The 57671-nt window shown below is 73.0% G+C and carries 45 protein-coding genes; 19 read left to right on the forward strand and 26 right to left on the reverse strand.

What is annotated here, in order from left to right; genetic code table 11:
* The coding region (locus J2S63_RS00005) for a hypothetical protein (protein WP_310296895.1) at positions 1-307 on the forward strand (307 nt) is incomplete at its 5' end.
* Positions 308-311: 4 nt separating this feature from the next.
* On the opposite strand, the gene J2S63_RS00010 is transcribed toward J2S63_RS00005, so the two are convergent.
* Positions 312-3635, reverse strand: a complete 3324-nt coding sequence (locus J2S63_RS00010) for a DEAD/DEAH box helicase (protein ID WP_310296898.1) — start codon at positions 3633-3635, stop codon at positions 312-314.
* A 501-nt stretch (positions 3636-4136) separates the two neighbouring features.
* Here J2S63_RS00010 and J2S63_RS00015 point away from each other — a divergent pair.
* Together J2S63_RS00015 and J2S63_RS00020 are read left to right on the forward strand one after the other, a co-directional pair.
* Complete coding sequence (locus tag J2S63_RS00015) at positions 4137-5717, forward strand: alkaline phosphatase D family protein (RefSeq protein ID WP_310296901.1); 1581 nt, start codon at positions 4137-4139, stop codon at positions 5715-5717.
* Positions 5717-6997, forward strand: a complete 1281-nt coding sequence (locus tag J2S63_RS00020; protein ID WP_310296904.1) for an alkaline phosphatase family protein — start codon at positions 5717-5719, stop codon at positions 6995-6997. The genes J2S63_RS00015 and J2S63_RS00020 overlap by 1 nt, the downstream gene beginning before the upstream one ends.
* Before the next feature lie 103 nt (positions 6998-7100).
* Here J2S63_RS00020 and J2S63_RS00025 read toward each other — a convergent pair whose 3' ends face one another.
* The 5 genes from J2S63_RS00025 to J2S63_RS00045 are packed head-to-tail and all read right to left on the reverse strand — an operon-like array spanning position 7101 to position 13257.
* Positions 7101-7562, reverse strand: a complete 462-nt coding sequence (locus tag J2S63_RS00025; RefSeq protein ID WP_310296908.1) for a TspO/MBR family protein — start codon at positions 7560-7562, stop codon at positions 7101-7103.
* Positions 7559-8050 (reverse strand): nitroreductase family deazaflavin-dependent oxidoreductase, encoded by a 492-nt coding sequence (locus J2S63_RS00030; RefSeq protein ID WP_310296911.1) that lies wholly within the window; start codon positions 8048-8050, stop codon positions 7559-7561. Before J2S63_RS00030 ends, J2S63_RS00025 begins: the two co-directional genes overlap by 4 nt.
* Positions 8047-9564 (reverse strand): aldehyde dehydrogenase family protein, encoded by a 1518-nt coding sequence (locus J2S63_RS00035; RefSeq protein WP_310296915.1) that lies wholly within the window; start codon positions 9562-9564, stop codon positions 8047-8049. Before J2S63_RS00035 ends, J2S63_RS00030 begins: the two co-directional genes overlap by 4 nt.
* The gene (locus tag J2S63_RS00040) at positions 9561-11180 is read right to left on the reverse strand and encodes a GMC family oxidoreductase (RefSeq protein WP_310296918.1); all 1620 of its coding nucleotides are present in this window, start codon (positions 11178-11180) and stop codon (positions 9561-9563) included. The genes J2S63_RS00035 and J2S63_RS00040 overlap by 4 nt, the downstream gene beginning before the upstream one ends.
* Positions 11181-11232: 52 nt before the next feature.
* Positions 11233-13257, reverse strand: a complete 2025-nt coding sequence (locus J2S63_RS00045; RefSeq protein ID WP_310296921.1) for an acyltransferase family protein — start codon at positions 13255-13257, stop codon at positions 11233-11235.
* Between the two features lie 80 nt (positions 13258-13337).
* Between J2S63_RS00045 and J2S63_RS00050 the strand changes: the two genes are divergently transcribed.
* Complete coding sequence (locus J2S63_RS00050; protein WP_310296924.1) at positions 13338-14213, forward strand: hypothetical protein; 876 nt, start codon at positions 13338-13340, stop codon at positions 14211-14213.
* On the opposite strand, the gene J2S63_RS00055 is transcribed toward J2S63_RS00050, so the two are convergent.
* The 4 genes from J2S63_RS00055 to J2S63_RS00070 all read right to left on the reverse strand — a co-directional run bounded on the left by J2S63_RS00055 (position 14201) and on the right by J2S63_RS00070 (position 20478).
* Positions 14201-16741: an AMP-binding protein gene (locus J2S63_RS00055; RefSeq protein ID WP_310296927.1), complete on the reverse strand. Its 2541-nt coding sequence runs from the start codon at positions 16739-16741 to the stop codon at positions 14201-14203. The genes J2S63_RS00050 and J2S63_RS00055 overlap by 13 nt on opposite strands.
* Positions 16738-17814 (reverse strand): ABC transporter ATP-binding protein, encoded by a 1077-nt coding sequence (locus tag J2S63_RS00060; RefSeq protein ID WP_310296930.1) that lies wholly within the window; start codon positions 17812-17814, stop codon positions 16738-16740. The genes J2S63_RS00055 and J2S63_RS00060 overlap by 4 nt, the downstream gene beginning before the upstream one ends.
* Before the next feature lie 70 nt (positions 17815-17884).
* A complete protein-coding gene (locus tag J2S63_RS00065; RefSeq protein WP_310296933.1) occupies positions 17885-19465 on the reverse strand; it encodes an ABC transporter permease in 1581 nt (526 codons plus the stop codon).
* Between the two features lie 2 nt (positions 19466-19467).
* Positions 19468-20478, reverse strand: coding sequence for an iron ABC transporter substrate-binding protein (locus tag J2S63_RS00070; RefSeq protein ID WP_310296936.1), 1011 nt, complete (start codon positions 20476-20478; stop codon positions 19468-19470).
* Between the two features lie 251 nt (positions 20479-20729).
* Here J2S63_RS00070 and J2S63_RS00075 point away from each other — a divergent pair, with 251 nt between their 5' ends.
* Together J2S63_RS00075 and J2S63_RS00080 are read left to right on the forward strand one after the other, a co-directional pair.
* A complete protein-coding gene (locus tag J2S63_RS00075; protein WP_310296939.1) occupies positions 20730-25544 on the forward strand; it encodes a carboxypeptidase regulatory-like domain-containing protein in 4815 nt (1604 codons plus the stop codon).
* A 74-nt stretch (positions 25545-25618) separates the two neighbouring features.
* Positions 25619-26107: an NYN domain-containing protein gene (locus tag J2S63_RS00080; RefSeq protein WP_310296944.1), complete on the forward strand. Its 489-nt coding sequence runs from the start codon at positions 25619-25621 to the stop codon at positions 26105-26107.
* Between the two features lie 4 nt (positions 26108-26111).
* On the opposite strand, the gene J2S63_RS00085 is transcribed toward J2S63_RS00080, so the two are convergent.
* Positions 26112-27281 carry a hydroxymethylglutaryl-CoA reductase gene (locus tag J2S63_RS00085; RefSeq protein WP_310296949.1) on the reverse strand — a complete coding sequence of 390 codons (1170 nt, stop codon included), beginning with the start codon at positions 27279-27281 and terminating at the stop codon, positions 26112-26114.
* 111 nt (positions 27282-27392) lie between these two features.
* Between J2S63_RS00085 and J2S63_RS00090 the strand changes: the two genes are divergently transcribed.
* Positions 27393-28193: a S1 family peptidase gene (locus tag J2S63_RS00090; protein WP_310296952.1), complete on the forward strand. Its 801-nt coding sequence runs from the start codon at positions 27393-27395 to the stop codon at positions 28191-28193.
* 12 nt (positions 28194-28205) lie between these two features.
* Here J2S63_RS00090 and J2S63_RS00095 read toward each other — a convergent pair whose 3' ends face one another.
* Positions 28206-29696, reverse strand: a complete 1491-nt coding sequence (locus J2S63_RS00095) for an MFS transporter (RefSeq protein WP_310296954.1) — start codon at positions 29694-29696, stop codon at positions 28206-28208.
* Positions 29697-29790: 94 nt separating this feature from the next.
* Between J2S63_RS00095 and J2S63_RS00100 the strand changes: the two genes are divergently transcribed.
* On the forward strand, positions 29791-30258 hold the full coding sequence (locus J2S63_RS00100; protein ID WP_310296956.1) for a winged helix DNA-binding protein: 468 nt from the start codon (positions 29791-29793) through the stop codon (positions 30256-30258).
* Positions 30259-30275: 17 nt separating this feature from the next.
* Here the strand turns inward: J2S63_RS00100 and J2S63_RS00105 are convergent, their stop codons facing one another.
* Complete coding sequence (locus tag J2S63_RS00105; protein ID WP_310296958.1) at positions 30276-30911, reverse strand: vitamin K epoxide reductase family protein; 636 nt, start codon at positions 30909-30911, stop codon at positions 30276-30278.
* A complete protein-coding gene (locus tag J2S63_RS00110) occupies positions 30908-31669 on the reverse strand; it encodes a DsbA family protein (RefSeq protein ID WP_310296960.1) in 762 nt (253 codons plus the stop codon). The genes J2S63_RS00105 and J2S63_RS00110 overlap by 4 nt, the downstream gene beginning before the upstream one ends.
* Positions 31670-31821: 152 nt before the next feature.
* On the opposite strand from J2S63_RS00110, the gene J2S63_RS00115 reads away from it, so the two are divergent.
* From J2S63_RS00115 to J2S63_RS00130, 4 genes are read left to right on the forward strand one after another with little or no spacing between them, the layout of a single operon-like run.
* A complete protein-coding gene (locus J2S63_RS00115) occupies positions 31822-32034 on the forward strand; it encodes a heavy-metal-associated domain-containing protein (protein ID WP_310296963.1) in 213 nt (70 codons plus the stop codon).
* Positions 32031-32972 (forward strand): DUF8832 domain-containing protein, encoded by a 942-nt coding sequence (locus J2S63_RS00120; RefSeq protein WP_310296966.1) that lies wholly within the window; start codon positions 32031-32033, stop codon positions 32970-32972. The genes J2S63_RS00115 and J2S63_RS00120 overlap by 4 nt, the downstream gene beginning before the upstream one ends.
* Positions 32969-35287 (forward strand): heavy metal translocating P-type ATPase, encoded by a 2319-nt coding sequence (locus J2S63_RS00125; RefSeq protein WP_310296969.1) that lies wholly within the window; start codon positions 32969-32971, stop codon positions 35285-35287. Before J2S63_RS00120 ends, J2S63_RS00125 begins: the two co-directional genes overlap by 4 nt.
* 23 nt (positions 35288-35310) lie before the next feature.
* Positions 35311-35610 (forward strand): metal-sensitive transcriptional regulator, encoded by a 300-nt coding sequence (locus tag J2S63_RS00130; RefSeq protein WP_310296971.1) that lies wholly within the window; start codon positions 35311-35313, stop codon positions 35608-35610.
* A 4-nt stretch (positions 35611-35614) separates the two neighbouring features.
* Here the strand turns inward: J2S63_RS00130 and J2S63_RS00135 are convergent, their stop codons facing one another.
* The 4 genes from J2S63_RS00135 to nrdR all read right to left on the reverse strand — a co-directional run bounded on the left by J2S63_RS00135 (position 35615) and on the right by nrdR (position 42453).
* Positions 35615-37075, reverse strand: coding sequence for a hypothetical protein (locus tag J2S63_RS00135; RefSeq protein ID WP_310296974.1), 1461 nt, complete (start codon positions 37073-37075; stop codon positions 35615-35617).
* Positions 37076-37079: 4 nt separating this feature from the next.
* Positions 37080-38630: an AMP-binding protein gene (locus J2S63_RS00140; RefSeq protein WP_310296977.1), complete on the reverse strand. Its 1551-nt coding sequence runs from the start codon at positions 38628-38630 to the stop codon at positions 37080-37082.
* 331 nt (positions 38631-38961) lie between these two features.
* On the reverse strand, positions 38962-41823 hold the full coding sequence (locus J2S63_RS00145; protein ID WP_310296980.1) for a vitamin B12-dependent ribonucleotide reductase: 2862 nt from the start codon (positions 41821-41823) through the stop codon (positions 38962-38964).
* Positions 41824-41970: 147 nt separating this feature from the next.
* A complete protein-coding gene (nrdR, locus tag J2S63_RS00150) occupies positions 41971-42453 on the reverse strand; it encodes a transcriptional regulator NrdR (protein ID WP_310296982.1) in 483 nt (160 codons plus the stop codon).
* Between the two features lie 595 nt (positions 42454-43048).
* On the opposite strand from nrdR, the gene J2S63_RS00155 reads away from it, so the two are divergent.
* Positions 43049-43831 carry a lysoplasmalogenase gene (locus J2S63_RS00155; RefSeq protein WP_310296984.1) on the forward strand — a complete coding sequence of 261 codons (783 nt, stop codon included), beginning with the start codon at positions 43049-43051 and terminating at the stop codon, positions 43829-43831.
* 106 nt (positions 43832-43937) lie between these two features.
* Here J2S63_RS00155 and J2S63_RS00160 read toward each other — a convergent pair whose 3' ends face one another.
* On the reverse strand, positions 43938-44348 hold the full coding sequence (locus J2S63_RS00160) for a LysM peptidoglycan-binding domain-containing protein (protein WP_310296986.1): 411 nt from the start codon (positions 44346-44348) through the stop codon (positions 43938-43940).
* Positions 44349-44667: 319 nt separating this feature from the next.
* Here J2S63_RS00160 and lexA point away from each other — a divergent pair, with 319 nt between their 5' ends.
* Positions 44668-45396 carry a transcriptional repressor LexA gene (lexA, locus tag J2S63_RS00165; RefSeq protein ID WP_310296989.1) on the forward strand — a complete coding sequence of 243 codons (729 nt, stop codon included), beginning with the start codon at positions 44668-44670 and terminating at the stop codon, positions 45394-45396.
* A gap of 106 nt (positions 45397-45502) precedes the next feature.
* Entirely contained in the window at positions 45503-47167 is a 1665-nt protein-coding gene (locus tag J2S63_RS00170; protein WP_310296992.1) for an MXAN_6640 family putative metalloprotease, read from the forward strand.
* Here the strand turns inward: J2S63_RS00170 and J2S63_RS00175 are convergent.
* The 3 genes from J2S63_RS00175 to J2S63_RS00185 form a co-directional block, all read right to left on the reverse strand.
* Entirely contained in the window at positions 47154-49274 is a 2121-nt protein-coding gene (locus tag J2S63_RS00175) for an ATP-dependent DNA helicase (protein WP_374725092.1), read from the reverse strand. The genes J2S63_RS00170 and J2S63_RS00175 overlap by 14 nt on opposite strands.
* A gap of 87 nt (positions 49275-49361) precedes the next feature.
* Positions 49362-49922, reverse strand: coding sequence for a LemA family protein (locus J2S63_RS00180; protein WP_310296996.1), 561 nt, complete (start codon positions 49920-49922; stop codon positions 49362-49364).
* Between the two features lie 71 nt (positions 49923-49993).
* Positions 49994-51802 (reverse strand): DUF2207 domain-containing protein, encoded by a 1809-nt coding sequence (locus tag J2S63_RS00185; protein WP_310296999.1) that lies wholly within the window; start codon positions 51800-51802, stop codon positions 49994-49996.
* A 98-nt stretch (positions 51803-51900) separates the two neighbouring features.
* Between J2S63_RS00185 and J2S63_RS00190 the strand changes: the two genes are divergently transcribed.
* Complete coding sequence (locus J2S63_RS00190) at positions 51901-52386, forward strand: hypothetical protein (protein WP_310297001.1); 486 nt, start codon at positions 51901-51903, stop codon at positions 52384-52386.
* 6 nt (positions 52387-52392) lie between these two features.
* Here J2S63_RS00190 and hflX read toward each other — a convergent pair whose 3' ends face one another.
* From hflX to miaA, 4 genes are all read right to left on the reverse strand, one after another.
* A complete protein-coding gene (gene hflX / locus J2S63_RS00195; RefSeq protein WP_310297004.1) occupies positions 52393-53910 on the reverse strand; it encodes a GTPase HflX in 1518 nt (505 codons plus the stop codon).
* A gap of 24 nt (positions 53911-53934) precedes the next feature.
* Complete coding sequence (gene dapF, locus J2S63_RS00200) at positions 53935-54804, reverse strand: diaminopimelate epimerase (protein ID WP_310297007.1); 870 nt, start codon at positions 54802-54804, stop codon at positions 53935-53937.
* Positions 54801-55262, reverse strand: coding sequence for an SRPBCC family protein (locus tag J2S63_RS00205; RefSeq protein WP_310297009.1), 462 nt, complete (start codon positions 55260-55262; stop codon positions 54801-54803). The genes dapF and J2S63_RS00205 overlap by 4 nt, the downstream gene beginning before the upstream one ends.
* An 80-nt stretch (positions 55263-55342) precedes the next feature.
* A complete protein-coding gene (miaA, locus tag J2S63_RS00210; protein WP_310297011.1) occupies positions 55343-56281 on the reverse strand; it encodes a tRNA (adenosine(37)-N6)-dimethylallyltransferase MiaA in 939 nt (312 codons plus the stop codon).
* A 64-nt stretch (positions 56282-56345) separates the two neighbouring features.
* Between miaA and J2S63_RS00215 the strand changes: the two genes are divergently transcribed.
* From J2S63_RS00215 to J2S63_RS00225, 3 genes are read left to right on the forward strand one after another with little or no spacing between them, the layout of a single operon-like run.
* Positions 56346-56555 (forward strand): antitoxin, encoded by a 210-nt coding sequence (locus tag J2S63_RS00215; protein WP_310297015.1) that lies wholly within the window; start codon positions 56346-56348, stop codon positions 56553-56555.
* Positions 56552-57028: an NUDIX domain-containing protein gene (locus tag J2S63_RS00220; protein WP_310297018.1), complete on the forward strand. Its 477-nt coding sequence runs from the start codon at positions 56552-56554 to the stop codon at positions 57026-57028. The genes J2S63_RS00215 and J2S63_RS00220 overlap by 4 nt, the downstream gene beginning before the upstream one ends.
* A gap of 28 nt (positions 57029-57056) precedes the next feature.
* Complete coding sequence (locus tag J2S63_RS00225; protein ID WP_310297020.1) at positions 57057-57380, forward strand: hypothetical protein; 324 nt, start codon at positions 57057-57059, stop codon at positions 57378-57380.
* The last annotated feature ends 291 nt before the right edge of the window (positions 57381-57671 follow it).

Genomic DNA, 57671 nt, shown 5'->3' on the forward strand with positions numbered 1-57671 from the left:
CGACCTGCTGGTCGCCGGCCCGACGGCGTACGACGCCGCCAGGGTCGCGAACCAGCAGAAGCTGTGCGCGATCTCGGCGGAGTGGAACAGCGGCTCGTCGTACGCCGGACGCGTCGCCCACCTGACCGGGACCCCCGGCGGGCTCAACGGGTCGGCGTACCTGCGACCCGGCACCGAGGCGACCGACGACGGGGTGCGCGACTCGCTGACCGGCGCCAAGGGCAGCGACTGGTTCCTGCTCAACCGCACCGGCGGGACGCTCGACTCCTCCGACCGCTCCGGCCCGGAGATCGGGAGCGACCTGTAGGGGCTCAGTCGAGCAGCGCGCGCACGTCGTCGGCGTCGAGGATGCCGCCGGCGTCGCCCGTGCCGTCGACGACCTGGCTGAACAGCGCCTGCTTGCGCGCCTTGAGCTCCATCACCTTCTCCTCGATGGTGTCGGTGGCGACGAGGCGGTAGACGATCACGGGCTTGTCCTGGCCGATGCGGTGCGCGCGGTCCACCGCCTGGGCCTCGACGGCGGGGTTCCACCACGGGTCGAGGACGAAGACGTAGTCGGCCTCGGTCAGGGTCAGCCCCACGCCCCCGGCCTTGAGGCTGATCAGGAACACCGCGGCGTCACCCTGCTTGAACCCCGAGACGATCTCGCCCCGCTTGCGCGACCGACCGTCGAGGTAGGAGGAGGCGATGCCCTCGGCGTCGAGCCGCGCCCGGACCCGGGAGAGGAAGGAGGTGAACTGGCTGAACACCAGCGCCCGGTGGCCCTCGGCGGTGATCTCCTGCAGGTGGTCGACGAGCACGTCGAGCTTGGCCGAGCCCACCGCGTCGTGGGCCGGGTCGATCAGCGAGGCGTCGAGGCTCAGCTGGCGCAGCCGGGTCAGCGAGCGCAGGATCGCGATGCGCTTGCGGTCGAAGTCGCCGAGCAGGCCCAGCACCTCCTGGCGCTCACGCTGCAGGTGGGTCTGGTAGATCCGGCGATGCTTGGGCGTGAGCTCGACCTCGAGCACCTGCTCCTGCTTGGGCGGCAGGTCGGAGGCGACCAGGTCCTTGGTGCGCCGCAGCAGGAACGGCGCCACCCGGCGCCGGAAGCGGTCGAGGGCGGCGGTGTCGCCCTCCTTCTCGACCGGGTCGGCGACCTGCTCGACGAAGCGCCGCGGGTGGGGATAGAGCCCGGGCGCCACGATCGCCAGCAGCGACCACAGCTCGAGCAGGCGGTTCTCCATCGGCGTGCCGGTCAGGGCCAGGCGGAACGGCACGTCGAAGCGCCGGATGCCCTGGTGGGTCTTGGACTGGTGGTTCTTGACCGTCTGCGCCTCGTCGAGCACCAGACCGCCCCACGGCAGCGCGAGGTAGTCGTCGACCTCCAGCCGCAGCAGGGTGTAGGAGGTCACGACCAGGTCGGCGCCCGCGTGCACCTCGGCCAGCGACTCGCCCCGCCTCGAGCGTGACGAGGTGACCGTGCGGACCACGAGCCCCGGCGTGAACGTCGCGGCCTCGTGGGCCCAGGTGGACACCACGCTCGTCGGGGCCACGACGAGGAACGGGCCCGGACTGCCCTCGCGCCGCGCGTGCGCGACCAGCGCCAGCGTCTGCAGCGTCTTGCCCAGCCCCATGTCGTCGGCCAGGATGCCGCCGAGCCCGAGGCGCCACAGCAGCGCGAGCCAGCGGAACCCCTCGAGCTGGTAGGACCGCAGCGTCGCCGCGACGCCGTCGGGAGACACCTCGGGCAGGGTGTCGAGGTCGCGCAGCTGACGGGCGGCGGCCTGCCACTGGCGCACCCAGGCACCCGCCTGCTCGTCGACCACCCCGACCTCGTCGAGCTCCTCCCACAGGCCGAGGTCGCTGCTGTGCAGGCGCACGACGTCGTCGGGCTGCTCGCGCAGCTCGCGCGCCTCCATCACCAGGTCGTAGAGTCCGGCCAGCTCGGGGGTGTCGAGCCGCAGGTGGGTGCCGTTCTTGAGGACGATGCGCTCCTGACCGTTGGTCATCGCCTCGATCAGCGTGGCCAGGCCGAGGAAGTGGCTGCCGATGGAGATGACCACCTCGAGGTCGAGCCAGTCGGTGCGTGGCGAGGTCCCCGCCGCCGCTCCGCCGGACTCGTCCCCGCGCGGCACGAACCGCACCTCGGGACGCTCGGTGGCCTCCTGGAAGTGGGGCCTCACCCCGGTCTCGTCGATCTCGACCTGGCCGGACTGCTCCAGCGGGACGAGCACCTCGTCGTGGAACCCCACCGCCTGGTAGCCGGTGAACGTGCGCGCCGGCTCGAGCCCGAGCGGGCGACGTCCCTCGACGCACATCAGGAGGGCCATGTCGTCGGTGAGGTCGAGGTCGTCGAGCACCGCCCGCTCCTTGACCAGGTCGCGCAGCCCGCGGTGACCGCGGGTCTCGCCGAGGCCGTAGACCCGGTCGTCGCCGCCGTCGGGGTCGCCGATCCGGTAGCGCCACTCCCAGGAGGCCTCGACCTGGTCGGCCGCACGCCACCGCACCCGCAGCGCGAGCCGGGGCGGCACCTGCGCCGGCACCGTCACCGATGCGTCCGCCGAGGCGACCGGCAGCTGCCGGGCGAGCCGCGGCAGCCCCTCGGCGAGCAGGTCACCGGCACGATCGCCGGGCACGCGGAGCCCCTCGTCGGCGGCCAGGAGCCGCCGCGCGCGGGGACCCAGTGGCCGCGCCAGCGGGCCCACCACGACCGCCCAGTGCGGCCCGTCGCGGCCGGCGGAGGAGCCCTCGAGCCGTTGCCACAGCGCCACGCCGTGCCCGTCCTCGCCGAGCGGCTCCACGGCCTCGCCGGAGTGCCACTGCCCCTCCCACGCGACGCCGAGGTGGAGGGTCACGTCGGAGGCGTCCACCCGGCGTACGTCCGCGGCGACGGTGAGCGGGGAGGGGGCGAGACCGACCGAGGCGAGGTCGCCCGCCGGGACCAGCTCGACGCCCACGTCGACCGCCTCGGCGAGCAGGCGCCACACCCCGCTGCCGAACGCCGAGAGGGAGAGGTAGGGCTCGCCGCCGTAGTAGCCGCGGCCGCTGTCGCTTCGGTGCAGCGCGAGCAGCCGGTCGAGGACCGAGACCTGCTGCTGGGGCAGGTCGGCGCGCCGGGCGAGGCTGCGCAGGTCGGTCCAGGCCGCACCGGAGCGCACCCAGCGGTCGCGGGCGCTGCGCAGGAGCGGGCGCAGGCGCAGGTCGCCGCGCGAGACCGTGGTCGCCCACCGGCTGCGCGAGGACAGCACGTCGACCTGGAGCCCGAGCCGACCCGAGGGCGGCTCGTCGTGCTGCTCCTCCAGCTCGAGCAGCACGCTCTCCAGGCGGCGCTCCCAGGCCTGCCCGGTCTCGCCCTCCACGTCACGGGCGAGGACCACCACCGCGGCCGCGTGCTTGCACATGCGGACGACCGGGCACGTGCAGCGCGCGTCGACCCACAGGTCGCGCGGGTGGTCCACGACCGTGACGTGGACGTGGTAAGGCACCGCGGAGCTGCCCTCGACGTGACCCTCGAGCAGCACGAGGTCGGCGGTGCCGGTCGACGACGTCCACGACCGGACCCGGCCCGTGCGGGCGTAGTCCTCCCCACGGGCGAGGGTGCCGGCCCCGAAGGCACGGCGCAGGTAGGCGTCGTCCAGGGCGTCGAAGAGCGTCATCAGGGCGAACCTACGAGGTCGCACCGACAGACGTGGGTGAGGCCCGGCTCCACCTGGAGCCGGGCCTCACCGATGAGTGGTGGCGTCCGGGTCGGCATCGTCACAAGACCGACCGGTCAGCTGCCCACGTCTCGTCGGCGCTGAGCAGGACCGCGACCGGGGATCGCGACGCCGACGACGGCGAAGCGACCGGTCCCCCGATTGTCCCGCCGACGCCTATGTCCCCCAAGTCCGCCGGTCCAAACCAGTCCCTCGGATCCACGGTCCGGGACCGGACCATTGGGGAGGACGTTTGTCCCCGCGGCTTTCCGGGCACCCTCAGGATGCCGCGCCCGTGTCCGCACGGGTCCCCCTACGAGCCGTTGAGCCCCTCTCGGGTGGGCTCGAGGCCGTGCGGTGGGACCGACCGGGCTGCTCGGCTCGGGTGAACGGCCGGTGACCTCTCGGGGGCGAGTTCGTGCTGACCCGTCACCTCCGGCCGTCCCGCCCCGTTGACGTCGTGTGAGCCTTCCTGACCCCTTCCGTCACGGTGTCGCCTCCGGCGACCCCACCCCGCACCAGGTCGTCCTGTGGACCCGGGTGACCCCCACCGAGGCCGCGCAGCCGGGCTCGGGCGCCGGTCCGCAGGTGCGGGTCCGCTGGCAGGTCGCGCGCGACGCGCGCTTCACCCGCGTCGTCTCCTCCGGCTCCCAGACGACCGGCCCGGCCCGCGACCACACCGTCAAGGTCGACGCGGGCGGCCTCAGCCCGGCGACGACGTACTTCTACCGCTTCTCCTACGACGGCGTGCACAGCCCCGTCGGCCGCACCCGGACCGCCCCCGCCCACGACGCCGACAACGCCCGCCTCCGCTTCGGGGTCGCCTCCTGCGCCAACTGGCAGGCCGGCTGGTTCTCGGCCTACCGCCACCTCGCCGACCGCGACGACCTGGAGTTCGTGCTCCACCTGGGCGACTACGTCTACGAGTACGGCCCCGGGGAGTACGGCATGGGCATCGGCAACGTCGACGTGCGCCGGCACGACCCGCCGCACGAGATGGTGACGCTGGCCGACTACCGGCGCCGCCACGCGCAGTACAAGACCGACCCCGACCTGCGCCGCCTCCACGCGAGGCACCCCTTCGTCCTCACCTGGGACGACCACGAGCGGATGGACAACTCGTGGAGGGCTGGTGGGGTCAACCACGACGCGAGCGAGGGCAGCTTCGCCGCACGGTCGGCCGCGGCGTACAAGGCGTACGACGAGTGGATGCCGGTGCGGCTCTCGGGCACCAGCGCGCTCGGTGACGGCACGCGGATCCACCGGCGCCTGACCTTCGGCCGGCTCGCCCAGCTCTCCCTGCTGGACCTGCGCACCTACCGCGACGAGCAGGTGGCGCTGCCGGTCGACTCCCCCACGCTGGACGACCCAGGACGCACGATCACCGGGGACGCCCAGATGAGCTGGCTCAAGCGCACCCTCGACGACCAGCACTGCCTGTGGCGCCTGGTCGGCAACCCGGTGATGATCGCGCCCGTCCGAGCCCCCTCGCTCTACTCCGGCCTGCTGGACAAGGTCAACCAGGCGACCAACGGCACGGTCCCGCTCCCGACCGACGGGCCGCCGTACAACACCGACCAGTGGGACGGCTACACCGCCGACCGCAAGGAGCTCTACCAGCACCTGCGCGACCAGGGCGTCAACAACGCGGTCTTCCTCACCGGCGACATCCACTCCTCCTGGGCGTGCGACCTGCCCGTGGACGCGGCCGCCTACCGGCTCACCGGTGGCAGCGTCGGCACGGAGTTCGTGTGCACGAGCGTCACCAGCAACAACCTCAAGGACATCACCGGCACGCCGCCGCGCACGAGCAGCCTCGCGGTCGAGGCCGCGGTGACCACGGCCAACCCGCACGTGAAGTTCCTGAACTTCGACGACCACGGCTACGCGGTCGTCGACATCACCCGCCGGCGCCTGCAGGTGGACTACTTCAAGATCAGCGCGCGCGACGACCGGAAGGCGACCTCGACCCGGATGGCCAGCTGGGCGACGACGGTGAACAGCAACAAGGTCCACGCGGTGAGCACGGGGGTGCAGGGCTGATGTGCACCTCCGAGACCTTTTTCCCCGAGGTGGACCTGACCCGCCGGTCCCTGCTGCAGGTCACCGCCGCCTCCGGCGCGGCCCTGGCGTTCTCCTCCGCGCTCGAGCAGCCCGCCGCAGCCGCGACGACCCGCAAGCGCGTCTACGTGCTGGTCGTCGACGGGTGCAAGCCGGGCGAGATCACGCCCGGGGCCACGCCGGTGCTGGCCGCCCTGCGGGACGGCGGGCGCAACTACCCCGCGGCCCGGTCGCTGCCGGTGATGGAGACCATCCCCAACCACGTGATGATGATGACCGGCGTCCGGCCCGACCGCACGGGCGTGCCGGCCAACTCGATCCTCGACCGCCGGACCGGTGCGGTCCGCACGATGGAGCGGGCCTCCGACCTGCGGTTCCCGACCGTGATCGAGCGGCTCAACGCCGCCGGCTACCGCACCGGCACGGTGCTGTCGAAGACCTACCTGTACGGCGTCTTCGGCGACCGGGCCACGCACCGCTGGGAGCCCTCGCCGGTCGTCCCGGTCAGCGGTCACGCCCCCGACCAGTTCACGATGGACGCGGCGCTGGCGATGGTGCAGCAGCTCGACCCGCACCTGATGTTCGTCAACCTCGGCGACGTCGACCGCTTCGGGCACAGCGACCTGTCCCAGTGGGGCGGCCTCGACCTGCGTGCCGCCCGCCGGCTCGCGCTGGCCGACACCGACCACCAGGTCGGGCGCTTCGTCGACCTGCTGAGGTCCTCCGGTCGCTGGCAGGACTCGGTGGTGGTCGTGCTCGCCGACCACTCGATGGACTGGTCCGACCCCGACGACTACATCGACCTCGCCTCGGTGTTCGAGGGCGACCCGGCGCTCGCGGGCAAGGTGCAGGTGGCCGACAACGGGGGCGCCGACCTGTGCTACTGGACCGGCCCGGCGACCGGTCGCGACGACGCCGTCGCCCGGATGCGCCGGCTCGCGCTGGCCACCGACGGCGTCCTGTCGGCCCACTCCCCCGCGTCGCTACGGCTCGGCCCCGAGGCCGGTGACCTGGTGGTCTTCTGCCGCGCCGGACGGCGCTTTTCCGCCGCCCCCGGCCCGGACGCCAACCCGATCCCCGGCAACCACGGTCACCCCGCCACGGAGCCCATCCCGTTCTTCGTCGGCGGCGGCTCGCCGCTGGTGCGCCGGCGTACCTCCTCGTCGCTGGTGGCCCACACGATGGACGTCGCCCCGACGGTCGGCGAGGTGTTCGGACTGGGCGCCCCGAAGGGCGGCTACGACGGCACGTCCCGGCTCTGACCGGGGACCAGTTTCACTAGGGCCCTAGTGACACTGGCACTTCCCGAGCGAAACTTCGCTCGGGAAGCGACAAGTTCACTAGGTCCCTAGTGAAACCGAACGGTCAGCGGTTGCGCCGCCAGATCGCGAGGTTGAGCGCGGTCGCGAACCCGCACCACGCGGCGTACGGCGCGAGCGCGGCCCCGGCGCGCCGGTCGCGGCGCGCCGCCTCCCGCAGCAGGACGACGTTGGCGGTGTTGAGCAGCCCGAGGACCCCGAGCCCGCCGGCCGGGCTGCGGGCGGTGAAGAACGCCCAGTTCCAGCCGGCGTTGGCGACCAGGTCCGCCCCGGTGACCGCGAGCATGCGGCGGCGGTCCGGCCCCGGCGGCGAGGCGGCGGCCGCGCGGCCGGTCGCCCAGGCGATGGAGGCGTAGAGCGGGGTCCACACGAGCGGGAACGCGACCGGCGGTGGCTGCCACGAGGGCTTGTCGAGGGAGCGGTACCACTCGCTGTCCGGCTTCGTCCCGAGCGACCCGACGACGGCCGCGGCCGTGGTCATCGCTCCGGTGGCGAGGGAGGGCCTCACCGCGGCTCCAGCACGACGACCGGGATCTCCCGGTCGGTCCACGCCTGGTAGGTCGCGAAGTCGGCGTAGAGGTCGAGCAGCCGGGGCCACAGCTCCGCGCGCTCCGACGGCGAGGCCGTGTGCGCGCGCACCGGGATGCGCTCCCCTCGGACCTGGACGACCGCGTCGGGGTTCGCCTGCAGGTTGCGGTGCCAGATCGGGTCCGTCGCCCGGCCGCCCTGCGAGGCGACCAGCACGATGCGGGATCCGTCGCGCAGGAAGAGCAGCGGCGTCGTGCGCGTCAGCCCGGTCCTGCGGCCGGTGTGCTCGAGCAGGCACACCGGCACCGGCTTGCGGAACCCGGAGCCGATGCGCCAGGTGCCGCCGACGCGGCCGTTGGTGCGGCGGTAGACCCACACGTTGGCCTTGGAGGCGCGCTTGATCACCCGGCCGACCAGGGGGCTGTCGAGGGCCTCCGGCTTCCTGGCCGGGTCCATCAGGCGGCTCAAGCGCGCCGGTCCTTGCGGCTCAGCTTGGGCAGCTGGGTGGCGCCGCCGTGCAGCACGTTGATCAGCGTCGCCATCGTCTGCTCGGCCTTCTCGGTGCGGTCGAAGGTGGTCAGCGCGATCGCGGGCTTCATCCGCTGCCGCGCGATCGCCTTGGCGTAGGTGAACTCCTTGAGCCCGTCGGGCCCGTGGATGCGCCCGAAGCCCGACTCGCCGATGCCCCCGAACGGCAGCTCGGGGATGCCCGCGAACGAGATCACACCGTTGATCGCGGTCATGCCGGACCGGATGCGCGCGGCGAGGTCCATCCCCTTCTTGCGGGAGAACACCGTCGCGCCCAGGCCGTACGACGTGTGGTTGGCCAGGGCGACCGCCTCGTCGTTGGAGCGCACCTTGGCCACCGTGACCGTCGGGGCGAAGGTCTCGGCGGTGACGGCCAACGAGTCCTCGGGCACGTCGACCAGCACGGTCGGCTGGATGTAGCGGCCCTGGACGGCCTCCGGGCCCCCGACGACCGCACGTCCGCCGCGGGCGATCGCGTCCTCGATGTGGCGGCGCGCGACGTCGACCTGGCCAGGGAGGGTCATCGGCCCGATCTTGGCCGACGGGTCACCACCGGCGTGCAGCTCGCGGGCGCGACGGGTCAGCTCGGAGAGGAACTCGTCGTAGACCTTCTCGTGGACGTAGACCCGCTCCACGCCGGTGCAGGTCTGGCCGGCGTTGGCGAAGGCACCCCACGCAGCGGCGTCGGCCGCCGCCACGACGTCGGCGTCGTCGGCCACGATCAGCGCGTCCTTGCCCCCGGCCTCGATGAGCACCGGGGTCAGGGTCTCGGCGCAGGCGGCCATGATCGTGCGCCCCGTGGCCGGGGAGCCGGTGAACGCCAGCTTGTCGACACCGGCCCGGCACAGGGCCGCACCGGTCTCGCCGTAGCCCGTGACGACCTGGAAGAGGCCCTGGTCGGGGACCACCTCGGAGAGCGCGTCGGCGAGCCACACCCCGACCCCGGGGGTCAGCTCGCTGGGCTTGAACACGACCGCGTTGCCGGCCGCCAGCGCGTAGGCGATGGACCCCATCGGGGTGAAGACCGGGTAGTTCCAGGGCCCGATCACGCCGATGACCCCGAGCGGGAGGTACTCCACCGTCGCGGCCTGGTTGGCCATCAGCAGACCGCTGGAGACCTTGCGGCGGCCCAGCACCTTGTCGGCGTGCTTGGCGGCCCAGGCCAGGTGGTCGACGGCCAGCGCGACCTCGAGCATGGCGTCGCCGTGTGGCTTGCCGGTCTCCTGGTGGACGACCTCGGCGAGCTGGGCGGCCCGGCGGGCGAGCACGCCGCGCCACTTGTCGAGCACGTCGCGACGGTTGGCGAAGCCCAGGTCGGACCACCACTGCGCCCACTCCCGGGCGGTGGCGACGGCGGCGCGGACGTCGTCGGCGTCGTGGACGTGGTGGATCCCGACCACGTCACCGGTGACCGGGCTGGTCACCTCGAGCTTGTCGGGCACGGTGGCGGTCATGCGAGCGCTCCTTCACGAGGGGTGGCGGGGGCCGGGGCCCCACCGCGAATGAGGTCGGCGGCCTTCTCGCCGACCATGACCGACGGGGCGTTGGTGTTGCCCCGGGGGACGACCGGCATGACGGAGGCGTCGACGACGCGGAGGCCCTCGATGCCGTGCACCCGCAGCTCGGGGTCGACGACGGCGTTCTCGCCGGTGCCCATCGCGCAGGTGCCGACCGGGTGGTAGAGCGTCTGGGTCTGCTCCCGGATGTGGGCCACGAGGTCCTCGTCGGTCGGGTCGGCCCGTCCGGGCAGGAACGGCGCTGCGATGTGCTTGGCGAGCGGCCCGGACTGCACCGTCTCGAGGCAGCGGCGGATGCCGGCGACCATCGCGTCGAGGTCGGCCTGGTCGTCGAAGTACGCCGGGTCGATGTCGGGGTGCCACGTCGGGTCGGCCGAGCGCAGCCGCAGCCGGCCGCGGCTGAAGACGTTGACCAGCGTCGGGGCGACGGTGACCTTGCGGGTGGTCGCCTCGTGCAGCGCGTTGTCCCAGAAGCCCGACGGCGCCACGTGGATCTGCAGGTCGGGCGCCTCGAGCCCGTCGCGGCTGCGGAAGAACGCGCCGCCCTCGCCCACGTTGCTCACCAGCGGGCCGGTGCCGGTGGCCTTGGCCCGCAGGAAGTTCGCGAGGGTGTTGAACTGGATGAGGTCGCTGGCGTCCTTGGTGTGCCACACCACCGGGGTGGCCGGGTGGTCGTGGAGGTTCTCCCCCACCCCGGGCAGGTGCTGCACCACGTCGATGCCGTGCTCGCCCAGGTGCTGGGCGGGGCCGATCCCGGAGAGCATGAGCAGCTGCGGGCTGTTGACCGCACCGCCGGAGAGGATCACCTCCCCCTCGGCGTACGCCGTGACGACCTCCGCACCGCGGCGGTAGCGGACCCCGACGGCGCGGCCGCCCTCGACCACGACCTTCTCGACCAGCGCGTCGGTGCGCACGACGAGGTTGGACCGGTCGGCGGCGGGCTCGAGGTAGGCCTTGTACGTCGACCAGCGGCGGCCCTTCCTGCACGTCACCTGGTAGAGCCCGGCCCCCTCCTGCTCGGCCCCGTTGAAGTCGTCGGTGCGGGCGAACCCGGCCTGGACGGCGGAGTCGAGCCACGCGTGGGTGAGCGGGTGGGTGTAGCGGCGGTCCTCGACGCTGAGCGGGCCGTCCTGGCCGTGGTAGGGCCCGCCGAGCCGGCTGTTGCCCTCGGCGCGCTTGAAGTAGGGCAGCACGTCGTCGTAGCCCCAGCCGGTGGCCCCGTGCGCGTCGCGCCAGCCGTCGTAGTCGGCGCGGTTGCCGCGGATGTAGATCATCGCGTTCATCGACGAGCAGCCGCCGAGGGCCTTCATCCGCGGCCAGTAGGCCCGGCGCCGGTTGAGCTGCTTCTGCTCACCGGTCTGGTAGTTCCAGTCCCACTTGGTCTTGAACAGCCCGGCGAACGCGACGGGGACGTTGATCTCGTCCGCGTCGGGTGGTGGGCCGGCCTCGAGCAGCAGGACGGTGGTGCGGGGGTCCTCGCTCAGGCGGGCGGCGACCACTGCCCCCGAGCTGCCGGCCCCGACGACGACGTAGTCGTAAGTCTCTTTCGCCATTCGGCGAACGTAGTCCGGTGTGGGGGCCGTCACAAGGAAGCGGCCAGGCGTCTCACCGCTGGTCGTCGAGGACACCGGTCGCGGTGATCGCGTCCCAGATCTGCTCCCGCTTGTCCTCCTGGAGCTTGGCGTAGATGTGCCGGCTGTCGCGCCAGACCGGGATGCCGTCGAGCACGGCGTCGCAGATCGGGGCGTTGGGGCAGAAGATCGGGTTGAGGTCGACCCGGTGGATGTTCTTCCGGGTCTCGGCGTTGACCAGGTAGGCCGAGTCGAGCGCGGAGTCGGTCCGCGCGATCGGCACGCGGCACTGGGCGACGTCCTTGGCGCCGGACAGGCAGGCCATCGGGTTGGCGTCCTCCGGCGGGAGCCACAGGCTCTGCTCGACGACCGTGGGGATCCCGAGCTCGTCGAGCCGGGCCAGGGCCTTGTCGGTGCTCTCCACCAGGAGCCGGCCGTTGTCGTCGACCGGCTTGCCCTCGAGCGAGTCGGTCAGCGTGCCGTCGAAGAGCTTGGCGCTGCGGTCCTGCTGGATCAGCAGGAGCAGGTCGATCGGCTCCTTCTCGACGATCGTGTCCCAGAAGCCCGATCGCAGCCGCTCGCAGCGCTCGCGGACCGGGACCGGGGAGACGAGGTTGAAGACGCCGGGCGGCCAGGCGCAGGCGTCGAGGCTGAGCATCGTGAGGTTGAAGTGCTTCTCGTGCGCCAGCATCCGCAGGGTCGGCTCCATCTCGCGGGCCTGGCTGTCGCCGAGCACGAAGACGTGGGGCCCGTCCTCGCCGGTGACCAGCCGGCACGGGTCGAGGTCGCGGGGGCGGCACTCGCGCACCGGCGCCTCGCGATAGCTGGTCAGCCGGGCGTAGTCGAGCTCGGGCGGCGGCCCCGTCGTGTTGTCCGGGCCAGACTCGAGCAGGCCGTTGCCCTTGAGCGCCACCGGCTGGGTGGCCGCCATGACGGGGGGCACGACGAGCAGCGCGGTCACCAGGCTGGCCGCGAGCCCGGCGAGCACCGCGGGGAGCCGCCGGCTCGGGGCCAGCCGGCGCGAGCGGATCGGCGTCTCGAGCATGGTGTACGACGCCGCGGCGACCGCGGTGCTCAGCGCCACGACGAGCAGCGCGAACTGCCACGCGGGCGGGTCGATCGCCTGCCCGAGCAGGACGATGATCGGCCAGTGCCAGAGGTAGGTGCCGTAGGAGATCTTGCCGAGGTAGACCACCGGGGGGAACGTGAAGGGCCGCGCCGCGACGTGCACCTGCTCACCGGACAGGCCGCCGACGAGCAGCAGCGCCCCGACCGTGGACGCCAGCCCGCGCCAGGAGGGGCTGAGGTCGAGCCACGAACCGGCGAGCACGACCACGATCACGGCTCCGGCCAGCGTCGCCGGCACCGCCCCGGGCATCCCCTGTCGTCCCGCGGCCCGCCGCCGGTGCAGCCACAGGGCGAGCAGCACCCCGGCCAGCAGCTGGTAGAAGCGCGTCTCCGTGCCGTAGTAGGCGTGGTTGGCGTCCTGCGGTGCCCACCAGCGCTGCAGCGCGACCGAGGCGACCAGGAGCGCGCCGAGCACGACCGGGGTCGCGTGGCGCCAGCGCCGGTCCACGCGGTGCAGCACCAGCAGGAGGACCGGGAAGAGGAAGTAGAACTGCTCCTCGATCGACAGCGACCAGAAGTGCAGGAACAGGCTGGAGTCGACGACCGTGGAGCCGAAGTAGTCGTTGCTCTGGGCCATGAAGTGCCAGTTGGCGTAGTACAGCAGGGCGGCTCGCGCGTCTCCTGCCATCGGGCCGCGGTCGGCCGCCGACAGCACGAGCACGCCGACCAGCGAGACCACCACCACGAGCACGACCGCGGCCGGCAGCAGGCGGCGCACCCGCCGGTCGTAGAACCGCACCAGGTCGAGGTGCCCGCGGTCCGCCAGCTCGCCGTACAGGATGGTCGAGACCAGGAAGCCGGACAGCACGAAGAACAGATCGACGCCGATGAACCCGCCGTCGGCCCAGGACAGTCCCGCGTGGAAGAGGACGACGAGGTAGACCGCGAGCGTCCGGGCCCCGTCGAGGGCGGGTCGGTAGCTCCACGTCACGCCGCGAGGCTAGACGATCGCCCAGCCACGCAGGCGGATGGGGCTCCTGCCCGGCGCGCACCGGACGTAGGGTGGAGCCCGTGGCTGAGCTCGCGCAGATCCGCAGGGAACACGTCCACCGGTCGGTCGCGGAGTACGACCCGGCCAACCCGCTCGGCGAGCACCGCCTCGTCCAGGGCCACCAGGAGTACGACGCCGCCACGGTCGTGCTCGACGCCTACTGGCTGGCCACCGGCGCCAACCTCGAGGCGGACGGCGAGATGCTCACCGACCGCGACTGCGCGCTGCTCCTGCGAGGCCTCGGCTTCGAGGTCCAGGGGCCCTCGCTCCCGCCGGTCCGCTGGACCAACGCGGCCACGGTCGGCACCGACCACTCCCACGCCACCTGGGCGCTGGCGGCCCGCGAGCGGCTCGAGGAGGCGGCCCGCGTCTATCGCTCCGTCGTGACCGTCGCCGAGCTCGCCGACTTCGTCCAGCGCCGCTCCCAGATCCGGTCGGCCGCGGCCAGCACCAGCTGGCTCGGTGACGTGCTCGGGCGGGTGGCGACGGGGTGCGCCGACCGCGCCGAGCCGTTCCTGTCCTCGCTCTGCGTCGACGCCCGCGGCCGCGTCGGTGCGTCCTACGCCACCTCGCTGCGGGTCCTGCGCGGCGTCACCCCCGAGGACGTCGACGCCCAGTCGGCGCAGGAGCGGCTCGACTGCCACCGGCACTTCGGCGCCGAGCTGCCCGAGGACGGCGGCCGGCCGACCGTGTTCCTCGCGACCCCGGCACCGCGCGAGCGGGCCGCGCGCGAGCCGCGCGCGCCGAGGGCCGCGACCGCGAGGGCGACGACCACCCGGTCCTCGACCCGCACCGCGACCCCCAAGGCCGCTCCCCCGCCGCCCAAGCCGCTGGCGACGTGCCCCGTGCACTTCACCGTGCTGCCGCCCAGCGGCATCTGCGACTACTGCGACTGAGCGCGGCGACCCACGACCCGTGAGGCCGACCAGGCCCGGCCCGCGCGGGTCCACGCCCACCAGGCGGGCACGCCGACGCCGAACGACGCCAGCAGCGCGAGCGGCTCGCTGACCTCCTCGATCGGCGGGTAGACCTCCCAGTGCAGCAGGTAGACCCACAGCGACGACGCCGCCAGCACCCCGGTGACCCCCAGCAACCGCGCGGGCAGCCGCACCTGGGGGGCGGCGAGGAGCAGGAGGACCCCGCCGACCACCACGCCCTCGCGGACGTGGTCGCCGAAGAACCCGACCGTCGCGACCAGGGTCACGGCCGTGGTCGCCAGGCGCAGCCTCGTGGTGGTGGAGCGCCCGACGAGCCACCCCAGCAGGAGGAACGTCCAGACGTAGGGGATCGAGTAGCGCTGCGGGTTGTCGGCGGTCCAGCCGATGGTCGACCAGCGCGCGGCCAGCGTCAGCGCGACCAGCGTGAGCGGGACGGCGTACGCGTGCCGTCGCTCCAGGCAGCCCACGGCCGGGACGGCGAGGAGGGCAGCGGTCCCCACCAGGCCCCAGCAGATCGCCTCGACGAACCACATCCGCCACTGGTCGGTCCAGCGGTCGGCGCCGAACAGGTTGTTGAGCCCGGCCACGGTCGCCCAGTCGTAGGTCCCCCGGGTCGCCGCGTCGACGCCCATGACCAGCACGCCGGGCACGGCGATGCCGCGCAGGGTGCGGCCGATGCGGCGCAGGCGCTCGCGGGTGCCGGGGGCCGGCAGCTGGAAGCGCACCAGGCTGAGGCCGGCCAGCACGAGCAGGGTGTGGGCACCGCCGGGCAGCGCCCACAGGTCGGTGTGGCTGCCGACCACGAGCACGATCGCCACCGCCCGCAGCACGAGCGAGGTGTCCACCAGCGCCCAGCGCTCGGTCGAGGTGCGGGCGGGGCGAGCCGCCTCGAGGCCGGCCGCCAGCTCCTCGGCCGACAGGCTCGCCCAGCCAGTCGGGACGTCCTCCAGCAGCCGGCCGAGCCGCACGCTCGCCTCGACGTAGGACAGCGAGTCGCCGCCCAGGTCGACGAACGACTGGTCGCGGCGGGCGTCGGGGCGGCCCAGCACCAGGGCGTACGTCGACCGGATGCGCTCGGCGAGGTCCTCGCCCGTGGCCTCGTGGTCGTCGAGGCCGGCGAGGAGGGCGCGGAGCGGTGCGTCGTCGCGCTTGCCGTTGGCGCCGATCGGGAGGTCGTCGACCGGCACGACGCGCAGGGCGTGGGCGGGCAGCCCGAGCTCCCCGAGGACCCGGTCACGCGCGGGGGCCGCGCCCGACCGCACGAGGACCGCGAGGCCGTCGGCGTGCTCGAGCACGCGCGCCTCGACGCCGGAGTCGGCGAGCCGGCGCTCGACCTCGTCGAGGTCCACGCGCAGGCCGAGCACCTTGGCGAACCGCGCGAGCCGCCCGACCACGCGGAACAGCCCGTCCTCGTCCTGCACGCCGAGGTCGCCGGTGCGCAGCTCGTGGACGTCGCGCCCTCGGGCCAGGTCGACCGGCGCGGTGGCATAGCCGAGCATCACGTTGGGGCCCTCGTAGACCAGCTCGCCGACGCCGTCCTCCGCACCCTCGACGGGCTCGAGGCGCAGCGTCCCTCCGGGGACCGGCACGCCGATCGTGTCGGGCCGGTCCGCGGCGAGGTGCGGAGGCAGCCAGGCCATGCGCGCGGTCGCCTCGGTCTGGCCGTACATCACGACGAACGACGGCAGCCTGCCCGCCCAGTGGCGCACGTCGTCCGGCGCCATGCGGCCGCCGGCCACCGTGGCGTAGCGCAGGGACGCCGGCAGGCGGTCGGCGCAGCCGGAGGACGTCAGCAGGTCGAAGGTGTGGGGCACCCCGGCGAACGACGTCACGCCGTGCTCGGCCGCCCGCTCCCACAGGCAGCAGCGGGTGACCGACTCGTCGGTGAGGACGACCGACGCGCCCACGAGGAGGTGGCTGGTCAGCACGGAGAGGCCGTAGGAGTAGTGCAGCGGCAGGGTGCTCAGCGCGACGTCGTCGGCGGTGAGGCGCAGGTAGTCGGCGATCGCCTCACCGTTGCTGCGCACGTTGCCGTGGGAGAGGCGCACGAGCTTGGCGGACCCGGTCGTGCCGCTGGTGCTGAGCAGCAGCGCGAGGTCGGGGTGGACGTCGTACGACCCCGGCGGCCAGGCGGACAGCAGCCGGTCCCGCTGGGCGGGGGCGTCGGCCGGGAGCAGCAGGACCGCGCGCCCCGCACGCCAGGCACCGAGCAGCGAGACCACGCCGTCGACGTCGCGGGACGCCACGACCGCCTCGACCCCGGGCCCGTGGCCCAGCGCCCGGGCGCGCTCCTCGACGAGGTCGTCGAGCTCGGCGTAGGAGACCCGGCGCTCCCCCTCGACCAGCGCGGTGCGGCCCGGGTGCGCGTCCGCGGTGACCCCCAGGCCGAGGGGGTCCAGCGACACCCGGCGGTCGAGCGCCTCCCGGTGGTCGAGCGCCTCCCGGTGGTCGAGCCTGTCGAGACCACCCCGTGACGCCAGCGTCACGCCGGGCTCTCCGCGCGCTCCTCGCCGTCCACGACCGGGTCGACGGGGTAGGCACCGACCGCACCCTCGACCGCGACGCCGACGCGGTCACCGACGGCGGGGATCGCCCGGCCGGTCACGCGTGAGACGACGACACCGTCGGCAGGCGCGTCGAGACGCACGCGGACGCTGGCGTCGTGCCCGTAGAACGACACCTCCTCCACCGCCCCGCGCGTCACGCCGTCGGCGGCCTCGGGGCGCAGCACCACCTGCTCGGGGCGTACGACGAGCCGCACCTCCCCCTTGACCGGCGCCAGCAGGGGCAGCTCACCCAGCATGCTGAGCGCCCGCTCCCCGGTCGCCGTGCCGGACACGAGGTTGGCGCCCCCGACGAACAGCGCGACGTCGACGTCGTGGGGGGCGCGGTAGAGCTCCACCGGCGAGGACACCTGGGCCACGCGGCCGACCCGCATCACCGCGACCTGGTCGGCCAGCGAGAGCGCCTCGTTCTGGTCGTGGGTGACCAGCAGGCCGGTCGCGCCGGCGTGCCGCAGCACCCGGACCACCGCGCGGCCGGCCGACTCCCGCAGCGCGGTGTCGAGGGAGGAGAAGGGCTCGTCGAGCAGCACCACGCCGGGCCGGGGCGCGAGCGCACGGGCGACGGCGACCCGCTGCTGCTGACCGCCGGAGAGCTCCGAGGGGTAGGCCGTCGCGACCCGGTGCGGCAGCTCGGCCAGGTCGAGCATCTCGCGCAGCCGCGCCTCGGTGCGGTCCTTGCGCGCGAGCCCGAACAGGATGTTGCCGCGCACGTCGAGGTGCGGGAACAGCGCGCCCTCCTGCGCGACGTAGCCCACGCCGCGCTTCTGCGGCGCGACCGTGACCCCGTCACCCGCCACCAGCCGGTCGCCGATGCGGATCTCGCCGCTGTCGAGCCGCAGGAAGCCGGCGACGAGCCGCAACAGGGTGGTCTTGCCGCAGCCGGACGCCCCGAGCACGGCCGTGATGCTGCCGTCCGGCACGGTCAGGTCGACCGCCTCGAGCACGCGGGTGCTGCCGAAGGACTTGGTCACGCCGCTGATCTCGACCTTGCTCACGCGTCCACCGCCTTCGCTCCGCTCGGCGGCGGAGCCACGCGTGACTTGTTGGTTCGCTCGCTTCGCTCGTTCACGCTTCACCACCTCGCACGAGGCCACGTCGGGCCTGCATCCCCAGGAATATTGTCGCCGGGACAGAAACTGCCACCAGCAGGAGCGCGTAGGGCGCCGCGGCGGCGTACCTCGCCGACGACGAGGCGCTCCAGAACTCCGTGGCCAGCGTCGTCGTGCCGGTGGGTGCCAGGAGCAGCGTGGCGGTGAGCTCGGTCGAGACCGCGAGGAACACCAGCGCAGCGCCGGCCCCGAGCCCGGGTCGCAGCAGCGGCAGGGTCACGCGCGCCATCGCCTGCAGCGGGTGGAGCCCCAGGGACCTGGCCACGTCGCTCAGCACCGGCGGCGCCTGCTCCAGGGACGCGCGCACGCTGACGATCGCGCGCGGCAGGAACAGCGTCGCGTAGGCGAGCACCAGCACCGGCATCGTCTGGTAGAGCGCCGGCACGACCCGGATCGACACGGCCACCAGCGCGAGCGCGACGACGATGCCGGGCAGCGCGTGCGCGGAGTAGGTCGCCCGCTCGACCACCAGCGAGACCGGGCTCGGGTGCCGCACGACCAGCCAGCAGACCGGGACGGCGGCCACCACGGTCACCGCGGCGGCCAGGGCGGCGAGGCTCATCGTGCTGACCGCGGCGTGCGCCACCTGGTCGACGGGGAACGCACGGGATGACCCCACGACCAGCCAGTGGACCAGGGCGTAGCCGGGCACGCCCAGGGCGAGCACGACCAGCCCGGTCAGCCCGGCCAGCACCGGGACGGTGGACCGCCCGAGGTCGACGGGTACGGCGTCGCGCGCGGACCCCGCGCCCACCCGGGCGACGGGCCCCCGGCCGCGGACGACCACCTCGAGCGCGAGCAGGACCAGGCAGCTCGAGACGAGCACGCCGGCGAGGACCGTGCCGGGAGCGGAGTTGAACGCCGAGCGGTACTGGTCGTAGATCGCCGTGGTGAAGGTCGGGAACCGCAGCATCTGCAGGGCGCCGAACTCGGCGAGCGTGTGCAGCCCGACCAGCAGGGCTCCCCCTGCCACCGCGGAGCGCAGCAACGGCAGCGTGACCCGGCGGAACGCCTGCCAGCGGCTCAGCCCGAGGGCCTGCGCCGACTCGACCAGTGCGGGGTCCAGGCCGCGCAGGGTGGCGACCACGGGCAGGTAGACCAGCGGGTAGTAGGACAGCGAGACCACCGTGACCGCCCCGAGGTAGGACTGCACGCTGCTCGTGGTCGAGATCCACGCATAGCTGTTGACGAACGCCGGCACGGCCAGCGGCGCGACGAGCAGGGCGTGCCACCCGAGCTTGCCCGGCAGGTCCGTCGACTCGACCAGCCAGGCGGTCGCGGTGCCGAGGACCGTGCTGATCGTCACCACGCCGAGCAGCAGCCCGACGGTGTTGCGCAGGAGCTCGGCGACGCGGGGGCGCGCGAGCAGCTCCCAGGTCGCCGACGGGCCGAGGTCGACGGCGTACCAGACGACGTAGCCGATCGGGACCAGCGCGCCGCACGCGATGACGGCACCGAGCACCACCAGCGGCCACGGGGGCCGGGTGGTGCCGCTGCGGAGGGGACGCGCGGGCGTCGCCTCCGGTGCCGTCGTCACGCTCACAGGAAGCCGGCCCCCTCCATCAGCTTGACGACCTCGGGGCCGTTGAGGTCGGAGACGTCGACCTCGGGCGGGTCGAGGTCGGCCAGGCCCTTGACGCCGCGGCCGAGGTCGACCTGCGGGTTGAGGGTGTACTCCAGGGCGTAGGAGTCGGCGATGACCTGCTGGCCCTCTTTGCTCGTCAGGTAGTTGACGAACCTCTGCGCGTCGGCCTGGTGGTCGGAGCCCTTGAGGACGCCGGCGCCCGAGACGCTCACGAACGCGCCGGGGTCCTGGTGGCCGAAGAAGTGGAGCCGGGAGTGGTCGCTGTTCTCGCCCGACTCCTCCTGGTCGCGGTACCAGTAGTAGTGGTAGATGATCCCGGTCTCCACGTCGCCCTCGTTGACCGACTGGAGCACGACGTTGTTGCCGTCGTACACCTCGCCGTTGGCCTTGAGCCCGGCCAGCCACTGCTTGGTCCTGGCCTCGCCCTCGAGGTGGAGCACCGCGCTGACGATCGCCTGGAAGTCGGCGCCGGTGGGCGAGAACGCCACCTTGCCCTTCCACTCCGGCTCGGCCAGGTCCATCAGGCTCGTGGGCAGGTCGGCCGGCTTGACCTGGTCGGTGTTGTAGACCAGCACCGTCGAGCGGGCGGCGAAGCCGGTCCAGGTGCCGTCGGAGGGGCGGTACTGCGCCGGGATGTTGTCCAGCGTCTTCTGGTCGAGCTTGGTCAGCAGGCCCTTGGACTGCACGAGCGACATCGCCGGGGAGTTCTCGGTGAGGAAGACGTCGGCCGGCGAGGCCTTGCCCTCGGCGACCAGCTGGTTGGCCAGCCCGAGGTCGTCGCTGTTGCGCAGCTCGACCTTGAGCCCGGTCTTCTCCTCGAACTTCTTGGCGACGACGCTGATCAGCTCCTCGTGCTGGGCGTTGTAGATCACCAGGTCCGCGTCGTCACCACCGCCGCACGCGGCGAGCGCGGGCGAGCAGAGCACGGCGGCCACGAGGCCGATGAGGGCGGAGCGACGTCGCACGTGGATCCTTCCGAGGTCAGAAAAGCCGGGGACATTAGGTATGCCTAACCTTAGCGGCCGGCTCCTTGGCTCGCACCGCGACCTGGCTCACACGGGTGGTTGGTGCCCCTACGTGCGGATTCGTCGGGATGGGGACCAGTCGTGGACCGGAGTCCCGCCCCGCCGGACCCGACGCCCCTGGGCCGCGACTCCCCCACAGCCGTACGTTCCGGACGTTGGGAGCCATTCAGACTTTTCTCAGGGGGCGGATCATGCAGATCCGACAGCGTCTCGTCCTGCTCGTCTCGGTGCTGCTGGCAGCACTGCTCGTCCCCCTCGCCGGTCCGGCGAACGCCGCGGCGTACGACCCCGGCACCCTGGGCGGCTACGTCTACGACACCTCGGACTACACCGGGCTGTCCGGCGTCACCGTGCAGCTCTACAACAGCAGCCAGACGCCGGTCACCACCCACATGACCGCGTCGGACGGGTCCTACGAGTTCGCCGGCCTCGCGGACGGCACCTACTACGTCGGTGTGCCGAACCCTGCGGGCCACGTGGCCTCGTGGGCCTACAGCTCGACGACCCTGGCGGGGGCGGACGCCCTGGCCGTGGACTCCTTCTCCGGCGCCTACGCCGAGATCTACCTCGATCCCACGCCCACGGGCATCAAGGGCAGGATCACCGCCCCGAACGACGCCCCCGTCGACGGGGCGTCGGTGACGGTCTACCAGCAGAGCGGCAGCAGCTGGTACGACTACGACTACGCCACCACCGACAGCAACGGCGACTACTCGGTCGACCTGCCCTCCGGCACCTACCGCGTCGGCGCGTCCGCGTCCGGCTACACCGAGACCTTCTACACCAACGCGGAGACCGTCGGCGCGGGCACCGACGTGAGCGTCACCCAGGGCAACCAGACGACCGCGGACGTCAAGCTGCTGGCAGGTGCCTCGGTCAGCGGCACCGTCACCTCCGGCAGCGCGCTGCAGGGCGTCACCGTCGAGGCCTGGAAGTACTTCCCCGACTCCGACTACTGGGACCAGGTGGGCACCCCTGCGACCACGAACGCCAGCGGCGTCTACACCCTCACCGGCCTCAGCTCCGGCACCTACGCGGTGAAGTTCAGCAAGACCGGCTACGTCCCCGAGTTCTGGAACGACCAGCGCACCCTGGACACCGCGACCACGTTCACCCTCACCACCGGGCAGGCCAAGACCGGGGTGAGCGCTGCCCTGGTGCAGTCGCACAAGCTCAGCGGCACCGTCACCGGGTCCGGCGGGGCCGGCGCGGTGCAGAACGTCTCCGTCACGCTCTACGACGCGGCCACCGGCACCTCCGTGGACTACGCGAGCACCGACGCCACCGGCAAGTACTTCTTCGACGTCGCCCCCGGCACCTACAAGGTCGACTTCTACGCCTCGGGCTACCTCGAGGAGTACTGGCAGGACAAGGACACCCTCGAGACCGCGACCACCGTCACCGTCGGCTCGACCGACGTGACCACCATCAGCCCGACCCTCAACAAGCCCGGCAAGATCCACGGCACCGTGTCCGGCCCCTCCGGCACCGTGACCGGGGCGACGGTCAGCCTCTACCGCAAGGGCTCCGCCTACCCCGACGACACCACCACGAGCGGTGCGGGCGGGGCCTACACCTTCAGCAACATCGACCCGGGCACCTACACCGTCGGCTTCGCCGGCAGCGGCCTCGCACCGGAGTTCCACAACAACGTCTACGACCTCTACGACGCCACCTTCGTCACCGTCGCCAAGGACAGCGACACCGCGATCAACGCCACGTTGGCCGGCGCGCTCCCCGTCAAGGGCAAGGTGACGAGCCTGGCCGGCGCCGCGATCCCCGGCGTGCAGGTCAGCGTGGAGCGCAAGATGCACCGCACGGACGGCACGGCGTACTTCTCCGAGCTCACCTCCACCACCACGGCCGCCGACGGCACCTACACGGCCGGCGTCTCGCCGGGTGAGTACCGCGTGGAGTTCACCAAGCCCGGCTACCGCGACGAGTACTTCGGCGAGACCCCCGTGGCGACGCGCGCCACCCGCTTCACGCTCGTGGCGGGCGGGAGCAAGACCGGCGTCAACGACGTGCTCGACCGGTGGGGCGTCGCGACCGGCACGGTGACCGGCACGGGCGGCACGCCGATCAGCGGCGCCGACGTGTCGGCCTGGGTGTTCCAGGACTACAGCAACAGCTGGAGCTTCTGGGCCTCCGCCGACACCGACGCCGCCGGCAAGTACACCTTCACCAACATCCGCAGCGACAAGGTGCGCCTGCGGTTCAGCGCCCCCGGCTACACCACCGAGTACTACGCCGACGCCGCCAACCTCGAGGCCGGCAAGGAGGTCGCCACCCCGCTCAACGGCACCGGCACCGCCAACGCCGCCCTGGTCGCGCCGCCCCGCAAGCTGAGCGGCAAGGTCACGACCGGCGGCTCCACCGCGCTGGACGGTGCGGACGTCACCGTCGAGCGCAGGGTCGTGCTGCCCGACCGCACGCGTTGGGACTACGTCGACTCGGCGACGACCGACGCCGGCGGCCTGTGGAACCTCAGCGTCGCGCCCGGCACCTACCGGGTCGTCTACTCCGCCGCCGGCAAGGTCCCCGAGTGGTGGAACGGAGCCCGGTCGGCGGACAACGCCACCCCGGTGACCGTCACGACTGCCGACGTCCCCAACCTCAACGAGAACCTCGACGGCGCCGGGGCGATCAGCGGCAAGGTCACCGATGGCCTCGGCAACGTCGGTGACGCCGAGGTCACGCTCTACCGTCCGCGTGGGCCGCTGCACCCCAACGAGTGGGTGGAGACCGACTACACCGGCACCGACACGGACGGGACCTACTCCTTCCCCGACCTCGGGGGCGGGCCCTACCGGCTCGGGTTCGACGCCTCCGGCCACAAGAGCGAGTTCTACAACAACGCGGCCACGGTGGGGGCGGCTGCCACGGTCACCGTGACCGACGGCGCGACCTCCACGGTCAACGACGTGCTGGCGCCCTTCCCGAAGGTCTCCGGCACCGTCCGCCGGCCGGACAACAGCCCCGCCTCGAGCGCGTTCGTCTCGATCTACCGCAGGACCACTGCCGGCGGGACGACGTCCTTCGACGAGGTCGAGAACCTCATGGCCGACGCCAGCGGCGCCTGGAGCTACCGGGTGCCCGCCGGCAGCTACGTCGTCTGCGCCTTCACCTACGGCCTGCCCTTCGAGTGCCGCAACGACAAGGCGGTCCCGGAGGCGGGCATCGTGACGGCGGTGTCCACGGCCGACGTCACCGGCCTGGACGTCACCCTCAACAACCCCGGCAAGATCCACGGCACGCTGTCCGAGGACGGCACCGGGAAGAAGCTGTCGGAGGGCTACATCGAGCCCTACGTCAGCACCCCGGCCGGCTGGGTGAGGCTGAGCCGCTCGGCGTACACCAGCGACACGGGCACCTACACCCTCGACCTGATGCTGCCCGGGACCTACCGCCTCGGCTTCAGGGCCGCGGGTCACGCCGACGAGTTCTACCTCGACAAGACCACCGTGGCGACCGCGACCGACGTGCCCGTGACCGCGGGCGGCGACGCGACTGCCAACGGCTCGCTGGCCAAGCGGGGCACGGTGAGCGGCCGGGTCCTCGGCACCAACGGCAAGCCCGCAGAGGACGCCAGCGTCTACGCCGTGCGGAAGGCGACGGACGGCACCTACAGCTCCTACGCCGGCTACGGCTACACCGACGCCGACGGCAAGTACCTCTTCGACCTGCCGCCGGGCACCTACAAGCTGCAGTACGCCACCTCGGACAACCGGGTCTCGGAGTACTACAACAACGCCGCCACGGCAGCCGCCGCCCAGACGGTGACCGTCGGGACCGCCGCCGTGACCCTGTCCGACGTCCTGCTGGGCGACGGCGCCTCGATCTCGGGCACGGTGGGCTTCCCCACCGCCCCCGAGGGCTGGGCCTCGACCGTCGTGGTCCGCAACGCCTCGACCGGTGACCTGGTCGGGATCGACTCGGTGACCACCACCTCGCCCGTCTACCGCATCGACTCGCTCGCCGCCGGCAGCTACCGGGTCGAGTTCGCCCGGGGCGTCTACGGCACCAACACCGAGCTCGCCGAGGGGCAGTTCTGGCAGGCCAAGTCGGAGAGCGCCGGCGTCGGGTCGGCCACGCCCATCACGCTGACGGCGACGCAGCAGAAGACCGCTGTCAACGCCACCCTCGTCCGGGGCGGCACCGTGACCGGGTCCCTGCGGTCGTCCACCGTCCCGGGCCACGCTCTCGCGGGCTGCGTCGTGACGGCGTACACGTCCACCGGCAAGTTCGCCGAGCGCACCGGCTACAGCAAGGAGGACGGCACGTTCCGGGTCACCGGCCTGACCACCGGCGGCTACCTGCTCCGGGTGGCCGGCGGCGAGTGCGGGGCGGGCTCCCGCTACTACGACGGCGACGGCACGCTCGGGGTCACCCCCGGCGACGCCGCGGCCAAGGCCATGACCAGGGGCGCCAACGTCGCCCTGGGCACGGTGTCGGTCCCGGCGGCCCCGGCCCTGCAGAACACCGCCGCGCCGACCGTCACCGGCACGGCCAAGGTCGGGTCGACCCTCACCGCCAAGCCCGGCACCTGGTCGCAGTCCGGGACGACCTTCGCCTACCAGTGGCTGCGGGGCACGACCGCCATCACCGGCGCGACCGCCTCGACCTACAAGCCGACCGCCACCGACGTGGGCAAGCAGCTGCGGGTCAGGGTGACCGCGAGCAAGGCCGGCTTCTCCTCGTCGTCCGCCCAGTCGGCGCTCACCGCAGCCGTGGCCAAGGGCACGCTGACCTGTGGCACGCCGACGGTGTCGGGCACGGTCAAGGTCGGCAAGACCCTGACCGGCGCGCCGAGCAGCTGCACGCCGGCCGCGACCGCGGCCTACGCGTGGCTGCGCGACGGGGTGGTGATCACCGGCAAGACGGCCAAGACCTACACGCTGGTCTCGGCCGACAAGGGACACCAGATCCAGTTCCGGGTCAAGTGGACCAAGGCCGGCTACAACACCGCCACCAGGCTCTCGGCCAAGACGGTCAAGGTGTCCTGAGGCTTCTGTCGGACCCTCCGCCTATCTTCGACCCACCGCGTCAGGGGGACGCGGTGAGGTGGAGGGGGTCGCAGGTGAGCAGGAGCGAGGCACGCAGGGCACGGGCCGAGGTGCGATGGGGCCACGGTCGGCGGCTGGTCGTCGTCGACCTGGAGAACATCGCGGGCGGGCCGTGCCAGACCGAGGACTGCGCCGCCTGGGTGCGGCGCCGCCTGGCCGACGCGGGGGCCCTGCGCCCCGGCGACCACGTGACGGTGGCGGTCGACGAGGGCGCGCTGCCCTCGGTGGTGTGGGTCTGGCAGGGCTCGGTGTGCCGGTGGGGGCACGGCCGCGACGGGGCCGACCTGGCCCTCGTCGAGGAGCTGGGCCAGCGGGTCCACGAGCGCTTCGACGAGGTCGTCCTGGCCAGCGGCGACGGGCTCTTCGCCGACACCGTGGCCGCCCTCGTCGCGCGCGGGGTGCGCGTGACGGTGGCGGCCCACGGCACCTCGCTGAGCCGTCGTCTGGCCACCGTCGCCAGCGACCTGCTCCTGCTCAGCCCCGGCTCCACGGCCGCAGCGTGAGTCCTCACGGACGGTTGCGGCCGTGCTTGTCGTGGGCCTCGACCCACTCCTCGGCCACGACCGCCGACCCGAGCGAGAGCTCCCCCGCCAGCACCGTGGCCGCCATGATCTCGGCGAGCTTGAGCACCTTGCCCGAGCCGTAGCAGCCCAGCACCTCCAGGCACTCGCGCTGCGTCGCCAGACCGGTGCCGCCGCCGTACGTCGCGATGATGAGGCTGGGCAGGGTGACCGAGGCGTAGAAGTCGCCGTTGGGCAGGAGCTCGGAGAAGCCGTAGAGCGCCGAGGACTCCGCGACGTTGGCGACGTCCTGGCCGGTCGCGATGAACATCGCGGTGAGCCCGTTGGCGGAGTGGTTGCCGTTGTTGTTGGTCACCGACATGATCGAGCCGAGCTGGCCGCGCATGCGGGCGGCGTAGAGCTTGTCGGTCGAGACGTGCATCTGCTCCTCGACCAGTGCGGCGGGGAGCGTGATCTCGGCGACCACCCGCTTGCCACGCGTGTGGAGCATGTTGACCACGGAGGTCTTCTTGTCGGTGGCGAACTGCCCCTCGAGCAGGAAGTGCAGCTCGCGGGGGTAGTTCTGCTTGATCCACGCGCAGGCGGCGAAGGTCGCCTTGCCGGTCATGTTCTGCCCGGCCGCGTCCCCGGTGGAGTAGTTGAAGCGGGTGTAGAGCAGCTTGGAGACCGAGAAGCGCTGGATGTCGAGGAGCTTGCCGGAGCTGGTCGTCTCCTCGGCGGCGGCGGCGATCGAGTCGAAGTTCTCCTCCAGCCACGCGGCGAAGTCGCGGGCCTCGCGCGCGCTCTCGAAGCTGAAGACCGGCGCGCGTTGCATGCGGTCGTCGAGCACGGTCGTGCGGATGCCCCCGGCCTCGCGGCACAGCTTCATGCCCCGGTTGTACGACGCGACGAGGGTGCCCTCGGTCGTCGCCAGCGGCACGAGGAACTCCCCCTGGGCGTGCTCGCCGTCGACCAGCAACGGACCGGCCACGCCGATCGGGACCTGGGCGACGCCGAGGAAGTGCTCGACGTTGCCGGGCAGCGTGGTGGGGTCCAGGGAGTACGACGCGACGTGCTCGAGCGGGCTGTCGGTGTGCTCGCGCACGTGGCGCTGGCGGCCCTCGATCGCCGTGGGTGCGTAGTCGTCGTCCTCGCGGGGGATCCTCAGGTCCGTCATGGTGAGGAGGATGACAGGTCCCCGCGACCTGCGTGCCCAGCCGCTCCGTGACGTCGTCCGGCGGCACTCGTTGGACCTGTCGACCGACTCTCGGGACCGGAGGACCACCCCATGCGACGCCCACTCAGGCTCACCACCGTCCTGGCCACCGCGGCCCTCGCCGCCGCCGGAGCCGTCGTCGGCACCGCGCCGTCGGAGGCGATCGTCGGCGGCTCGTCGGTGAAGGACGGCGGCTACCGCTTCATGGCGTCGGTCCAGGACGCCGACGGCCACTTCTGCGGCGGGTCGGTCATCACCTCCCGCTGGGTGCTCACCGCGGCGCACTGCATGACCGAGCAGGACGGCTCGACGACCAGGCCCGGGACCCTCCGCGTCGTGGTCGGACGCACCGACCTCAGCCAGACCTCGAAGGGCCAGACCCTCCGGGTGGACCGGGTCCGGGTCCACCCGAGGTACGCCGCCACCGGCACCCACGACGTCGCCCTGCTCCACACCACCCGCGCGATGAGGGTGCCGGCGATCAGGCTGGTGAGCACGACGAACAACCGGCTCGAGCGGGACGGCGCCCGGGTGACGGTGGCCGGCTGGGGCTCCGAGGCCTTCGGCCTCCCCTTCGGTCCGTCGCGGATGAAGGCCGTGCGCCTCAGCGTCGTCGCCGACGGGAAGTGCACGCTCAACTCGCTCACCGGCTTCCACCCCGCAACCGAGATCTGCGCCGACGCGCTCGGCGGCGACTCCTGCCAGGGCGACTCCGGCGGCCCCCTCTTCGGCACGCTCGCCGACGGCCGGCGCGTCCAGGTCGGCGTGGTGTCCTACGGCGTCGGCTGCGCGACGCCGGGCTTCCCCGGGGTCTACGCCGAGGTGAACAACCCCTCGACGCACGGGTTCCTCACCCGCGTCGCCGGGCTCTGACCCCGGTCCGGGTCAGGACTGCGCGGCGCTGGGGCGCAGGGTCGCGGCGGCACGGGGCCGGGGTGCCCGCTCCGCCGCGGGCCGGCGCGGCACCAGGAGCGCGACGAGGGCACCGGCGAGCGCCGCCGCGGCACCGACGAGGAAGCACAGCCGGAACGCGCCCTCCGCGGGGATCGCGACGCCGCCACCGAGGCTGACCGTGTCGCTGGTGAGGATGGCCGCCATCACTGCCCCGGCCACCGTCGTGCCCACCGACCGCATGAGCGCGTTGACGCCCACCCCGGAGCCGGCCTCGTGGGCCGGGACGTTGTCGAGGATCAGCGTGGGCATCGCGGCGTAGCCGATCCCGACGCCGGCCGAGGCGACCAGCGAGGCGACCATCAGCTGCCAGGGGGCGGCCATCAGTGCCAGCGCGACGACGTACCCCGCACTGATGACGGCCGCGCCGACGGCCAGCGTGACCCGCGCGCCGACGGTGGTGATGAGCCGGCTCGAGACCGGCGCGAAGAGCATCATCATCAGGCCGCCGGGAGCCATCCACAGCCCGGCCTGCAGGATCGTCTGGCCCAGCCCGAAGCCGGTCTCGGCCGGCATCTCCAGCAGCTGGGGGACGACGATGGCCTGCGCCATCATCCCGAAGCCGATGAGCACGGCGGCGAGGTTGGTGAACAGCACCGGGCGTCGCACGGTGGTCCGCAGGTCGACCAGCGGGTCGTCGTGCCGCAGCTCGTGGACCGTCCAGGCGGCGAGGACCAGCACGCCGCCCACGACCGCGCCGAGGGTGCGTCCGTGCGCCCAGCCCCAGTCCGAGCCCTTGCTCACGCCGATGAGCACCGAGCTGAGCCCGACCGCGAGGCCCGCGACGCCGACCAGGTCCAGGCGGCCGGGGTGCTCGTCGTGGATGCCGGGGACGACCAGCGCGGTGAGCGCGAGGATCACGGCCGCCAGGACCGCGGAGAGCCAGAACAGGCCGTGCCAGGAGTAGTCCTCGGCGATCCACGCCGAGAGCGGGAGACCGAGGGCGCCGCCGACGCCCAGCGTCGCGCTCACCGCGGCCACGGCCCCGGCCCGCCTCTCCGGCGGGGCGACCTCGCGCACCAGGCTGATCGCGACCGGGACGTAGCCCATCGCCATGCCCTGCAGGGCGCGGCCGACCAGGAACGGTGCGAGCGAGCTGGACAGCGCCGCGACCGTCGAGCCGACCACGAGCACGCCGGCCGAGACGACCAGGACCTTCTTCTTGCCGTACATGTCGGCCAGGCGGCCGGAGACCGGCATGGTGACGGCGGCCGCCAGGAGGGTCGCGGTGACCGCCCACGAAGCGCTGCCCGGGTCGGTGCCGAGCAGGCGGGGCAGCTCGCTCTGGATCGGGATGACCAGTGACTGCATGAGGGACCCCGACAGGCTGCCCAGGCACAGGACGGCGATGACCAGGCCTGGACCGGCCAGGCGACCCACCGGTGGGGTGGGGAGGTCGGTCGGGGCAGGGAGGGACGAGGTCACGGAGGTCCTTCGCGCACGGGGATTGTGTAGCCTACACAGTTCAGTTGTGTAGGCTACACGCCATCCCTCGTCCCCTCACTGTGAGGACCGGCACATGGCTACGCCCCGCCCGCTCCCGGACGAGCCCGGCTGGCAGCTCGCCTCGGCGCTGTCGCGCCTCGACCGCGCCCAGCGCGCCGCCGAGGCCGGTGCCACCCTCGGCATCGCCGACTCGCGGTTGATGTGGCTGTTCTCCGACCACGCCCCGCGCACGCTCAAGCAGGTCTCCGACGACCTGGGGCTCGAGCAGTCCACCGTCAACCGTCAGGCCAACGCCGCCCTCGCCGCCGGCCTGCTGCGTCGCTTCCGCGAGCCCGGCCGACCCGCCCAGCTGGTCGAGGCGACCCCCGAGGGGCTCACCACCTTCGCCCAGGACCTCGACGGTCACCTCGGGCGGCTCGAGTCCGCCCTCGCCTCCCTCCCCGAGCACTGTCGCGAGGAGTTCCCCGCGCTGCTGGGCGCCTTCGTCGAGGCGTACGCCGCCGCGATCGGCCCTGCCGCCGGCGAGCCCCGCGAGGCCTGAGGCCTGGCCCCCGGCGGTCAGGCGAACAGCGCCTCGCCGTACCTCAGGACCACGACGAGGGCGAGGAGGAGCAGCCAGACGGCCAGCGCGAACACGTCCAGGCGGAGGCGCACCGCCTTCTCCAACGCAGCCTGCGCGCCGGCGGGCAACGGCAGGTGGCCCTCGAGGACGTTGATCCGGGTGAGCTCGAAGAAGACGAAGGTCGTGGCGACGGTGACGAGCATGCACCAGGGGCACAGCGCGCCGATGTCGACCATCGCCTGCTCGAAGAGCCAGTAGGCGAAGGCGAAGCCGATCAGGTAGAACATCTGCGCCGTGAGCATGAACCAGCGGGGGAACCGGACGCCCGCGAGCCCGGCCACCGCGACCGTGATCACCACCGGCTCGCTCATCAGCCCGAGGAACGCGTTGGGGAAGCCCAGCACGGAGGCCTGCCACGAGCCGGCGACCGTGCCGCAGCTGATCACCGCGTTGATGTTGCAGCTCAGGTCGAGGCCGGGGTTCTCGGCCAGCCGGATCGCGTCGGTCGCGAGGACGAACGACGCCACCAGGCTGGCGAGGGAGGCCACCAGCATCGTGACCCAGACGCCCGTGTGCCGGCGTCGGCGCAGCGACGCCGACCCGGCGGGGGTGTCGAGCAGGTCGGTGCTCACCCGTTGCTCCCGGCGGCCTGGTCGACCGCGCGCTTCAGGGCGCCCGGGGTGAAGACGTCGGCGAGGTCCTTGCCGTCCACCCGGACCGTGGGCGTCGACTCGATGCCGGCGTCGAAGGCGTCCTGGGTGAACTTCTGCACCCAGGGCTCGAACTCCCGCTTGGTGAAGCGGTCCACCACGGCCGTCGGCACCCCGGCCGTGCGGGCCAGCTCGGCGATCTGGTCGTCGGTCAGCCCCGTCGATCCCTCCTGTGGCTGGTGGGCGTAGAGCGACTGGTTGAGCGCCCAGACGTGCTCCGGCGAGCCGTCGGCCACGGTGGCCACGGCGTTCGCCGCGCGGGTGGAGTACTTCGTGCCCTGGGAGGCGCGGTCGAGGAAGGCGATGGGCCTGAGCTCGACCCGGACCTTGCCGTCCTCGATCATCTGGTCGAGGTCCTTGCCCTGGGTCGCCTCGAACTTGCCGCACGCCGGGCACATGTAGTCGAGGTAGATGGTGACGGTGACCGGCGCGCCCGGGTCGCCGACCGGGATGGAGCCGTCCTTCACGCTCGCGGGGACCACGACCTTGCCCGAGGGACTCGCCGTGCTGTCCGTCGACTGCGAGGCCTGGTGGACCGCGAAGGCGATCGCGCCGACCAGGACGAGGACCACCAGGCCCCCGACCAGGGTCACGATGCGCCGTGTGCGGGCCTCCCGCCGGGCGGTCTCGGCCTTGAGGCGCCGCAGCTCCTGGCTCCTGGTGCGGGACTTGTTGCTCATCGTCCACCCTTCGCGCGACGCGCCCTTGCCGACGTCCTCACGGTAGCCGTGCCCCCTGGCGGAATACGGGTGGGGGGTATACGGTTGCACTCGACCGATACCCCACGTGGGTATCCTGTCCATGAGGCCACGACCAGCACCGAGGAGACACGATGAGCACCAGCGAGTACCAGGTCACCGGCATGACGTGCGGCCACTGCGAGATGTCGGTCCGCGAGGAGGTCGAGACGCTCCCCGGCGTGCAGGCCGTCGAGGTCAGCCACCAGACCGGCCGGCTGGTCGTCACCTCGACCGGGCCGCTCGACGACGACGCCGTGATCGCGGCGGTCGACGAGGCCGGCTACCAGGCAGTGCCACAGCGATGAACACCGCTGCGCGTCTCGGGTGGTACGCCGGCGGGCTGGCCGTGGCGTTCGGGGGTGCGTTCGCCGCCGCGGACGCCGTGGTCCCCCAGAGCACCGTGGACCGGTGGACCGAGCAGGCCCAGGGGCACGAGATGGGCAGCGAGACGAGCATGGATCCCGACGCGGGGCACGGTGGGCACGGCGCCGCCGGGTCCACGACCTCAGCGGCGGTCCGCGGCGTGAGGAGCGCCCAGGACGGTTACCTGCTCGGTCCCGTCACCGCACCTGGCCGCGCCGGCGAGGCCGGCCGGCTGTCGTTCCGACTCCTCGACGACCGCGGCCAGCCGCTCACCGACTACGTCACCGAGCACGGCAAGGAGCTGCACCTGATCGTCGTACGCACGGACGGGGCGCAGTTCCGCCACGTCCACCCGAGGAGGGACGCGCGCGGCACCTGGTCGCTCCCCTGGAGCTGGGACGCCGCCGGCACCTACCGGGTCTATGCCGACTTCGTCCCCGCGTCCGCCCCGCACGGGGACGCGGTCACCCTGACCCGCACCGTCGAGGTGGCGGGCGCGTTCACCCCCGTCGCCGCCACGCCGTCGCGCACGGCGACCGTCGACGGCTTCACCGTGGAGCTGTCCGGGGACCTGGTCGCGGGCACGTCCTCCCCGCTGACGCTGACCGTCTCGCGCGAGGGGCGGCCGGTGACCACCTTGCAGCCCTACCTCGGGGCGTTCGGGCACCTGGTCGCCCTGCGCCAGGGTGACCTGGCCTACCTCCACGTCCACCCCGAGGGCCACGAGCCCAGCGCCGGGCAGACCTCCGGGCCGGACGTGGCGTTCATGGCCGAGGTCCCGACCCCGGGCCGCTACCTGCTCCACCTGGACTTCCGCGTCGACGGCACGGTCCACTCCGCCCCCTTCGTGGTCGACACCACCCCAGCGAGGACACCATGACCGCCTCACCCACCCGGCCCGCAGCAAGGGGCGACGGCATCGAGCTCGAGATCGGCGGCATGACCTGCGCCTCCTGCGCGATGCGCATCGAGAAGAAGCTCAACAAGCTCGACGGCGTGACCGCGACGGTCAACTACGCCACCGAGAAGGCCCAGGTCCACGTCCCCGAGGGGCTCGACCCGCAGACGCTGATCGCGGAGGTGGCCAAGGCCGGCTACACCGCCACGCTGCCCCGCCCCGCCGCGGCCGAGCCCTCCGACGAGGAGGAGCGGCCCGACACCGAGCTGGTCGCACTGCGCCAACGGCTGGTCGGTTCCGTGGTGCTGGCGGTGCCGGTGATCGCGATGTCGATGGCACCGGCGCTCCAGTTCGACTACTGGCAGTGGGCGTCGCTGACCCTCGCCGCACCGGTCGTGGTGTGGGCGGCCTGGCCGTTCCACAAGGCCGCCTGGGCCAACCTGCGTCACGGCACCGCCACGATGGACACGCTGGTGTCGATGGGCACCCTGGCCGCGTTCGTGTGGTCGCTCTACGCCCTGTTCCTCGGCGAGGCCGGCACCCCCGGCATGACCCACCCGTTCGAGCTGACGGTCGAGCCGACCGACGGCGCGTCCAACATCTACTTCGAGGTCGCGGCCGGCGTGACCATGTTCCTGCTGGGCGGGCGCTACTTCGAGAAGCGGTCCAAGCGGCGTGCCGGGGCGGCGCTGCGCGCGCTGCTCGAGCTGGGCGCCAAGGACGTCGCCGTCCTGCGCGACGGGGTCGAGGCCCGCATCCCGACCGGCGAGCTCGCCGTGGGCGACGAGTTCGTCGTACGCCCCGGGGAGAAGATCGCCACCGACGGCGTGGTCGCCGCGGGCACCTCCGCGGTCGACGCCTCCATGCTCACCGGCGAGTCCGTCCCGGTCGAGGTGCGCGAGGGCGACGCGGTCACCGGCGCCACCGTCAACGCCGGCGGACGCCTGGTCGTGCGGGCGACGCGCGTCGGCTCCGACACCCAGCTGGCGCAGATGGCGAGACTGGTCGAGGACGCCCAGTCGGGCAAGGCCCAGGTGCAGCGGCTCGCCGACCGGGTCTCGGGGATCTTCGTCCCCGTCGTCATCGGCATCGCCGTGGTCACGCTCGGGGCGTGGCTCGGCGCCGGGTTCCCGGCCACCGCCGCCTTCACCGCCGCGGTCGCGGTCCTCATCATCGCCTGCCCGTGCGCGCTGGGCCTGGCCACGCCGACCGCCCTCCTGGTCGGCACCGGCCGGGGCGCGCAGCTGGGCATCCTGATCAAGGGCCCCGAGGTGCTCGAGTCCACGCGCAGGGTCGACACCGTCGTCCTCGACAAGACCGGCACCGTCACGACCGGCCGGATGGCGCTGGTCGAGGCGGTCGCCGCCGACGGCGTACGCCGGGAGGAGCTGCTGCGGCTGGCCGGCGCCCTCGAGGCCGCCTCCGAGCACCCCATCGCCCAGGCGATCGCACGGGGTGCCGCCGAGGAGGTCGGCCCGCTGCCGACACCGGAGGACTTCGCCAACCTCGAGGGCAGGGGCGTCCAGGGCGTCGTCGGCGGGCACGCGGTCCTGGTGGGGCGCGAGTCGCTGCTCGAGGACTGGTCGCAGCACCTCGACGCCGACCTCGCCCGGGCCAAGGCGCGCGCCGAGGCACAGGGCCGGACCGCAGTGGCGGTCGGCTGGGACGGCGCCGCCCGCGGCGTGCTCGTCGTCGCCGACCAGGTGAAGCCGACCAGCCGTGAGGCGATCGCGCAGCTGCGGTCCCTGGGACTGACCCCGGTGCTGCTCACCGGCGACCACCGCACCGTCGCCGAGCAGATCGCCGCAGAGGTGGGGATCACCGAGGTCATCGCCGAGGTCCTGCCCCAGGACAAGGTCGACGTGGTCTCGCGGCTCCAGGCGGAGGGCAAGGTCGTCGCCATGGTCGGCGACGGCGTCAACGACGCCGCCGCCCTGGCCCAGGCCGACCTGGGCCTGGCGATGGGCACCGGCACCGACGTGGCCATCGAGGCCGCCGACCTCACCCTGGTGCGCGGCGACCTGCGCAGCGCCGCCGACGCGATCCGCCTGTCCCGCAGGACGCTCGGGACGATCAGGACCAACCTGTTCTGGGCGTTCGGCTACAACGTGGCCGCGATCCCGCTGGCCGCCCTCGGCCTGCTCAACCCGATGCTCGCCGGCGCGGCGATGGCGTTCTCCAGCGTCTTCGTCGTCGGCAACAGCCTGCGGCTGCGCTCCTTCCGGAGCCGTGCCTCGGACTCCCAGGCCGTCGTGGCCGCCCCTGTGCCCCGCCCCGCCCAGCCCGTAGACGCCTGACCCGTTCCGGAAGAGAGACCTCCATGACCACCGCTCACCCGCACCACGGCTACATCTCCGACAAGGCCCGCTACCTCGCGCGGCTCAAGCGCATCGAGGGCCAGGCCCGCGGCATCCACCGGATGGTCGAGGAGGAGAAGTACTGCATCGACATCCTCACCCAGGTCAGCGCGCTCACCAAGGCGCTGGAGTCGGTCGCCCTCGGGCTGCTCGACGACCACCTGCGCCACTGCGTGCTGGACGCGGCGGTCGAGGGCGGCCCGGCGGCCGAGGAGAAGCTCAAGGAAGCCTCGGACGCGATCGCCCGCCTGGTGCGCTCCTGACGGCTCAGGCGCGCGTCGCGCCGTACCCCAGCACCGCGGCCAGACCGAGCGCGCTGCGCTGCGCGTAGGCGCTGCGCCACAGGCCACCGTGAGCGGCGGCGTAGGCCTCGTCCTGCCAGGGGTGCTCGTGCGCCGGGCCCCCGCCGGTGTGCAGGTCGTGCACCAGGAGCGCGGCCATCAGCACGTTGGAGGTCGCCGGCTCGAAGACCTCGACGCCGAAGCGGTGGGCGCCGGCGTACGCCGCGGCGAGCGCGCGGTTCTTCACCACCGAGCGGGTGCGGGTCGGCGGCGCGACGTTCATCGAGACCAGGCCGCCGTCGCGGCGCGCGACCGTGGCCCGCCAGCGCTGGAGCCGCTTGGCGAGGGCGTAGTTCGGCCCCTGCTGCGGCACCAGGGAGTCGTTGACGCCCGGTGAGGTGCCCGGGACGTACTGCCGCTGCAGCAGCCGCCCGCCGCTGAGCGTGCGGAGCGGCCGCGCGAGCGTCTTCGCCCGGCCCGAGCGGCCGTCGTACGCCGCGGTGGCATGGTCGACCGCCTCGCCGGGGACGACGAAGACGTCGGTGGGGGTGGCCAGGAAGGCGAGCGCGAGGTCGTCGTGCGAGCGGGCGAGGCGGGTGGTGAGCTCGTCCACGGCCACCGAGAGGCGCGCGAAGGCACCGCCGTCGGCGTAGACGTAGTTGCCCAGCACGAGCCGGCCGGGCTGCTCCCCCAGCCACCGCTCGAGCGCGGGTACGCCGGCCAGCAGGTCCACGCCTGCCACCTCGTCGAGGGCACCGTCGTGCCCCTGCGGCACGGGCACGACGAGGGTCCCGGCACCGTCCTGCGCGAGGGCGACCAGCCGCTTCCAGACCTCGGGCCGGTCGAGGTCGACGGCCGCGACGCGTGCGCCCCACCGCAGCAGGGAGGGCAGCGGACCCATCTCGGCCCCGGCGCCGAGCACCGCCACCGTGTGGCCCTCGAGGCGCAGCCACTCCGGGTGCTCGAGGACGAGGTCCACCGACTCGACCACGCTGGGCTCGACCACGCCGTCCGCGAGCCAGTCCTCCAGCCGCCGCCGGATCTCCGGCCCGCGCAGCCGCTGCCCGCGGTAGGGCAGCACCAGCTCCTCGACCCGATCCCCCGTGCCCTCGACCTCCACGGCGTCCAGCTGCTCACCGTCGTCGGGCCAGTCGGCGAGGCTCACCTCGCCGCCGGGCGCCGCGACCCGCATGCGGTCTCTGACCGAGTCCAGGCCGGCACGGGCGAGGGAGGTCGCCTGCTCCGGCCCGGACAGCCCGGCCTCGACCAGGCGGCGGTAGTGGGTGAGGTAGCCCGAGCGCCAGGCGGTCTCCCGCTCGGCGGCCGCCGCCCCGGTGGGGTCGACGGGCCGCAGCGCGTCGGCGACCACCGCGCGTCCCACGTCGGAGGTGCTGCGTCGTCCCTGCGCGTCGGCCGGGAAGACCACGCCCTGCTCGTCCTCAGCCATCCACCTATCGTCCAGGACCGGCCTGGCCGTCGGAAGGGCCCGCGAGCCGGGAGCGCAGCTCGACCTTCTGGATCTTGCCGGTGCTGGTCTTGGGCAGGTCGCCGTAGTGGACCGCCTTGGGCGTCTTGAAGCCGGGGAGGTGCTCCCGGGCGAAGGCGATCAGCGACTCCGGGTCCTCGCTGGCACCAGGGCGCAGGGTCACGAAGGCGACGGGCACCTCGCCCCAGCGCTCGTGCGCCATCGCGACCACGGCGACCTCCGCGACGTCGGGGTGGCGCTGGAGCACCTGCTCCACCTCGATCGAGGAGACGTTCTCCCCGCCCGAGATGATGATGTCCTTCGACCGGTCGCGCAGCTCGAGGTAGGAGTCGGGGTGCATGACGGCCAGGTCGCCAGTGCGGAACCACCCTCCTCCGAAGGCTCGCTCCGTCGCCTCCGGGTCCCGGTAGTAGCCCGCCGCCACCGTGTTGCCGCGCACCACCACCTCGCCCATGGTGCGGGCATCGGCGGGCACGTCGTGGCCCTGGTCGTCGACCACTCGCACGGGGACGCCGGCGATGTTGCAGTTGCCCTGGCGCGCCTTGAACGCGGCCTGCTCGCGGATGCTCGCCGACGCCAGCTCGGCCGGGAACTCGCACACGAGCGACGGCCCGTAGGTCTCGGTGAGCCCGTAGTAGTGGGTGACGTCCATGCCCAGCTCGGCGAGGGCCCCGAGCAGGGTCGGCGACGGCGGCGCTCCCCCGGTGCCCACGCGCACCGGGCGGCCGGCTCGGGCGGAGGGGTGGGCGGCGATGTCGTGCAGCACCGTGGGAGCAGCGTTGAAGCCGGTGATCGCCTCGGTGTCCAGCAGCCGCCAGACCTCGCCGGCATCCGGGCGAGGGAGGCAGACGTGGGTGCCGCCGGCGGCGGTGACTGCCCAGACGAAGGCCCAGCCGTTGCAGTGGAACATCGGCAGCGTCCACAGGTGCCGGGTGTCGGCGCCCAGCCGGCCGTGCGCCACCATCGCCAGCGCCTGCTGGTGGGCTCCCCGGTGCAGGTAGACCACGCCGCGGGGGCGCCCGGTGGTGCCCGAGGTGTAGTTGATCGAGAGCAGGTCGTCCTCGTCAGCGGTGTGCCAGCTGCTCGGCTCGGTGAGCGCGAGCTCCTCACCGAGCTCGTCGAAGCCGAGCAGGGCGCACGAGACCTGCAGGTCGCGAGCCAGGTCCGCGCAGTCCGGGTGCACCAGCAGCAGCGAGGCTCCGCTGTGGTCGATGATCCAGCTCAGCTCCGCGGCCGTCAGCCTGGTGTTGAGCGGCACGAGCACCGCGCCCGCACCGGGGACCGCGAAGTGCGCGTCGAGCATGCCTGCCGAGTTGGGCGCCAGCACCGCGACCCGGTCACCCCGCTGCACCCGGTGGGCTCGCAGCGCCGCCACCGTGCGGGCGAGGCGGTCCGCCCACTGGCCGTAGGTGAGCCGGAGGTCGCCGTCGACCACCGCCGGGCGGTCCCGGAAGACGGTCGCGGCTCGCTCGAGGAAGTGGAGCGGGGAGAGCGCCAGGTGGTGGGCGCTGGTCATCGCGCCCGGTATCGGGTCGGGGAGGAGGCATCGCCCATCGGACGATCGTAGCGACCGCGACGCGGCCCGACGGCGCTCACACCGCCCGGTCCCGCCGGTCGGCGGGTCATCCCAGCCAGGGCAGGACCAGCCGGGCGAGAGCCCGTGCGTGCAGCAGCAGCCCGCACACCAGGGTCACCGCAGCGACACCCAGCTGCGCGCGGGTGGGCTGCTACTCCCAGAGCACGGGCGGGCCGGACGACGCGCTCGCGCGGCCGGTGCCGACACAGGCGCCGGCCCGGTCCCCGCAGGGGGAACCGGGCCGGCCTGCTCATCGACGACGCCGCAACCGTCAGCTGCAGCCGCTGGTGCTGCCGCAGCCCTCGCACACGTAGCACGAGCCGGCGGGCCGCATCTTGGTGCCGCAGGTGAAGCAGAGCGGGCTGTCGACCGCGGTGCCGGTGATCTTCTCCATCAGCTCGGCGCTGGTGTGGGCGCCCTCGGGCGCCGGCTTGGCCGCCGGGGCCTCGACGTCGACCGTCGCGGACAGCTCGGGTGCCTTGTCGGCCTCCGCGCCGTGGTCCTTGAGGGCCTCGACCTCGCTGACCTCCTCCACCTCCGGGAGCGGCTCGTAGGAGCCGGTCTCGAGCTGGCGCTTGCGCTCCTCCGCGGAGTAGATGCCGAGCATCGAGCGCTCGTCGAAGGGCAGGTAGTCCAGCGCCAGACGGCGGAAGATGTAGTCCATGATCGACTGCGCCATCCGCACGTCGGCGTCGTCGGTCATGCCCGACGGCTCGAAGCGCAGGTTGGTGAACTTCGCGACGTAGGTCTCCAGCGGCACGCCGTACTGCAGGCCGATCGAGACCGCGATCGAGAAGGCGTCCATCACGCCGGCCAGGGTCGAGCCCTGCTTGCCGAGCTTGAGGAAGATCTCGCCGAGCTCGCCGTCCTCGTGCGCCCCCGAGGTCATGTAGCCCTCGGCGCCGCCCACGGTGAACGACGTGGTGCGGCTCGCGCGGCTCTTGGGCAGGCGCTTGCGGAACGGCTTGTGGACCTCGACGACCCGGGCCTCGGGCTCCGCCTTGTCGGCCGGCTCGGTCTTGGCCTTGGCGTCGGCCAGGGGCTGGCCGACCTTGCAGTTGTCGCGGTAGACCGCGGTCGCCTTGAGGCCGAGCTTCCATGACTGGAGGTAGATGTCCTCAATCTCCTCCACCGTGGCGGTCTCCGGCAGGTTGACCGTCTTGGAGATCGCACCGGAGAGGAACGGCTGGCAGGCCGCCATCATCCGCACGTGGCCCATCGGGGCCAGCGCCCGCGCACCCATGGCGCAGTCGAAGACCTCGTAGTGCTCCTGGCGCAGGCCGGGGGCGTCGATGACGTGGCCGTGCTCGGCGATGTACTCGACGATCGCCTCGACCTGCTCCTCCTGGTAGCCCATCTTGCGCAGGGCCCGGGGCACGGTCTGGTTGACGATCTGCATCGAGCCGCCGCCGACGAGCTTCTTGAACTTCACCAGCGAGAAGTCGGGCTCGATGCCGGTGGTGTCGCAGTCCATCATGAAGCCGATGGTGCCGGTGGGTGCGAGCACCGAGGCCTGCGCGTTGCGGAAGCCGTTGCGCTCACCGAGGCGCATCACCTCGGCCCACGCCTTCGTCGCGAGCTCGTGGACCTGGTGGTCGCCGGAGTGGATCGTGCGCACCGAGTCGTTGGCGGCCTGGTGCTTGCGCATGACCCGCTTGTGGGCGTCGGCGTTGCGGGCGTAGCCGGCGTAGGGACCGACCACCGCGGCGAGCTCGGCGGACCGCTTGTAGGAGGTGCCGGTCATCAGGCTGGTGATCGCCGCGGCCATCGCCCGGCCGCCGTCGGAGTCGTAGCCCAGGCCCATCGCCATCAGCAGCGCGCCGAGGTTGGCGTAGCCGATGCCGAGCTGGCGGTAGTCGACGGTGGTCTTGCCGATCGACTCGGTCGGGAAGTCCGCGAAGCAGATCGAGATGTCCATCGCGGTGATGATCAGCTCGACGGCCTTGGCGAACAGCGGCGCGTCGAAGGTGTCGTCGTCCTTGAGGAACTTGAGCAGGTTGAGCGAGGCCAGGTTGCACGAGGAGTTGTCCAGCGACATGTACTCCGAGCAGGGGTTGGAGGCGGTGATGCGGCCGGTCTCGGGGTTGGTGTGCCAGTCGTTGATCGTGTCGTCGTACTGCAGGCCCGGGTCGGCGCACTCCCACGCCGCCACCGCGATCTTGCGGAACAGCTCGCGGGCGTCGACCTGCTCGATCGACTCGCCGGTCATGCGGGCGCGCAGGTCGAACGACGTGCCGTTCTCCACCGCACGCATGAACTCGTCGGAGACGCGGACCGAGTTGTTGGCGTTCTGGTACTGCACGGAGGTGATGTCGCGGCCGCCCAGGTCCATGTCGAACCCGGCGTCGCGCAGCGCGCGGATCTTGTTCTCCTCGCGCGCCTTGGTCTCGACGAACTCCTCGATGTCGGGGTGGTCCACGTCGAGGACGACCATCTTGGCCGCGCGGCGGGTCGCGCCGCCGGACTTGATCGTGCCGGCGGAGGCGTCGGCACCACGCATGAAGGAGACCGGGCCCGACGCGGTGCCACCGGAGGAGAGCAGCTCCTTGGAGGAGCGGATGCGGGAGAGGTTGAGGCCGGCACCGGAGCCGCCCTTGAAGATGAAGCCCTCCTCCTTGTACCAGTTGAGGATCGAGTCCATCGAGTCGTCGACCGAGAGGATGAAGCACGCGGAGACCTGCTGCGGGGCAGGCGTGCCGACGTTGAACCACACCGGGGAGTTGAACGAGAAGTACTGGTGCAGCAGCAGCCAGGTGAGCTCGTGCTCGAACAGCTCGGCCTCGGCCAGGCTGGTGAAGTAGCCGTGGGCCTCCCCGCCCTCGCGGTACTTGTGCACCACGCGGTCGATCAGCTGACGCAGGCTGGACTCGCGCTCGTCGGTGCCGACCGCGCCGCGGAAGTACTTCGTGGTGACGATCGTCGAGGCGTTGACGGACCAGAACTCGGGGAACTCGACGTTGCGCTGCTCGAAGACCGCCTCTCCGGTCTTCCAGTTGGTCTGCACGACGTCGCGACGCTCCCAGGTCACCTCGTCGTAGGGGTGCACGCCCTCGGTGCTGAACACCCGCTCGATCTTGATGCCTGACTTGCGTGCGCCGCGCTGCTTGGCGGGGCTGTTCACCGTCTCTGTCATGCCGTTGTCCCTCTCCGTTGATGGAACCGTGGTGGCTGTCTGCTCATTCCGGTCGTGCTGTCGTGCTGTGGTGCTCTGGTCGTGCGGTGGGGAGAAGCAGGTGGTACACCCCGGCGCGCCGCTTCCCCACGACGCGCCAGGGTGGTCTCAGGTGGGCGCCCCGGCCGCGTGGAGCGGGTCGCCGCAGGCACGGGAGCGCAGCTCGGCGATCTCGGACTCGAAGTCGTCGGCGGACTCGAAGGCGCGGTAGACGCTGGCGAAGCGGAGGTAGGCCACCTCGTCCAGGGCGCTGAGCGGCTCGAGGATCGCCATCCCCACCTCGTGGGCAGGCACCTCGGCCCAGCCCGCGCCGCGCAGGGCCTCCTCGACGCGCTGCCCGAGCCGGGCCAGCTGGTCCTCGGTGACCGGGCGCCCCTTGCAGGCCTTGCGCACCCCCGCGATCGCCTTGTCGCGGGTGAACGGCTCGGTGGCTCCGGAGCGCTTGACCACCACGAGCTGCATCTGCTCGACGGTGCTGAAGCGGCGGGCGCACTCCGAGCACGTGCGCCGGCGGCGGATCGCGCCGCCGTCCTCGCTGACCCGGCTGTCGAGGACCCTGGTGTCGGTGTGGCGGCAGAACGGACAGTGCATCGGAGGCCTCCTCCCGGGGGACGGGTGACGGGGTGCTGACGGCTGCTGACGGGGTGGCGCGGGGCGGGGGTCTCGGCCTGCTCCCCTCCCCTGCCTGTGGACGGAGGTGTGTGGAACGTGGGGAGAACTGGCCAGATCATGTGGAGTAGTAACCACTATCTGTGGAGAACTACAGCCGTGTAACTACTAGATGTGGGGGAGAACGTACGCCCAGTTGCGGACGGGCGCAACCCTCCTCGCAGATCGGGCCTGTCGCGTGTCGCGAGCGGCCTCGCACGACACCGCGCACGGCACATCGCACGGCACAATGACCCGGTGCCTCGCAAGCCCGCCCACGTCCCACGCCACCGCCGCGGCGTCACCCGCGCAGCGCTCGTGACGGCCACCGCGGTCCTGGTCGCGATCACGCTGGTCCAGGTGGTCGGGGTCGCCCACTTCGCCGAGGCCGCGCTGACCGGACGACCCACCAGCTGGCTGCCCGCCGCGGTCGCCCTGGTCGGCGGGGGGCTGGGCGCCGCCCTCACCCTCGCTACCGTCCAGGCGCTGGTCCTGGACCTGAGGACGCGGAGCGCCCGCAGTCGGCAGGATGCCTCCCGTGACCCCCTCTCCCCCGGCCCCTCCGCATCCGTCCCGACCCAGCGCCCCGGCCCGGCCGCTCCTGCGGCACCCGCAGGCGCTCGCAGCCGCGCGGGCGTACACCGCGCTGGCCCTGGTTGACACCCGGCTGGCCGGCCACGCCGACCCGTCGGTGCGCCGGTGGCGCAGGCTCACCAAGCCGCTGCTCATGCCGGCGCTGGCGAGCGCCTTCTCGCTGGCGACCCCCCAGGAGGCCTCCGTGCTGCGCCGCGGGACCCTCGTCGCCCAGGCCCTGTCCGGGGCCGGGGACGTCGCCCTCCTCGGCCAGGGCGAGCGGGCCTTCCTCGCCGGCCTGGGGTCGTTCTTCGGTGCCCACATCGCCTACGTCACCGCCTTCGCCAGCAGGGCGCGCCCCCGGCACGACCGCAGCCACCTGACCGGCACGAAGGCCGCGGCCGCCACGTTCGCGACCCTGGGGCCGGCGTTGGCCTGGGCCGCGGGACGCCGCGCACCCGCACTCCGCGCGCCGGTCGTGGCGTACGCCGGGATCCTGTCGTCGATGGTCGCCACCTCCTCCCGCCTGGGCGACGACGTCGCACCGAGCGCGCGCCGCACCGTGGTCGTCGGCACGGCGACCTTCCTCGCCTCTGACGCGACCATCGCGCTGCGCCGATTCGTGCTGAGCTCACCGACCCCGCGGTCGGACGCCGTGGTCATGGCGACCTACACCGCCGGACAGGGCCTCATCGCCGCCGGCGTGGCAGCCGCCCTGAGGGGGCACGGCCCCGGTGGGCCCTCGTGAGGGGCCGCCGTGGAGCGGGGCACGTGCGAGGGCCCCGCTCCACGGCCTGCCCGTGCCACCGACCCGGGTCGAGGGAGCCGGTGGCGGATCGGGGGTCCCGGGCTCGTCAGCCCCGCGGGACCGCCAGGACCTGACCCTCGGTGAGGGTCGCGTCCGGGAGCGAGTTGAGCCGCTCGATCGTGTAGACCATGTCGCGGACCTCGCCGGGCTCGGCGATCGTCGCGGCGATCCCCCACAGCGTCTGCCCCCGCTCCACCTCGACCGTGCGGATGGGCTGCGGGTCGCCCGCCTCGCGCGTCGCGAAGGACGCGCCACCCGCCGCGAGCAGGCCGAGGACCACCATCACGGTCAGGACCAGCGTGAGCACCAGACGCCCGCGCCGGGTCAGCCGGACCGGGGCCCGGTCGGTCTCCACGGGCCGGACCTGGCGGACCTGGCGGACCTGGCCCACCCGGACCTGCGGGACCGGACGGCTCGCCACCGTGCGGCGGCCTCCTGCGATCACCATCGTGCTCATCGTGTCCTCCTTGCTCTGCGACCCCTGTCGCCTGGCTTCTCGGCGTCAGGAGCAGTCCAACCGCGCCCACCGACATTTCCGTGAAGCTGTCCGTCGAACGCATGTTCGATCGAACATGTGATCGAAGATAGGGGGGCGAGCAGCATCGCGCAAGGGCTGGGCCGAACAGATGTTCGACACCGGGCGGGGAGGGCGGCCCACCACGCCGCCGCGCGCGGTCGACACGCCGCGTTCGAACACGTGTTTGAACTCGGTCGGTCGCTGGGCATAGCGTGGGCCCCGTCATCCCGACACCACACCGGCTTGGAAGGCGGAGCTCATGGAGCGCAAGGAGCGCAGCGCGACGACCCCCTCACGAGGACGCTCCAACGTGAGCGAGCTGCCCGACGGGCCTCCCGACGCCTCGGGGCTCACCCCCCGACAGCAGCGGGTCCTGACCGTGATCCGGGAGTCGCTCCAGACCCGGGGCTATCCGCCGAGCATGCGCGAGATCGGCGAGAAGGTCGGGTTGACCAGCTCCTCCTCGGTCGCCCACCAGCTCCGCACGCTGGAGGACAAGGGCTTCATCCGTCGTGACCCCAACCGGCCCCGCGCGCTGACCGTCGCCGGCCCGGCCGAGCCCGAGGTGCCCGAGGGCGGGATCGACGAGACCGGCATCGACGACGCCCAGCCGACCCCTGCCTACGTCCCGGTCGTCGGGCGCATCGCCGCCGGCGGTCCGATCCTCGCCGAGGAGCGGGTCGAGTCGGTCTTCCCGCTCCCCCGCGAGCTGGTCGGCGAGGGCACGCTGTTCCTCCTCGAGGTGGTGGGCGACTCGATGCTCGACGCTGCCATCTGCAGCGGCGACTACGTCGTGGTGCGCCAGCAGGCCACCGCCGACAACGGCGACATCGTGGCGGCCCTGCTCGACGGCGAGGCCACCGTCAAGACCTTCCAGCGCAAGGACGGCCACGTCTGGCTGCTCCCCCACAACGAGGCCTACGAGCCCATCGACGGCACGCACGCGACGATCCTGGGCAAGGTCACCACCGTCCTGCGTCGGGTCTGAAGGTCCCGCTCCGGACACGGGTTCTGACATAGGCTTGGCGGCGGTCCGCTCCGGACCGCCCCGGCCCGCGCGGCCGGCACCCCGATCCCCGCACCCAGGACGTCTCGTGCCCCCTCTGCGTTCCCGGTTCGCCGCGACCGTCACCGCCCTGGCCCTCGCCACCCCGCTGGGCCTGGCGAGCCTGGCCGCCGGCCCCGCGGACGCAGCGACGACCGCCCAGGTCGGCGTCGGCGTCGGCGCCACCCTGCGTGAGGCGGGCGCCGCGGCCAGTGCCCGCGTCTCCACCTGGAACGCCGGGCGACGCGCCGCCGAGGCGGCCCTCGACCGGGCCCAGCACCGGCTCGCTGCGGGTCGCCCGGCGCCGGCCCGTCCCGTCGGCGACCGATCCGACTTCACCCTCACCCTGCGTGCCCTCAAGGTCGGGCTGCGCTACCTCGACCCCGGCGACCGGGCGGCGGCCCGCTCGGTCCTGGCTCGGCCGTCCCAGGGCGTCAACGACCCCAACGGCGACGGCTACCGCGTCAAGCCCCGGCGCTCCTGCTCCACGCACGTGTGCGTGTGGCGGGTGACCAGCACGTCCGACAAGGCCTCACGTGGCCAGGTCGCCCTCACCAAGCAGGTGATGGAGCACGTCTGGGACCGCATCGTCACCCAGGGCGGCTATCGCGCACCACGCCCCGACCGCGGTCGCGGTGGCGACAACCGGCTCGACGTCTACCTCGCCGACATCGGCGACGACGGCCTGTTCGGCTACTGCGCTCCCGAGGGCATGGCCTCCGGCCGCTCGGCCTCGGGCTACTGCGTCCTGGACAACGACTTCTCCCCCGACCAGTTCGGGGCCAGCCAGACCGTCACGGCCAATCTCGAGGTGACCGCTGCCCACGAGTTCTTCCACGCCGTCCAGTTCGCCTACGACGTCGACGAGGACGACTGGTTCATGGAGGGCACGGCGATGTGGATGGAGGACGAGATCTACACCGACGTCAACGACAACGTCCGCTACCTCCAGGGCAGCCAGCTCACCACCCCGACCCGTTCGCTGGACCAGGCGGCCAACGGCCTGGGCGGGCCCTACGTGTCGTGGATCTTCTGGCGCTACCTCAGCGAGACCTTCGACGACGACGGTGGCACCGGCCTGCCGCTGGTGGTGCGCGACGTCTGGCGTCGGGCGCAGGCCTACACCTGGGCCTACCCCCGCACCTACTCGATGCGCGCGCTCGGCCGGGCGGTCGCCGCGCGCGGCAACAGCCTGGCCAACGTCTTCGCCCGCTTCGGCGAGGCCAACCGTCACCCCCGCGACGCCTACACCGAGGGAGAGCAGCAGCACTACCCGACGGCGCCCGCGGTGAGCCGCTACAGGCTGTCCGGATCGGTCACGAGCACCGGTGAGAAGGTCGCCACGATGGCGCACATGACCAACTACACGGTCGTGCTCCTCCCCGGCTCCGACCTGACCGCCGCCGGGTGGGTGGTGCGCATCCCGGTCAACGCCCCCAGCTACGCGCGCGGCGCTCGCGCCCAGATCTCGGTCGTCGTCGACGACGGCACGGGCGCCGGCAAGCGCACGCGCCGCTGGGTCCCGCTCGACAAGTACGGCAACGGCGTGGCGACCGCCCAGTTCCGCTACGGCCACGTCAGGCGGGTGGAGCTGACCCTGACCAACGCCGGCCAGCGCTACGCCTGCAACCGCGCCACGTTGCTGTCCTGCCAGGGCACCCCGCTGGACAACGGCCTCAAGACCTACTTCCAGGCGACCGTCAGGGAGCGCTGAGCCGCCGCAGCGCCGCCAGCACCGTCGCCTTGTCGGTCGTCGACCACATCGGCGGGAGTGAGCTGCGCAGGAACCCGCTGTATCCCATCCCCTGCAGCCGGGGGTCGAGCACCGCCACCACGCCGCGGTCGGTGGTGGTGCGGATGAGGCGGCCCGACCCCTGCGCCAGCAGCAGGGCGGCGTGGGTGGCCGCCACGCTGAGGAAGCCGTTGCGTCCCGCGCGGTCCGCGGCCTGCTGACGCGCGGACATGAGCGGGTCGTCGGGCCGGGGGAACGGGATCCGGTCGATGATCACCAGCTGGCAGGTGTCGCCGGGCACGTCGAGGCCCTGCCAGAGGCCCAGCGTGCCGAACAGGCACGTGTGGGGGTCGCCGACGAACTGGGCGGTGAGGTCGGGCAGCTGGGCGTCGCCCTGCGCCAGGACCGTGAGGTGCGGAAGCCGCTCGCGGATCGCCTCCGCTGCGGTCTCGGCGGCGCGACGGCTCGAGAACAGTCCGAGCGTGCGTCCCTCCGCGGCGTCCACCAGGTCGGCGATCTCGGCCACCTGGGCCTCGCCGAGCCCGTCCCGGCCCGGCCGCGGGAGGTGCCGCGCGACGTAGAGGATCCCCTGGCGGGGGTAGTCGAACGGTGACCCGACGTCGAGCCCGCGCCAGGGCTGACGCCCGTCCTCGGTCTCGTCCTCGGCCCCGTCTTCCCCGCCGTCCCGGGCGTCGCTGTCGGCGCCGGAGCCGGCCTCGTCGGCCGGGGGCAGGGGGCGGCGCTCGTCGGCCCGGAGCCCGAGACCGGAGGCCACCGCGTCGAAGTCGCCCCCGAGCTTGAGCGTGGCGCTGGTGAACACGACCGTGTTGTCGGCCAGCAGCCCGTCACGCAGCGGCCCCCAGACGTCGAGCGGGGCCACGCTGAGCATGTCGCCGCCCCGCTGGCGCTCACGCTCGGTCTTCCACAGCACATCGCGCGAGGAGCCGGCGGCCATGCGCTCGGCTGCGTCGAAGACCTCCTGGCACCAGGCGCGGGCCTGCTTGGCCGCCGCGGCGTCACCGGAGTCCGGTGACTCCTTGGGGAACGCGGAGACCGCCTCGCGGGCGGCGTCGCGGGTCAGCGCCAGTGCCGTGGCGATGTCGTCGGGCACGGGGTCGAGGCGCGCGGCCCGGCAGGTGGCCAGGGCGTCGGTGAGGGCGTCGGCGGCCTCGTAGAGCTGGTCGACGGCCGCGTCCTCGACGTGGCGCGAGGCCCGCTTGGCCGCCCGCTCGACCTGGGTCGGCGTCAGCTCGTCGGTCGAGGCCTGGGTCACGCGAGAGGCGAGCTCGTGGGCCTCGTCGACCACGACCACGGAGTAGTCGGGGATCATCGGCACGCCGTCGATGGCGTCGATGGCGAGCATCGAGTGGTTGGTGACGATGAGGCGGGAGCGGGCCGCCTTGTCGCGGGCACGCTCGGCGAAGCACTCGTCCCCGAACGAGCACGAGGAGGCGCCCAGGCACTCCCGCGCCGAGACCGACACCTGCCGCCAGACTCGCTCGGCGTGACGCGGGGCGTGGTCGCGGTCACCGGTGCCGCCGCTGCTCGCCTGTTCCTCGACCCACTCGCGCAGCGCCACGACCTCCGAGCCGAGGGAACCCGCCGGGAGGGTCAGCGCCAGCGTGCCCTGGTCGTCGGGCACGCCCTCGCGCACGCGGTGCAGGCAGGCGTAGTTGGACCGGCCCTTGAGCACGGTGAAGGACGGGCGCCCGCCGAGGACCTCCGCGACCGCGTCGGCGAGGGCCGGGAGGTCGCGCTCGACGAGCTGGTGCTGGAGCGCGAGCGTCGCGGTCGCCACCACGACCCGCTCGGGGTGGAGCAGGGCGGGGACGAGGTAGCCCAACGACTTGCCGGTGCCCGTCCCTGCCTGGACCAGGAGGTGGGTGTGGTCACGGATCGCGGCGGCCACGGCCTCGGCCATCGCGACCTGGCCCGGACGCTCCTGGCCGCCGAGACCGGCGACCGCCGCCTCGAGGACCGCGCGCACGGTCGGGGCCTCGGTCGCGGTGCCGGGGTCGGCGACCGGGTCCTCCAGTGGCGCGTCCGGCAGGGGCGCGAGGTCCGGCTCGAGGGCGGGGTCGACTGGCACCGGCACAGGCTAACCAGCCGTGGGGACAACCGTCGTACGCCGTCCCCAGGGCCGGGTGAACCGTCGGCGCGCCGGTCGGACGCCAGGTCAGAACTGGACGGTCGGCGGGGTCTCCTGGCCCGCGGGGGCGTCGTAGAACTCACGCCTGCCCACGCCGGCGACGCCGCTGAAGAACATCCACGGGATGGTCGCGACCGAGGCGTTGAGCTGGGCCGCGGCGTCGTTGTAGAACTGCCGCGCGAACGCCAGCTGGCTCTCGGTGTCGGCCAGCTGCTGCTGGAGCTGGAGGAAGTTGGCCGACGCCTTGAGGTCGGGGTAGGCCTCGGCGACCGCCATCACGTCGACGATGGCCTTGTCCAGGCGCGCCTCCGCAGCGGCCTTGTCCGGCACGCTGCCCGACGTGGTCGCCTGCTGGACGGCGGTGCGGGCCGCGGTGACCTCCTCGAGGACCGACTTCTCGTGCGCGGCGTAGCCCTTGACCGTGTTGACCAGGTTGGGGATCAGGTCGGCGCGCCGGGTGAGCTGGACGTCGATCCCGCCCTCGGCCTCGTCGACCGAGACGTCCTGACGGCGCAGGCGGTTGAACCCGACGACGAAGAAGATGCCGAGCAGCACCAGCACCACGACGACGACCACAGCGACGACCATCGGTCCCCTCCTCCGGGCGGCCGGGCGCCGCCCCACGTGTGTGGGCCCACTCTCTCAGTCCGGTGTGCCCCTCACCAGGAGCCCCCGCCGCCACCACCGCCGCCGCTGAAGCCGCCGCCCCCTCCTCCGCCCGAGGACGAGGACTGCGTGGCCTGGTAGGCGCTGATCGAGGACGAGAGAGAGGACTCGAACGAGCCCAGCCCGCCACCGTCTCCGCCCAGCCAGCCGCCACCGCCGGAGGCGACCGGCAGCCAGGTGGGGTCGGGCGGCGGCTCGCCCATCGCCCGGCGGTACTTCTCCGCCCAGGCGTCCGCGCAGCCGTAGGCCACCGCATAGGGGATGTAGGCGGTGTAGAGCTCCCTCTGGGCGCTGAAGTCGAACCGCACCTCGGACGAGGGTGTCGACAGCAGGCGGCGGAACCCGGCGGAGCGCGCCCACACCTCCCGTCCCTGGGGAGTACGACGGGTGCCGACGCCGGTCGTGAGGAGCCCGGCCCCGCCGATCACCACGGCGAGGAAGGGGAGCGCCACCATCGTGAGGCCGAACGGGTGGGTGACGGCCAGCACGATCCCGACGAGGGCCGCGACGACGACGAGCACCTGGTGGAGCCGCTCGGACCCGGCCGACACGAGGAGCCCGTCGTTGACCGCCCACTGCTTGGTGACGCCGCCGAGCTCCTTCTGCAGCGCCTGGAGGGTCTGGCCGGCGGCGACCGACCCGTCGGCCTCGAAGATCGTGCCCTGGCTGGTGATGCCGAGCCGGTCGGCCACCAGGCGGCTCACCGGGTCGGCCTCCATCCACTGCTGGGGGGTGCCCCGGCCCTCGATGCGCCAGTGCTTGGTGCCAGCGGGCTCGAGCGTGGTGAGGCCGCGCTCGGCCTGGTGCAGCAGGGTCGCGACGAGGGCGTCGCCGGGGACCCGCTCGTGGGCGACGAAGTAGGCCTGGACCGGGCCGAGCCCCTCGGGCGGGGCGTACATGACCGGCCGGCCCGGGTCCTCCTCGGCGGCGCGACCGGCCCACCAGCGGCCGAGCGCGAGGCCGGCGGCGGCGAGCAGGAGCAGGACGCCGAGCCAGAGGGTGGAGCGGCCCAGCACGCCGTCCCACTCGCTCCCCCACGGCACGGTGACGCGGTCGGGCGCGGACAGCGGCAGCTCGGCACGCAGGGCGACGCGGGTGTTGGGCGGGAGCGCGGACGCGGTGACGGTGACCTCGGAGCCCGAGCGCCTGACCTCGCAGGGTCGCTGGCCGTCCCCGACGAGGCAGGCCGTCTCGTCCGGCGCGACGGGCAGCCGGACACGGAGACGGGCGCGGTCGATGTCCATCGGCCACCCCGACGGCAGGAGGTCCCAGACGAAGGCCGAGCCCGCGGACCCGTCGGCGACCCAGGAGCCGCTGCCCGAGGCGGCGTCGCGGGGGCCGAGCGCGCCCGGGACGTCGTACCGGATGGTGTAGACGTGGGTGCCGGTCGGGAGCACCGTGTCGGCGTCGCCGATGCGGGCCACCCGCAGCAGGCGGCTGCGCTGCCAGGACAGCGCGACGGGTTCGTCGTGCCCGTCGCGCGTGACGACGATGTGCCGAGGGACCAGCCGGACGTGGGCGTCGGCGCGGTCCCGGACGTCCCAGTAGCGGAACAGGCCGTGCCGGCCGGGTGGGAAGAACGCGGTGATCGTCTCGGTCGCCCGGAGGACACCGTCGCGCGCCAGCGTGAAGTCGGCCCGGTAGTCGGTGATGCGAACCGGGTCGGGACCGGAGCCGCCCTCCTGCGGGTCCATGGCGGCCAGCCACGGCCAGAGCAGGAGTCCGGCGGTCAGCAGGACCGCGACGACGGTGGCGGGCACCGCCCTGAGCAGACGTGGGACCCCACGCGACGACCCGGCCATGCCCGCACTCTAGGACCCCGCACCGGCCCGGCCGGGTTTGTCGACCCTCACCGCGGGCACGTGTCCGACACAGCCGTGCCGATGCGAAGGAGTCCCTGATGGGCGAGGAGAACGACGAGCCGACCGCCTCCGAGAAGGCGGTCCAGGACCAGCTCGGCGAGGTCTCCACGGACCCGATCGTCCGGGCGACCGAGGACGCCCGTCCCCACGCCTCGCTCGATGCGGCCGAGTCGGCGATGGAAGACCCGTCGGACCACGAGGCCGTGCCGTTCGAGAACGAGGCGTCCAACCCGGCGAGCACCGGCCCCGAGGGGCTCGAGGGCGACTGGGGCGTCAGCAGCGAGCGCACCACGGCCCAGCACCCGCGCACCGACGGGGGCAAGGACGTCTCGCTCGGCCACTTCGGGGGTGCCGACGTCTCCCAGCCGGACTTCGCCGGCCACGAGGGCAACGCCCCCGAGCAGGCCGACGACGACAACCGGACCTGGGACCACGGCAAGCTCGCCACGAGCGGGGAGCCCAAGCCCGCGCCGATCCAGGACGAGAAGCTCCGACGCGAGGGCGGCGAGCCGCCCCCGAAGTAGCCCGGCTCAGACCAGGTAGGGGGCCAGCTCGCCGGCCAGGTCCTCGTTGACCCGGCCGCGCACGACCGTGCCGTCCCCGGTGTGCTCGAGGTGCTCGACCTCGCCGGCGGTGTGGATGCGGTTGAGCAGGTCGCCGCGCTCGTAGGGCAGCAGCGCCTCGAACGCCACCCCCGGTCGCGGCAGGTCGGCCTCGACCGCGGCCAGCGCGGCCTCGATGCCCTCACCGGTCCTGGCCGACACCACGACGCTGTGCGGCTCGGAGGCCCGCAGGCGCGCCAGCACCAGGGGGTCGGCCCGGTCGGCCTTGTTGATCACGACCAGCTCCGGCACCTGGGACGCCTCGATCTCGGCGAACACCTCGCGCACCGCGGCCAGCTGGCCCTCGGGGTCGGCGTGCGACCCGTCGACCACGTGCACGATCAGGTCGGCGTCGGCGACCTCCTCGAGCGTGGACCGGAACGCCTCGACCAGCTGGTGGGGCAGGTGGCGGACGAACCCGACGGTGTCGGAGAGGGTGTAGACCCGCCCGTCGGACGTCGTCGTACGGCGGGTGGTCGGGTCGAGCGTGGCGAACAGCGCGTCCTCGACCAGGACGCCGGCGCCGGTGAGCCGGTTGAGGATCGAGGACTTGCCGGCGTTGGTGTAGCCGGCGATCGCGACCGCGGGGATCGCGTGGCGACGGCGTTCGGCCCGCTTGGTGTCGCGGGTCGTGCGCATGTGCGCCAGCTCCCTGCGCAGCTTGGCGATCTTGGTGTTGATCCGGCGCCGGTCGGTCTCGATCTTGGTCTCACCGGGACCGCGGCCACCGATGCCCGCACCGCCGGCGACGCGGCCACCGGCCTGGCGGGACAGGTTGCCGCCCCAGCCACGCAGGCGCTGCTTCATGTAGCTGAGCTGTGCGAGCTCGACCTGGGCCTGGCCCTCACGCGACTTGGCGTGCTGGGCGAAGATGTCGAGGATCAGGGCGGTCCGGTCGACGACCTTGACCTTGACCTTGTCCTCGAGGTTCCTCAGCTGGCTGGGCGCCAGCTCGCCGTCGCAGATGACCGTGTCGGCCCCGGTGTGCTCGACGATCTCCTTGAGCGCCTCGACCTTGCCGCGGCCGATGAACGTCGCGGGGTCGGGCTTCTGACGGCGCTGGTAGATCGCCTCGAGCACCTCGGACCCAGCGGTCTCGGCGAGGGCGGCGAGCTCGGCCAGGGAGTTCTCGGCGTCCTCGACGCTGCCCTCGGTCCAGACCCCGACGAGCACGACGCGCTCCAGCCGGAGCTGGCGGTACTCGACCTCGGTAATGTCCTCGAGCTCGGTGCGCAGGCCGCCGACGCGCTTGAGCGCGAAGCGGGCCTCGAGGTCCCACTCACCGGTGGTGAGGTCCTCCTCGGGGTCGTCACCGTCGGCGGAGACCCGGTCGTCGGCGTAGCCGGACTCCCAGTCGTCGTCGTCCAGCTCGGTCTGGTCGGTCGGGTCGGTCAGGTGGTCGTCCACGAGGTCGGGCTCGGCCTGCTCGTTGCGCTGCGTCGTCATATGCCTCCAAGGGTCGCACCACCGTCAACGCGTGGCGAGCCAATTACCTTCCGCCACGAGGACCGCGGGCCCGGTCATGAGCACGCGCTCGCCGTCGGCGTCGCGCACCCAGGTGATCTCCAGCCGGCCGCCCGGCACGTCGACGGCGTACGCCGGGGCGTCGCCCGGGGCGCGACCGTCGCGGACCGCGGCCGCGACCATGACCGCGCACGCGCCGGTGCCGCAGGAGCGGGTCTCCCCCGACCCGCGCTCGTGCACGCGCAGCGCCACGTGGCTCTCACCACGGTCGACCACGAGCTCGACGTTGACGCCCTGGGGGTAGGCCCCCTCGTCGTACGCCGGCGGGCTGAGGGGCAGCCCGGGTGCGGACAGCCCGTCGAGCGTCTCGCCGGCGTCGAGGAACGCGACCGCGTGGGGGTTGCCCATCGACACCGTGCGGGCTTCCCAGCGGCGCTCCCCCAGCGCGACCCAGGTCGAGCCGCCCACCACGGGGGCGCCCATGTCGACGGTGACCGGCCCGTCCGGGCCGTCCTCGAACCGCAGCAGCTTGGTGCCGCCCCGCGTCGCGACCGCCAGCGGCTCGTCGTACGACGCCCCGGCGCGAGTCACGAGGTAGCGGCCGAGCACGCGCACCCCGTTGCCGCACATCTCGGACAGCGACCCGTCGGAGTTGCGGTAGTCCATGAACCACTCGGCCTCCTCGCGCGCGGCGACCGCGGCGGGGTCGTCGGTGGCCGTGGTGCGCACGACGCGGATCACCCCGTCGGCGCCGAGGCCGGCGTGGCGGTCGCACAGGGCGCGCACGAGGTCGGGCGACGGCGACCCGAGGGCCCCGTCGTGGTCGGGCAGCAGGACGAAGTCGTTCTCGGTCCCGTGCCCCTTGAGGAACCTCACGCCCTCGCCGCCGCCTCGAGGCCGGCCAGTCCCTTGTCGAAGTCCTTGCCGACGAGCTTGTCCATGTCGAGGAACGGGCCCATCAGGCGCATCAGGAGCGGTCGAGGACCGGTCATCCGCCAGGTCACCCGAGTGGCGTCGCCCTGCGGTTCCAGCAGGAAGGCGGTGACGTTCTTGGAGGCGAAGGGCTTGGTGAACTCCAGGTCCACCTCGACCCGGTCGTCCGAGACGTGGGTGATCTCCATGCTCCCCGCGCCTGCCTTGCGGTTGCCGCTCCACGCGTAGCGCGCGCCCTCGCCCGAGTCGGGCCCGGAGTAGGCGCGGTGCAGCTGCGGGTCGGTGTCCTCCCACGGCGACCAGGCCTTCCACCGGTGGAAGTCGACGAGCTGGGCGCGGACGACGTCGGCGGGAGCGGAGATGGTCCGCTCCCGCTCGACGGTGAAGTTCTTGTCGGCCATGCCAGAAAGGCTAGTCGGTCCTCTCAGAGCGTCCCGAGCATCAGGTCCACCACGACGTAGAGGGACGGACAGGCCGCCGACTAGCCCGACGCGGCTCCTCGCATGGTCGCCCGCACCACCGCGACCGCCGCCGGGAGCGGGTCGGTCCACGGGACCCACGAGATGCGGGGGTCCTTGCGGAACCAGCTCTCCTGCCGCCGCACGAACCGACGGGTGCTCTGCACCGTCGACCGCCGCGCCTCCGCCTCGTCGAACCGGCCGTCGAGCAGGTCGAGCACCTGGGCGTAGCCGAGCGCGGACCGGGCGGTCCGGCCCTCGCGCAGCCCCTCGCCGACGAGCCGCTCGACCTCGGCCACGAGCCCCTGCTCCCACATCCGGTCGACCCGCACGGCGATGCGCTCGTCGAGGGTCGCCCGGTCGCAGTCGAGCCCCACCTGGACGGTCAGCGGGTCGGCGTACTCCAGCCGCGGGAGGCTCGCGCTGAACGGGCGGCCGGTCAGCTGCACCACCTCGAGGGCGCGTACGACGCGGCGGCCGTTGGTCGGCAGGATGCGCTCCGCGGCCTCCGGGTCGGTCCGGGCAAGCTCGGCGTGCAACGCCTCGGGCCCCTCGGCCTCGAGCCGCTCCTCCAGCGCGCGCCGCACCGTGGCGTCGGTCCCGGGGAACTCGAAGCGGTCCACGACCGACCGGGTGTAGAGAGCCGACCCGCCGGCCAGCACCGGGAGCCTCCCCCGCCCGCGGATCTCGGCGACGGCGTCGCGCGCCCACCGCTGGAACTCCGCGACCGACGCCGGCTCCCGCACGTCGAGCACGTCGAGGAGGTGGTGCGGGACCCCTCTCCGCTCCTCCACGGTGAGCTTGGCGGTCCCGATGTCCATCCCGCGGTAGAGCTGCATCGCGTCGGTGTTGACCACCTCGCCGTCGAGCTCCTCGGCCAGGCGCAGCGCCAGCTCGGACTTGCCCACCGCGGTCGGGCCGACGAGGGCCACGACCGGCAGGTGCGAGGAGCCGTCGGACACGCCCGCGATTCTCCCATCGCGCTAGGTTGGGTCGACGTCCAGCACCGAGCTGAAGGAGATCGCGATGGGGTTCCTCAACAAGGCGAAGGCTGCGGCCGAGCTCGCCGTGGACAAGGGCGGCGACAAGGTCGGCGACGCGGTGGACAAGGGTCTGGAGCAGGTCGACAAGCGCACCGGCGGCAAGCACGGCGACCAGCTCGACCAGGCCGGTGACCGGGCCAAGGACTACCTCGACGGTCTCGACGGCAAGGACGACGACATCCGCAACCGGTGAGCCTCCCCCGCTTCCAGGTCGTCCCGGCCGCCTACCTGCTGCTCACCCGACCCGCGGAGCGGGGCACCGCGGTGCTCCTCCAGCTCAGGGGCGCCGGGGCGTCGTACATGCCGCACCACTGGGCCTCCGGGGCCGCCGGCCACGTGGAGTACGGCGAGTCCGTCGCGGTCGCGGCCGCCCGCGAGGCCGAGGAGGAGCTCGGCATCCAGCTCGCGACCGAGGACCTGCGTCCGCTGTGCGCCCTGCAGCGCACCGAGCCCGGCAACCCCGACCCGATCGAGCAGCGGGTGGACTTCTTCCTCACCGCGTCACGGTGGGTCGGCGAGCCGACGGTCCGGGAGCCGGCCAAGTGCGAGCGGCTGGGCTGGTTCACCCTCGACGAGCTGCCGTCGCCGGTCGTGCCGCACGAGGAGCACGTCCTGCGGCTGCTGGCCTCCGGCGACCTCCCGCCCGTGCTGAGCCTCGGTTTCTGAGCCTGCCCGGTCGGGCACGATCCCAGTCGTGAGCGACGAGAAGAAGGACAAGCCGGAGACCACCGAGGACCTCAAGGACTTCCTCAACAACGACCCCGAGGACCTCCCCGAGGCCCAGGTCGACGACATCCCGACCGCGCCCGGCGGAGCGGACGCCGACGTCAACGAGTCCGACGTGGGCCGTGGCGAGGCCGACGACCTCGTCACCCGCGACCAGCCGCTCTCCGCCCAGACCGACGAGGACCAGGTCCCCGACGAGATCCAGAAGCCCGGCGCGGACGCCGACAAGCACGACGACACCGCCGAGGACGAGGAGCCGCAGGAGGACGAGGGCACCGAGGCACCGGACTGACCGGCACCCTCCCCCGACTGTGGTGGACCCCACCGCGGTGACGGTTGCCTGCACCGCGGCTCAGCGGGAGCCTGGAGACAGAGAACGTGGTCTCCATGACCCAGCACCTGAGGCGCCGGAGCGTGTGAGCGGCTCTGCTCCTGGCGGTCACCACGGCGGCCATCGCCCTCCGCACCACCGTGGGCGAGCCCGGTGGTGGCGGTGCGGTGTGGGACCAGCGCAACCTGGTCTGGCGTGACGCGGACGTGCTGGTCGCGGTCACCGTCGCGGAGATCGCGTCCCCGGGCGTCG

The organism is Nocardioides marmoribigeumensis, from assembly GCF_031458325.1.
GTDB lineage: Bacteria > Actinomycetota > Actinomycetes > Propionibacteriales > Nocardioidaceae > Marmoricola_A > Marmoricola_A marmoribigeumensis.

Bases quoted from the DNA above. Each gene is read 5' to 3' on its own strand.
- J2S63_RS00010 (WP_310296898.1), bottom strand. From the start codon at position 3,635: ATGACGCTCTTCGACGCCCTGGACGACGCCTACCTGCGCCGTGCCTTC.
- J2S63_RS00020 (WP_310296904.1), top strand. From the start codon at position 5,717: ATGTGCACCTCCGAGACCTTTTTCCCCGAGGTGGACCTGACCCGCCGG.
- J2S63_RS00035 (WP_310296915.1), bottom strand. From the start codon at position 9,564: ATGACCGCCACCGTGCCCGACAAGCTCGAGGTGACCAGCCCGGTCACC.
- J2S63_RS00040 (WP_310296918.1), bottom strand. From the start codon at position 11,180: ATGGCGAAAGAGACTTACGACTACGTCGTCGTCGGGGCCGGCAGCTCG.
- J2S63_RS00075 (WP_310296939.1), top strand. From the start codon at position 20,730: ATGCAGATCCGACAGCGTCTCGTCCTGCTCGTCTCGGTGCTGCTGGCA.
- J2S63_RS00085 (WP_310296949.1), bottom strand. From the start codon at position 27,281: ATGACGGACCTGAGGATCCCCCGCGAGGACGACGACTACGCACCCACG.
- J2S63_RS00090 (WP_310296952.1), top strand. From the start codon at position 27,393: ATGCGACGCCCACTCAGGCTCACCACCGTCCTGGCCACCGCGGCCCTC.
- J2S63_RS00100 (WP_310296956.1), top strand. From the start codon at position 29,791: ATGGCTACGCCCCGCCCGCTCCCGGACGAGCCCGGCTGGCAGCTCGCC.
- J2S63_RS00110 (WP_310296960.1), bottom strand. From the start codon at position 31,669: ATGAGCAACAAGTCCCGCACCAGGAGCCAGGAGCTGCGGCGCCTCAAG.
- J2S63_RS00115 (WP_310296963.1), top strand. From the start codon at position 31,822: ATGAGCACCAGCGAGTACCAGGTCACCGGCATGACGTGCGGCCACTGC.
- J2S63_RS00120 (WP_310296966.1), top strand. From the start codon at position 32,031: ATGAACACCGCTGCGCGTCTCGGGTGGTACGCCGGCGGGCTGGCCGTG.
- J2S63_RS00125 (WP_310296969.1), top strand. From the start codon at position 32,969: ATGACCGCCTCACCCACCCGGCCCGCAGCAAGGGGCGACGGCATCGAG.
- J2S63_RS00130 (WP_310296971.1), top strand. From the start codon at position 35,311: ATGACCACCGCTCACCCGCACCACGGCTACATCTCCGACAAGGCCCGC.
- J2S63_RS00135 (WP_310296974.1), bottom strand. From the start codon at position 37,075: ATGGCTGAGGACGAGCAGGGCGTGGTCTTCCCGGCCGACGCGCAGGGA.
- J2S63_RS00140 (WP_310296977.1), bottom strand. From the start codon at position 38,630: ATGACCAGCGCCCACCACCTGGCGCTCTCCCCGCTCCACTTCCTCGAG.
- J2S63_RS00145 (WP_310296980.1), bottom strand. From the start codon at position 41,823: ATGACAGAGACGGTGAACAGCCCCGCCAAGCAGCGCGGCGCACGCAAG.
- nrdR (WP_310296982.1), bottom strand. From the start codon at position 42,453: ATGCACTGTCCGTTCTGCCGCCACACCGACACCAGGGTCCTCGACAGC.
- J2S63_RS00160 (WP_310296986.1), bottom strand. From the start codon at position 44,348: ATGAGCACGATGGTGATCGCAGGAGGCCGCCGCACGGTGGCGAGCCGT.
- lexA (WP_310296989.1), top strand. From the start codon at position 44,668: ATGGAGCGCAAGGAGCGCAGCGCGACGACCCCCTCACGAGGACGCTCC.
- J2S63_RS00180 (WP_310296996.1), bottom strand. From the start codon at position 49,922: ATGGTCGTCGCTGTGGTCGTCGTCGTGGTGCTGGTGCTGCTCGGCATC.
- J2S63_RS00185 (WP_310296999.1), bottom strand. From the start codon at position 51,802: ATGGCCGGGTCGTCGCGTGGGGTCCCACGTCTGCTCAGGGCGGTGCCC.
- J2S63_RS00190 (WP_310297001.1), top strand. From the start codon at position 51,901: ATGGGCGAGGAGAACGACGAGCCGACCGCCTCCGAGAAGGCGGTCCAG.
- hflX (WP_310297004.1), bottom strand. From the start codon at position 53,910: ATGACGACGCAGCGCAACGAGCAGGCCGAGCCCGACCTCGTGGACGAC.
- J2S63_RS00205 (WP_310297009.1), bottom strand. From the start codon at position 55,262: ATGGCCGACAAGAACTTCACCGTCGAGCGGGAGCGGACCATCTCCGCT.
- J2S63_RS00215 (WP_310297015.1), top strand. From the start codon at position 56,346: ATGGGGTTCCTCAACAAGGCGAAGGCTGCGGCCGAGCTCGCCGTGGAC.